The 57,671-nt window shown below is 49.8% G+C and carries 51 protein-coding genes and 2 tRNA genes (2 of these 53 running past the window's edge); 27 read left to right on the top strand and 26 right to left on the bottom strand.

Features of this window, described 5'->3' with window-relative positions; genetic code table 11:
* From IPQ00_07140 to IPQ00_07105, 8 genes are all read left to right on the top strand, one after another.
* A protein-coding gene (locus IPQ00_07140) for a hypothetical protein (GenBank protein ID MBL0240333.1) crosses the window boundary here: on the top strand, positions 1 to 110 show its 3' portion. 748 nt of this gene lie to the left of the window's left edge; the window shows 110 of its 858 coding nt (coding positions 749-858); its start codon lies beyond the left edge, outside the window; the stop codon is at positions 108 to 110.
* Positions 111 to 322: 212 nt separating this feature from the next.
* Positions 323 to 739, top strand: a complete 417-nt coding sequence (locus IPQ00_07135; protein ID MBL0240332.1) for a hypothetical protein — start codon at positions 323 to 325, stop codon at positions 737 to 739.
* A gap of 515 nt (positions 740 to 1,254) precedes the next feature.
* Complete coding sequence (locus IPQ00_07130) at positions 1,255 to 1,827, top strand: hypothetical protein (protein MBL0240331.1); 573 nt, start codon at positions 1,255 to 1,257, stop codon at positions 1,825 to 1,827.
* Between the two features lie 297 nt (positions 1,828 to 2,124).
* Positions 2,125 to 3,462 (top strand): hypothetical protein, encoded by a 1,338-nt coding sequence (locus IPQ00_07125; GenBank protein ID MBL0240330.1) that lies wholly within the window; start codon positions 2,125 to 2,127, stop codon positions 3,460 to 3,462.
* Positions 3,354 to 4,319 (top strand): VCBS repeat-containing protein, encoded by a 966-nt coding sequence (locus IPQ00_07120; protein ID MBL0240329.1) that lies wholly within the window; start codon positions 3,354 to 3,356, stop codon positions 4,317 to 4,319. Before IPQ00_07125 ends, IPQ00_07120 begins: the two co-directional genes overlap by 109 nt.
* A 2-nt stretch (positions 4,320 to 4,321) precedes the next feature.
* Positions 4,322 to 5,326: an RHS repeat-associated core domain-containing protein gene (locus tag IPQ00_07115; GenBank protein MBL0240328.1), complete on the top strand. Its 1,005-nt coding sequence runs from the start codon at positions 4,322 to 4,324 to the stop codon at positions 5,324 to 5,326.
* Entirely contained in the window at positions 5,298 to 5,687 is a 390-nt protein-coding gene (locus tag IPQ00_07110; protein ID MBL0240327.1) for a D-alanyl-D-alanine carboxypeptidase family protein, read from the top strand. Before IPQ00_07115 ends, IPQ00_07110 begins: the two co-directional genes overlap by 29 nt.
* Before the next feature lie 45 nt (positions 5,688 to 5,732).
* Positions 5,733 to 6,785: a hypothetical protein gene (locus tag IPQ00_07105; GenBank protein MBL0240326.1), complete on the top strand. Its 1,053-nt coding sequence runs from the start codon at positions 5,733 to 5,735 to the stop codon at positions 6,783 to 6,785.
* Positions 6,786 to 8,334: 1,549 nt separating this feature from the next.
* Here the strand turns inward: IPQ00_07105 and IPQ00_07100 are convergent.
* The gene (locus IPQ00_07100) at positions 8,335 to 8,982 is read right to left on the bottom strand and encodes an ImmA/IrrE family metallo-endopeptidase (GenBank protein ID MBL0240325.1); all 648 of its coding nucleotides are present in this window, start codon (positions 8,980 to 8,982) and stop codon (positions 8,335 to 8,337) included.
* Between the two features lie 2 nt (positions 8,983 to 8,984).
* The gene (locus IPQ00_07095; GenBank protein ID MBL0240324.1) at positions 8,985 to 9,335 is read right to left on the bottom strand and encodes a helix-turn-helix transcriptional regulator; all 351 of its coding nucleotides are present in this window, start codon (positions 9,333 to 9,335) and stop codon (positions 8,985 to 8,987) included.
* A gap of 315 nt (positions 9,336 to 9,650) precedes the next feature.
* Between IPQ00_07095 and IPQ00_07090 the strand changes: the two genes are divergently transcribed.
* From IPQ00_07090 to IPQ00_07070, 5 genes are read left to right on the top strand one after another with little or no spacing between them, the layout of a single operon-like run.
* A complete protein-coding gene (locus tag IPQ00_07090; GenBank protein ID MBL0240323.1) occupies positions 9,651 to 10,376 on the top strand; it encodes an ATP-binding protein in 726 nt (241 codons plus the stop codon).
* Positions 10,377 to 10,378: 2 nt separating this feature from the next.
* Entirely contained in the window at positions 10,379 to 10,846 is a 468-nt protein-coding gene (locus IPQ00_07085; protein ID MBL0240322.1) for a hypothetical protein, read from the top strand.
* Entirely contained in the window at positions 10,843 to 11,346 is a 504-nt protein-coding gene (locus IPQ00_07080; protein MBL0240321.1) for an HORMA domain containing protein, read from the top strand. The genes IPQ00_07085 and IPQ00_07080 overlap by 4 nt, the downstream gene beginning before the upstream one ends.
* 1 nt (position 11,347) lies before the next feature.
* Complete coding sequence (locus IPQ00_07075; protein MBL0240320.1) at positions 11,348 to 12,241, top strand: nucleotidyltransferase domain-containing protein; 894 nt, start codon at positions 11,348 to 11,350, stop codon at positions 12,239 to 12,241.
* Positions 12,242 to 12,256: 15 nt separating this feature from the next.
* On the top strand, positions 12,257 to 13,726 hold the full coding sequence (locus IPQ00_07070; protein MBL0240319.1) for an SAVED domain-containing protein: 1,470 nt from the start codon (positions 12,257 to 12,259) through the stop codon (positions 13,724 to 13,726).
* Here the strand turns inward: IPQ00_07070 and IPQ00_07065 are convergent.
* The 4 genes from IPQ00_07065 to IPQ00_07050 all read right to left on the bottom strand — a co-directional run bounded on the left by IPQ00_07065 (position 13,696) and on the right by IPQ00_07050 (position 19,534).
* Positions 13,696 to 13,908, bottom strand: a complete 213-nt coding sequence (locus IPQ00_07065) for a hypothetical protein (protein ID MBL0240318.1) — start codon at positions 13,906 to 13,908, stop codon at positions 13,696 to 13,698. The genes IPQ00_07070 and IPQ00_07065 overlap by 31 nt on opposite strands.
* A gap of 248 nt (positions 13,909 to 14,156) precedes the next feature.
* Positions 14,157 to 16,406, bottom strand: a complete 2,250-nt coding sequence (locus tag IPQ00_07060) for a hypothetical protein (GenBank protein MBL0240317.1) — start codon at positions 16,404 to 16,406, stop codon at positions 14,157 to 14,159.
* An 81-nt stretch (positions 16,407 to 16,487) separates the two neighbouring features.
* Entirely contained in the window at positions 16,488 to 18,860 is a 2,373-nt protein-coding gene (locus tag IPQ00_07055; GenBank protein ID MBL0240316.1) for a hypothetical protein, read from the bottom strand.
* The gene (locus IPQ00_07050) at positions 18,857 to 19,534 is read right to left on the bottom strand and encodes a hypothetical protein (GenBank protein ID MBL0240315.1); all 678 of its coding nucleotides are present in this window, start codon (positions 19,532 to 19,534) and stop codon (positions 18,857 to 18,859) included. Before IPQ00_07050 ends, IPQ00_07055 begins: the two co-directional genes overlap by 4 nt.
* 381 nt (positions 19,535 to 19,915) lie before the next feature.
* Here IPQ00_07050 and IPQ00_07045 point away from each other — a divergent pair, with 381 nt between their 5' ends.
* Positions 19,916 to 20,173, top strand: a complete 258-nt coding sequence (locus IPQ00_07045; protein MBL0240314.1) for a hypothetical protein — start codon at positions 19,916 to 19,918, stop codon at positions 20,171 to 20,173.
* Positions 20,174 to 20,298: 125 nt separating this feature from the next.
* Here the strand turns inward: IPQ00_07045 and IPQ00_07040 are convergent, their stop codons facing one another.
* The 5 genes from IPQ00_07040 to IPQ00_07020 form a co-directional block, all read right to left on the bottom strand.
* Complete coding sequence (locus IPQ00_07040; GenBank protein ID MBL0240313.1) at positions 20,299 to 20,838, bottom strand: hypothetical protein; 540 nt, start codon at positions 20,836 to 20,838, stop codon at positions 20,299 to 20,301.
* A 79-nt stretch (positions 20,839 to 20,917) separates the two neighbouring features.
* Entirely contained in the window at positions 20,918 to 21,361 is a 444-nt protein-coding gene (locus IPQ00_07035) for a single-stranded DNA-binding protein (protein ID MBL0240312.1), read from the bottom strand.
* 310 nt (positions 21,362 to 21,671) lie between these two features.
* Positions 21,672 to 23,117 (bottom strand): hypothetical protein, encoded by a 1,446-nt coding sequence (locus tag IPQ00_07030; protein ID MBL0240311.1) that lies wholly within the window; start codon positions 23,115 to 23,117, stop codon positions 21,672 to 21,674.
* A 154-nt stretch (positions 23,118 to 23,271) separates the two neighbouring features.
* Positions 23,272 to 23,661 carry a hypothetical protein gene (locus tag IPQ00_07025; GenBank protein MBL0240310.1) on the bottom strand — a complete coding sequence of 130 codons (390 nt, stop codon included), beginning with the start codon at positions 23,659 to 23,661 and terminating at the stop codon, positions 23,272 to 23,274.
* 86 nt (positions 23,662 to 23,747) lie between these two features.
* Positions 23,748 to 24,149: a single-stranded DNA-binding protein gene (locus IPQ00_07020; protein MBL0240309.1), complete on the bottom strand. Its 402-nt coding sequence runs from the start codon at positions 24,147 to 24,149 to the stop codon at positions 23,748 to 23,750.
* Positions 24,150 to 24,524: 375 nt separating this feature from the next.
* On the opposite strand from IPQ00_07020, the gene IPQ00_07015 reads away from it, so the two are divergent.
* The 8 genes from IPQ00_07015 to IPQ00_06980 all read left to right on the top strand — a co-directional run bounded on the left by IPQ00_07015 (position 24,525) and on the right by IPQ00_06980 (position 37,391).
* Positions 24,525 to 27,287, top strand: a complete 2,763-nt coding sequence (locus IPQ00_07015; GenBank protein ID MBL0240308.1) for a class I SAM-dependent DNA methyltransferase — start codon at positions 24,525 to 24,527, stop codon at positions 27,285 to 27,287.
* Between the two features lie 7 nt (positions 27,288 to 27,294).
* The gene (locus IPQ00_07010; GenBank protein MBL0240307.1) at positions 27,295 to 29,346 is read left to right on the top strand and encodes a DEAD/DEAH box helicase; all 2,052 of its coding nucleotides are present in this window, start codon (positions 27,295 to 27,297) and stop codon (positions 29,344 to 29,346) included.
* Positions 29,327 to 30,514, top strand: coding sequence for a GIY-YIG nuclease family protein (locus tag IPQ00_07005; protein MBL0240306.1), 1,188 nt, complete (start codon positions 29,327 to 29,329; stop codon positions 30,512 to 30,514). The genes IPQ00_07010 and IPQ00_07005 overlap by 20 nt, the downstream gene beginning before the upstream one ends.
* 545 nt (positions 30,515 to 31,059) lie before the next feature.
* Complete coding sequence (locus IPQ00_07000; protein ID MBL0240305.1) at positions 31,060 to 31,755, top strand: sigma-70 family RNA polymerase sigma factor; 696 nt, start codon at positions 31,060 to 31,062, stop codon at positions 31,753 to 31,755.
* Entirely contained in the window at positions 31,756 to 32,658 is a 903-nt protein-coding gene (locus IPQ00_06995; protein MBL0240304.1) for a hypothetical protein, read from the top strand.
* Positions 32,640 to 34,580, top strand: a complete 1,941-nt coding sequence (locus IPQ00_06990) for a S9 family peptidase (GenBank protein MBL0240303.1) — start codon at positions 32,640 to 32,642, stop codon at positions 34,578 to 34,580. Before IPQ00_06995 ends, IPQ00_06990 begins: the two co-directional genes overlap by 19 nt.
* 1 nt (position 34,581) lies before the next feature.
* Positions 34,582 to 34,821 (top strand): hypothetical protein, encoded by a 240-nt coding sequence (locus IPQ00_06985; protein MBL0240302.1) that lies wholly within the window; start codon positions 34,582 to 34,584, stop codon positions 34,819 to 34,821.
* A gap of 11 nt (positions 34,822 to 34,832) precedes the next feature.
* Positions 34,833 to 37,391, top strand: a complete 2,559-nt coding sequence (locus IPQ00_06980; GenBank protein ID MBL0240301.1) for a CHAT domain-containing protein — start codon at positions 34,833 to 34,835, stop codon at positions 37,389 to 37,391.
* A gap of 496 nt (positions 37,392 to 37,887) precedes the next feature.
* Here IPQ00_06980 and IPQ00_06975 read toward each other — a convergent pair.
* The 8 genes from IPQ00_06975 to lon form a co-directional block, all read right to left on the bottom strand.
* Positions 37,888 to 37,963 (bottom strand) — tRNA-Lys (locus IPQ00_06975).
* Between the two features lie 49 nt (positions 37,964 to 38,012).
* Complete coding sequence (locus IPQ00_06970) at positions 38,013 to 38,483, bottom strand: GNAT family N-acetyltransferase (GenBank protein ID MBL0240300.1); 471 nt, start codon at positions 38,481 to 38,483, stop codon at positions 38,013 to 38,015.
* An 8-nt stretch (positions 38,484 to 38,491) separates the two neighbouring features.
* Positions 38,492 to 39,811, bottom strand: a complete 1,320-nt coding sequence (locus tag IPQ00_06965; GenBank protein MBL0240299.1) for an adenylosuccinate synthase — start codon at positions 39,809 to 39,811, stop codon at positions 38,492 to 38,494.
* A 22-nt stretch (positions 39,812 to 39,833) separates the two neighbouring features.
* On the bottom strand, positions 39,834 to 41,255 hold the full coding sequence (locus tag IPQ00_06960; GenBank protein MBL0240298.1) for a glycogen synthase: 1,422 nt from the start codon (positions 41,253 to 41,255) through the stop codon (positions 39,834 to 39,836).
* Positions 41,256 to 41,348: 93 nt separating this feature from the next.
* Positions 41,349 to 42,605, bottom strand: a complete 1,257-nt coding sequence (gene rho, locus IPQ00_06955) for a transcription termination factor Rho (protein MBL0240297.1) — start codon at positions 42,603 to 42,605, stop codon at positions 41,349 to 41,351.
* A 341-nt stretch (positions 42,606 to 42,946) separates the two neighbouring features.
* Positions 42,947 to 43,540 carry a YihA family ribosome biogenesis GTP-binding protein gene (locus IPQ00_06950; GenBank protein MBL0240296.1) on the bottom strand — a complete coding sequence of 198 codons (594 nt, stop codon included), beginning with the start codon at positions 43,538 to 43,540 and terminating at the stop codon, positions 42,947 to 42,949.
* A complete protein-coding gene (locus tag IPQ00_06945; GenBank protein ID MBL0240295.1) occupies positions 43,537 to 43,995 on the bottom strand; it encodes a hypothetical protein in 459 nt (152 codons plus the stop codon). Before IPQ00_06945 ends, IPQ00_06950 begins: the two co-directional genes overlap by 4 nt.
* A gap of 19 nt (positions 43,996 to 44,014) precedes the next feature.
* Positions 44,015 to 46,444: an endopeptidase La gene (lon, locus tag IPQ00_06940; GenBank protein ID MBL0240294.1), complete on the bottom strand. Its 2,430-nt coding sequence runs from the start codon at positions 46,442 to 46,444 to the stop codon at positions 44,015 to 44,017.
* Positions 46,445 to 46,873: 429 nt separating this feature from the next.
* On the opposite strand from lon, the gene IPQ00_06935 reads away from it, so the two are divergent.
* The gene (locus IPQ00_06935) at positions 46,874 to 47,521 is read left to right on the top strand and encodes a hypothetical protein (protein ID MBL0240293.1); all 648 of its coding nucleotides are present in this window, start codon (positions 46,874 to 46,876) and stop codon (positions 47,519 to 47,521) included.
* Positions 47,522 to 47,630: 109 nt separating this feature from the next.
* Here IPQ00_06935 and clpX read toward each other — a convergent pair whose 3' ends face one another.
* From clpX to tig, 3 genes are all read right to left on the bottom strand, one after another.
* The gene (gene clpX / locus IPQ00_06930; protein ID MBL0240292.1) at positions 47,631 to 48,875 is read right to left on the bottom strand and encodes an ATP-dependent Clp protease ATP-binding subunit ClpX; all 1,245 of its coding nucleotides are present in this window, start codon (positions 48,873 to 48,875) and stop codon (positions 47,631 to 47,633) included.
* Positions 48,876 to 48,954: 79 nt separating this feature from the next.
* Positions 48,955 to 49,542 (bottom strand): ATP-dependent Clp endopeptidase proteolytic subunit ClpP, encoded by a 588-nt coding sequence (gene clpP, locus IPQ00_06925; GenBank protein MBL0240291.1) that lies wholly within the window; start codon positions 49,540 to 49,542, stop codon positions 48,955 to 48,957.
* A 190-nt stretch (positions 49,543 to 49,732) separates the two neighbouring features.
* Positions 49,733 to 51,142 carry a trigger factor gene (gene tig, locus IPQ00_06920; GenBank protein ID MBL0240290.1) on the bottom strand — a complete coding sequence of 470 codons (1,410 nt, stop codon included), beginning with the start codon at positions 51,140 to 51,142 and terminating at the stop codon, positions 49,733 to 49,735.
* Positions 51,143 to 51,462: 320 nt separating this feature from the next.
* Here tig and IPQ00_06915 point away from each other — a divergent pair, with 320 nt between their 5' ends.
* Positions 51,463 to 52,017, top strand: a complete 555-nt coding sequence (locus IPQ00_06915) for a hypothetical protein (protein ID MBL0240289.1) — start codon at positions 51,463 to 51,465, stop codon at positions 52,015 to 52,017.
* Between the two features lie 176 nt (positions 52,018 to 52,193).
* On the opposite strand, the gene IPQ00_06910 is transcribed toward IPQ00_06915, so the two are convergent.
* A tRNA-Leu gene (locus IPQ00_06910) sits at positions 52,194 to 52,278 on the bottom strand.
* A 78-nt stretch (positions 52,279 to 52,356) separates the two neighbouring features.
* Positions 52,357 to 52,611, bottom strand: coding sequence for a hypothetical protein (locus IPQ00_06905; GenBank protein ID MBL0240288.1), 255 nt, complete (start codon positions 52,609 to 52,611; stop codon positions 52,357 to 52,359).
* Positions 52,612 to 52,727: 116 nt separating this feature from the next.
* On the opposite strand from IPQ00_06905, the gene IPQ00_06900 reads away from it, so the two are divergent.
* Complete coding sequence (locus IPQ00_06900; protein MBL0240287.1) at positions 52,728 to 54,227, top strand: UDP-N-acetylmuramoyl-L-alanyl-D-glutamate--2,6-diaminopimelate ligase; 1,500 nt, start codon at positions 52,728 to 52,730, stop codon at positions 54,225 to 54,227.
* Here IPQ00_06900 and IPQ00_06895 read toward each other — a convergent pair.
* Together IPQ00_06895 and IPQ00_06890 are read right to left on the bottom strand one after the other, a co-directional pair.
* A complete protein-coding gene (locus tag IPQ00_06895; GenBank protein MBL0240286.1) occupies positions 54,224 to 54,559 on the bottom strand; it encodes a PilZ domain-containing protein in 336 nt (111 codons plus the stop codon). The two genes, IPQ00_06900 and IPQ00_06895, sit on opposite strands and share 4 nt — an antisense overlap.
* 11 nt (positions 54,560 to 54,570) lie before the next feature.
* Positions 54,571 to 56,109, bottom strand: coding sequence for an amino acid permease (locus tag IPQ00_06890; GenBank protein MBL0240285.1), 1,539 nt, complete (start codon positions 56,107 to 56,109; stop codon positions 54,571 to 54,573).
* Positions 56,110 to 56,189: 80 nt separating this feature from the next.
* Between IPQ00_06890 and pabB the strand changes: the two genes are divergently transcribed.
* Both pabB and IPQ00_06880 read left to right on the top strand, forming a co-directional pair.
* Positions 56,190 to 57,491 carry an aminodeoxychorismate synthase component I gene (pabB, locus tag IPQ00_06885; GenBank protein ID MBL0240284.1) on the top strand — a complete coding sequence of 434 codons (1,302 nt, stop codon included), beginning with the start codon at positions 56,190 to 56,192 and terminating at the stop codon, positions 57,489 to 57,491.
* Between the two features lie 73 nt (positions 57,492 to 57,564).
* Positions 57,565 to 57,671: the 5' end (the start) of a biopolymer transporter ExbD gene (locus IPQ00_06880; GenBank protein MBL0240283.1), read on the top strand. 364 nt of this gene lie beyond the right edge of the window; the window shows 107 of its 471 coding nt (coding positions 1-107); it begins with the start codon at positions 57,565 to 57,567; its stop codon lies off the right edge, out of view.

Below are 57,671 nucleotides of genomic sequence, written 5' to 3'. Positions count from 1 at the left end.
TCAAGGATACGTTGGGACGGATTTATACTTTTAACTACACCCAAATCGGCGGCAAACATTATCTAACAAGTATAACCGCACCGGGCCTTCCGATCCCAATACAAGCGTAGTCACTGAAAGAACATTCGTCCGGCTTAATTACAAGGATCACACTCTTGCGTACAATTTTGATGGCCTCAATCCCAAGGTCCGAGATGACAATAACTCGATAAAAGTATTATCTGCGATTTACTATCCGTCAACAAACACGGGGTATTGGTTTGGAGATTCCGATTCGTATTCTCCTTACGGAATGATTCGTAAGGTTGAAGAGCAGAGAGGCATGAGTTTTAATTCCTCGACTGGAAGTATCGCTCCAAGTCCCATTGTTTCGCGTTGCCGCGTCTATTCGTATCCGGAGAACACAACGGCATCTATACCCGACGTTCCAGAATACACGACTGTTACCGAGACTTGGGACGGGATGCCTAACCCTTCATCTCCAGCCATCACAACCTACGCCGTCGATTGGGATGCAAATCCGAGGACAACAACCATTACGCTGCCGTATCAGGCGGGTAAAACCACCGAATATTCGTTCAACAAAACTTATTCGAGCAGCGAGGCGGAAAAGGCGAAAGACGGGATAACCTACAAGACCGAGTATCGGGATCGGGACAATGTCTTGCGATCAATCGATGAGGTGGATTGGGGACTGGACGCTTTCGTTCTCGGCTCACAACAATACAGCGACGTATAACTTAACGACGCCGCTTCCAATGTCAGTGACGCACTCCGAGATAGAAAATAACGTCGCTCTGACGAAAAAATCCATATTCGACGTTTACGGACCCTTTAACCGTGTTCTGGAAATGCATGAAGTCGGATTTAACAATGAAACACTGCAAAAACCGTAACGCAATACACCGATAAAAACGACGGGTCATTAACGGAAAACGAGTGGGCCTCTCTACCGCGTTTAATTAACCTGAAGACCACGGAGGATGTGTTTGACGGCGCAAACAATAGGATTGACCACACGCAGCTAAGATACGACGTGGCTCCAATTTTCAAAATTAATAATGTAATCCAGAATTATGGGGCATTTTGTCAGGGATCACCGTGTCCGGCTGAGTTCATGGCAGAACGTGGGAATCTTTCCAACATAATAAAGTACAATGTAGTCACAAATACAACCCTTGACGGACTAAATATTGATGGTCGTACGTACGATTCGGTCGGAAATGTTGTCAACTACAGCCCTCGGCAATAGGAATGGATATGACATTTACCACTTACGCGTCCGCGACGGGATTTGCCTACCCCGAAATGGTAATGCAAGGAAGTGGTAACGTTCCAAACTCCCAAATTACAACAAGTGCGACGTACAATTATAATACAGGTCTTCCGCTAACAGTTACGGATGCGAACCAAAAAACAGCGTCGTCCGAGTACGATTCATCGAATTGGAGATTGAAGAAAAGTGTTTCTCCAACAGGGGCCTACGCGGTAGAAGACTATGATGATTTGAATCGCGCGTACACGCAAACGGGTTATTCGAGCGGCGGAGAGGTGGTCGGAAAACAGATAACCCGAGTGAATGGTTTGAGTCTGCCTTATCGTCAGGAATCCCTATCGCGAACCAACCAAGATGGAACCGAGACTTTGATGTTGTCGAAACAGAATATGATGACCAAGGTCGAACCAAAAGGACTTCTAATCCGTTCAAAAGTAACGAGAACTCTCACGGGGTCTATTGGTCAGAGATTTTTTATGATTCGATTGGCCGAGTCGAGAAATCAAGGAGTCCTGACGGAAGCGAGAAGAATAATTATTACGATGAAGTGATGCGTCCCAGTGTTGCAACCCTAGGTCTTGGCCACACTTTTCGCATAAAAGATCCGACAGGTCGCGAGAAATGGCACCGAACGGATGCTGATGGTAACGTGGCTGAAGTTGTTGAGCCAAATCCTGACGGTGACGGCTCCGTTTCGACAAACGGCCTATTAACCAAATATTCCTTTGACAGGTTGGGACAGTTAGTTCGGACTGAACAGGGAGTCCAAGAACGCAAATTCCGATACGATTCCATGGGGAGGATTACCGCTCAAAAGATGGCGGAAACAAACTCCAGTCTGGATGTAAATGGCACGTTTGTGGGGGGCTCAAACCGGGCTATGGTCTGATGTGTTTACTTACGATGAAATGTCTAACGTAAAAACATCGACAGACGCTCGTGGTGTAAAAACCACCTACTCCTACCAAAATCCCGCAATCCCAGAACTTATCATCGATCCGCTTAACCGCTTGTTCTCAGTTACCTACGAAACTAATGGGGCTGCGAATGTTCTGCCAAGTCCAAGTGTCAAGTTTGAATACCAACCGACCGGGAACGTTTCTCAGGTCACTGGCATATATACTGAAACTGCAGTTGGAGGAAATCCGCAGAGGGTGGTAACAAATAATTTCCTCTATGACTTGTTCGGCCGGATAACGGAAAAGAAAACGACGTTGGCAAGTCGTCCGGATTTTCCCATGGCGACCAATTACGTTTACGACTCGTTGAATCGAGTCACAGACGAATACTATCCGGCTCAGTATGGAATGGGAAATAGTCCCCGGAAGAATATTAACCACACGTTCGATCAAGTGGGACGACGAAGCAGCTTAAAGGTGGATAATGTGAATTATGCATCGAGTTTTGTTTACAACAATCTCGATCAGGTAACTTCCGTCAAAATCGGACCAGCTGGAGCGAACCAGATAACAGAACAGTACGACTACAATTTGCAGTCCGGAAACCTACAGAACCAAAAGGTTTTGCGAGGAAGTGCTACTCTTCTGGACCTTTCATACCAATATCAGCAATGCTCTTGTTCAACAGGCGGAAGTGGACAGATAACCGGTATTACTGACAATCTTAACCGGAATAAAGATCGGCTGTATGAATACGACAAGCTCTCTCGACTCAAAAAAGTTACGGGTGGCCTAAATCAAACCTGGTCGCAGGGATACACTTATGATCGGTTCGGAAACAGACTATCTGTTACAGCATTGGGTTTTGAGGCTCTTCGTGTACAAGATCAGGCAACAAGCAACAAAAAAGAACGGGACAAAATAATTGACGATGTTGTTCCGAAATCCTCGTTGCTGACCAAAGATGTATTGTTAGAGAAAGTAGCTGATCTGAGCATACTTAATAGAGAAACGGAAAACGAATCAAAACCAAGCCCGTTAGATCCCAATAAACAAAGTGAGCAAACTTCCACCAGTGTGAATTTGACTACACCGGGCACGCCGTTTGATTTTGACGGTGATAGTAAAGCCGATTATTCGACTTGGAATAGATCGGTCAGTTCGGTTCCAGTAGGAACATGGACTATAAAAACAGTCAGACAGGACAGAACAGCTCAACCCAACTTGGTGCAAGTGGCAATCAGATCGCACCGGCTGATTACGATGGCGACGGGAAAACCGATATAGCAATTTGGAATCCGAACAATGGTCTTTGGACTATCAAGAAGAGTTCGGACGGCAGTACCTTTACGCGAAGTTTCGGTCAAAAAGGAGATGCGATCGTTCCGGCTGATTACGACGGTGATGGAAAAGCCGATGTTGCCGTTTGGCGCCCTTCGTCCGGAGAATGGTATATCACAAGAAGTTCTGACAACAGTTGGTACGTAGTGACTTTTGGGGGACAGCAGTTTGGTGATGTTCCAATCGTCGGTGATTACGATGGGGATGGCAGCGCCGATATTACTGTATGGAGGCCAACGGGCGGCACTTGGTACGTATATATTTTGACGAGTGCGACCAATCAGGTACTCCAATTCCAGTGGGGTATTCCCGGCGACGTGCCGGTGGCATCGGACTATGACGGCGATCACAAAACCGATCTGGCTGTCTGGCGGCCCTCGACCGGTGTTTGGTATGTTCTGCCGAGTACGACGTGGCAGTATTACGCCGTTACATTTGGCGGGCTCCAATTTGGGGACATACCGGTTTCGGCTGACTACGACGGTGACGGAAAAGAAGATATAGCAGTTTACCGGCCTTCGACTGGTGTTTGGTACATAACGCAAAGTTCGAACGGACAGGTTACTTCGTCACAGTATGGAACGAGCAACGACATTGCTGTGCCATCGGCGTATCGAAGACGAAGCAGTGCTCCGAATAATCAGAATAAGGAAATCCCGCGTGACGGACATGCAACGCTTGCGTTTGATGCGACTTCAAACCGGATAACTACCACCGGTTTTGAATACGATCTGGCCGGAGCGCGATGCAAAAAGACGGCTCGGCGTTACGATTCCAATACGACGCTGCCGGACGCATGGTAAAAGTGAAGGCGGATAACGGAACGACCATAGCGACATACACCTACGGGATTGGACGTGAGCGGGTTGTCTCACAAGATGGCGATGAGAACTCGACAAATCTGACCTATTACGCCGTAGAGGGTGGATCGGTCATAAGCGAATACTCCGAAGGTGCGGGACAGGTTTTGACGTGGGTCAAGAACTATATCTATCTCGGAGGCTCTTTGCTTGCGACCCAAACCAAAAACGGAAGCGGTGAAACTGTCCAGTTTAACCACGCTGATCAACTCGGAACCCGGATAGTCACCGATCCGGGTACGGGAACTTCGTTTGAGCAGAACACATTGCCATTTGGAACCTCGCTCGACAGCGAATCTACAGGCTCAACAAATCGTAGATTCACGACTTACGACCGAAGTGCTTCGACTGGATTGGATTACGCTAACAATAGGTACTACGATTCGCAGCAGGGCCGGTTCGCAACTGTCGATCCAATCAAGATGGGTTCTGTTAAGATACTTAGTCCTCAGACCTTGAATCTTTATGCCTATGTTACTAACGATCCGATCAACAAAGTTGATCCAAGTGGTTTGGACGGGACTCCACCGCGATATTCGACTATTTATACTACCTTTCCAACTTTAGGCGGGCATTCCGGTGGAACCGGTACAAGCATTCCGAACTGGCTGGGAAGTTTTCTTACGGGGATCTTAGGAAATCTTTTCGGCGGCGGCCACAGCTATGCAGGGACGTTTGGAACTCCGACCTATTTTTGGCAACTTGACACGGCAACCGCAACCCTTTCCGCTCCGCCGCCCCTTCCAGGAGCAGGAACTACTGCCAATGTGTCCGCGCCACCAACACTATTTGGCCCTTGCGACATACCAATACTCAAGAAACTTTCGGTAGTCAATTGGACCGGGGATGGAGCTGGGGCGAACAATCCTTATGTTGCGGCCACTATGTACGACGACTTAATTTCTGCTGACGGAAATTTCGATGGGCGGAATTTGGCTGGGTATAAATGAAGCTTACCGTCCGTTTTCGGTCCAGCAAGACTATTGGAACAAACAACAGGAGAATGAGGCGGCTGTAGCTCGCCGAAAGCCGAAACCCTACCGAAATATATTAGCGGCCGCGTTCCCCGGAACAAGCAATCACGGCGGCGGAACCGCACTTGATATTGACACAACATACTTACCTAAGGTTCTGACGCAAGGGCCGGGAAAGGGGAAAACTGTCAAACAAATATTGGAGAAGTACGGTTTTAGCCGACCTGCAAGTACCATGGCAAGGAAGGATTACCCTCACTGGCAACATAAGAGTGCGTCGGCAAACTCTGTCGAAGCAAATAGGGTGGCCAGAGAATATTATGAGAATTGTCTGTAACAAATAATTGAGTTGACAAGTTAATTACGTTTCGAAGGGGAGATTATGTTCAAATTTGATTTTGTAAAGATAGTTTGTTCGATGGCTCTGTTAGTTGCTTGCTCTGCCGGATGTCAGGTGCTCGATCATCCGGAAGCAGCAACTTCATCGAATCTCGCAACAACTCCGCCTTTCGCGCCAGTGGATCAATTCAAGTGGATCGAAATTCCTACTTCGTTTCAACTATTTGCGTTTGCTTCGTCCGATGGCAGAATCGTCGCAATCGGTCAAAAAGGCATGGTTGAAATCGGTGAAGATGGGAGTTTGACAAATCAAACATCATTCAGAATTACAGATGCTTTTCGATCGGTCGATGGCGGTCTGACCAGGAAAGCAGATGACGCAAAGGTATTTGATTTGGACGATCTGTGTTTCCCGTTGAACGCGAAAGTCCTTTCTGACTCAATAGCGGTTTATGCTAACTGCGAGAACACGACGCAAGTGTGGAATATCTCCGTCGGAAGCGAGTATTCGAATCTGACATTGACCGACTTTATTTACCCTGACAACAAATTCCCAAGAACCACTTTATGGGGACCTACCCGAATGACCACTACTTCTGACCGGTCGGTGTTTCCGTCCTTCTTAAGACCTGGGCCGGCTCTTTTGGGTTCTAAAGAAAAGGAATCCCGATTCGAGATTTTATGGCAGGGAAAATGGGAGGATGGCGGGATCGCCGCCGTCGATTTTGTTGGCAGAAATGGATGGATGCTATTAAGCGGAGGAAAGCTTTTACGTTCGATGGACAACGGCGGCAACTGGGTCGACTACTCCAACATTCCTGATGACGCACAATTCAAGGTCACGAACATGAAAATGATGAATGAATCAGTCGGGTTTATCGTCGGTGGAGAAGGGCTGATCCTTCGTACGGAAGATAGCGGAAAAACTTGGACCAAAGAATCCAGCGGCGTAGATAAAGCGCTTCAGCGGATCACCTATGGTTCTTCGATCGCCGCTTTCGGCCCTAACGAGATAATCGTCATACGCAACCGTGATGATCCGAAATGGAAGAAGATTGAGTTTAAGCCTCGCGGTGATTTTCGACATGACATTTAGAGGCAAAAAGCTCTATCTCTTAGCCGACGGAAAATTATTTTATAGCGATATATCAGACCCTGGATAAAACAAGGGTCATTTAAGAATTTTGTTCGGTAATCGAGCTCCGAAGTTCTGGGTAAATAGCTCCATTCTTTTGTACTCCTTATCAATATGTATTTGGAAAATTGCTGACTGAGAGTAGATCAATAGCATAATTCCTCAATGGTCAACGCAAAAGCACGCACGGAAAGTAGAGAAATCCGTGCGTGCTTTTGCGTTGACGTCTCTACCGGCTCGGCAACATCGATCCAGCTAATCGAGACTTTAATGGCTTGCCTACCCCTTACTCTCGAACCGTAGGTTTTACGGAGCGGCGGCGGGGCGGCGGTGGAATAATGCAAATAAAAAAGAGGGGCAGCCACCGCGATTCTTCCAACAAAAGAATACGGTCGATGGTCGCGTTCTCTCGCAACAAAGGTCGATGCGAGGAGCATCACGACGAGCTATGCGTATGACCGTTTGAATCGCGTCATGCAGCGTTCGTAAGCGATGCCTGATCCTCCTCCAAGTCTTTCGCAATATCAGAACACGCCCACGGTGAACTACTACTTCGACATTCTACGTGGGGGCAATCACGATCGTTCCTGAAGTCATAAAGACGTTTTCTCGAGGCATCGGATTAGGATCGGTGTTGACAGAGTTTTATCCAGTGAAAAAATTGCCGGGTTAGTTAGTTCGTCAAAGAGCGAAACCTACTCTGGTTTCGCACTCGATATTGAATTCGCCGAGAACTCCGATTTGACTAAGAATGCCCTGCACTGCCTTCCTGAGGATGTTCGATTCATGACGACTGCCGCTCACGTCAGTCAACTTTCGCAAATTTAGATCCATGCTAAATAGACTCAAGATATCACTCATTCTGGCGCCGCTCGCGTTATTGATGCTGGTGGGCGTGTAAATCTATTCCATTTGGTCCGAGGAACGAGAGCGACGTGCTGAAATTCCCTTTGATGCGACTAAAGTAATGAATATAGATCTACTAAAATTTCATCAGAAGCGGGGATCATTCCCTGAAAAGTTAGAAGAACTCGAAGGTGTAGTCTGGGAGAAGAAGGAAAGAAATTACGTGTCGCATGGCCGTTAGATGATCCACCGAAATTACTTCTACCTGTATTCAAAGATCAATCCCCATCGATTTACTCTGTGGGCCATACCAATTGGCAAAGTACGCGATGAAGTATCCACAGTCTTTCTCGTCGGAACTCCTAGTTCGGATCGAGCGTGGAAAGGCCCGGCATTGCTAATTCCGGATATTGAGAAACTGTCGCAGGCCCCTTCCTCAAACAAACTAAACATGTTGGGTCTTGTCGAGCAACCGAATGCCCCAAGGGAGTCGAAATCCAAGTGAGAACATTAGGGGAATCATTTCAGAATGCGTTCCGTTGCTACCCGACGGGTTGTAAGTTCGAGTCTTACCTGCGTACGCTCCCCACGGACCCAATTGAACATGTCGAATCGCGGGCCGCAATAGATTCGTACGTTGAACAGTCGCGATTGAAGATGAAGATTAGGGATTCTTGGACACACGCTTCCGATTTTTCTGATAGCTCGGTCGCTTATATACAGGTAATCCGAATATTTGCTCCTCGAGCTTTTGGAATTGAATCCTTCTATATTCGCCTTTTTCAATATAGCCGAATCTCTCAAAACGCTTTACGAGAAACGCGTAGCTGACCACCGCTCCACATGAGCGCTTGAACCTAACAATGGTTTCCGGCGTAAAGGAATCCTTGGTGATGCCTAGGTCGGCTATATGCGCGAGCATTTCGGTGTCAGGATAAATAAACGCTGCGGCAAAGACCTCGGCTCCGATCTCGACGACCTCATTTTCATTGTACTGGCCACATTCATAGCGGCCTTCGAGAATACTTTCGTGATCTACGTAATGATGCTTAAGCTCATGCATTAGAGCGAAAAGCTTTGGCTCGCGAGGGAGGCTGCGTTTTACAGCGACCGATGGTTCGCCGTCCGCGAAATAACAGGCCTTTATCTTATTCCCTTTAACATCCCAGTAGTCGATCGTTACCCCCTCGGCTTTGTAGATCCGCCTAACGACATTCAGATTGATCTTGCTGGTTTCGATGTTGTATTGCTCGCGTTTTTCCTGAGCAAGCAGCTTCATCTGCTGATAGTAGGGGGAATTACCAGTAGCCATGTTTATTTTTTTCTTTTTGCTGATTTTAGTGCCTGACGAGCTTTTCGAAACTGGGCATACTCGGTGAGTTCATCAATGTCTTTTTGACCGAGTTCACCAAGTGCACTCATAAGGGCCGCCAGCCGTGTAGTTTCCATCGCAGGAAAAAATACGGAGATGTTAACACCGAAGAACTTAGCTAATTTGTGCAGGTCCATAGCAGATGGTTTATAGATTGCACTCTCCCAGCGAGAAATCGTGTTGGCGGTGGTTTTCATTTCTTTAGCAAGATCTTCCTGGCTAAGACCTTTACCGCCGTACTTCCCGCGCAGCTCTTTTATTCGCTGGCCGATATTTTCGTACAAGTCGCTCATGGTATCCTGTAACAGGAAGTTAACTTCCTTTATGCGTTGACGTGATGTACTCTCTACTGTAGTATTAATTTATCCTTTAACAGGATACAGCATAACGGTTCTGAGCGTCAACAAATTATGAATAAAATAACAACTTCAGGAAAATACGCTAGCGATTTGGCCCCGGGGATTTTAGACGAGCGAAAACTTCCGGACGCATCTTTCGATCGCGTCTGGGATTCAATCATTCTTGATAAAGAGTTAAAAGACCGCCTGCTTTGCCAGGCGATATTAAATTTTACAATTCGTAAAAACGTCGGGAGAGAGGTGATTCCGATGCACGGCGTGATTTTGCTCGTCGGACAGCCGGGAACAGGCAAGAGCTCGCTGGCCCGCGGACTAGCTTCCCAGGTTGCAAAGCATTTGAGTTCCGGCCCGACTTTTCTCGAAGTTGAACCGCACGGGTTGACGAGTTCGGCCATGGGTAAGACACAGCGGGCTGTAACCGAACTGCTGGGGTCGACTATCTCGGAATATGCCGAACAGGGTCCGGTAATCGTTCTGTTGGACGAGGTCGAAACTCTCGCAACTGACCGAAAGAAGCTCAGTATGGACGCAAATCCCATTGACGTACATCGTGCCACCGACGCCGTTCTCGCCCAACTCGATCATCTTGCCGACCGATATGACAATCTGCTCTTTATAGCTACCAGCAACTTTGAAGGAGCGGTCGATGAGGCTTTCATCTCCAGATCTGATCTTGTGCTTCAAATTCCGATGCCAAATGCCGACGCCCGTAAATCGATATTAGAAGACACGATCACGGGACTCGCCAGAAAATACCCTTCGGTAAAACAAATACTGCATGATCCCGATTTTGCAAGATTAGTAGTTGCAACCGACGGCATTGACGGCCGGCAGCTGCGTAAATTGGTGGCTACAGCTTGTTCGTTTAGACGTGAGACGGCCGTGGATCCGAGTAAGTTAACCGCAGCTGACATACTACGCGCCGCGAAACTCGACCGGGACGGAGGACTCGCCGCGAAAGGGAAAGGAGCTTAATTATGTCAACAATCGCGAGAAGAGTTGCTGCCTCACCCGTAAGAACTGCGTCCGAGGCGTGGCGATTCATCACCGAGCTTTTATCGAAGCCGGATAGTAGTGGACGTGCTGAGTTAGTAGCCGTTACCGGGATTGCTTGTTCGCTTATAGCTGATGAGTGTTTTAAGGGTGCTCCGGCCGTTGTAACCGACAGCGGTCCGCAGGTGCGCGTTTACTGTGTCTACGTTGAGGACGCGATCGACGGGACCAATGTCAATGAAAACGCTCTTAGTTTCGATGCAACCGAGGGCGATTGGAAAATGTCGCTTCCGTGTAGGGAAGAGGATCTGGACTGGGTGGCGGCCAGCCTTAAGAAAAAGTCGAGCCGGATCACGGCCCGCGACATGGATGGCGACGGCGGTGTAACCGACGATCGGGCTGCGTTTTTGAACCAGGTCGAGGTTAACGTGGAGGGATTTTTGAACTCATGAGTACGCAGGTAGCCGTAAATACACATTCACATTCCGTAACGTATGTGACCGACAAGCTTCTTGGATCGGTAAAAGAGATCGTCCGCTTAAGCGGGCTCGATCCGGATAAGCTCGGTGACGACTGGGAAGTGCTTGAGCGCGGTATTCTGACCTGGTTGAATGACGAACACCTTGAGGTCGTTCACCTTGAGGTCTACCACGCGACCACGGATAAGCTGGTCGGTCGGTGGGATTTTGATATTTTCTACAACTATTCTTCCGGTGACGGCTCCTTTTGGCAGGATCCGGATGACATCAAATACCATATCAGGAAACAAAATCTTGATCCGGCCAATTGTAGTTACCGGGTTGTAACGACCACGACACCGGGTCGCCGCTACGTGAGCGGCTGGTCTGGTACGTCGCTGCGGTCCACAGATGGTTTTGTGAGGCAGGGCATAGGCACAACGATCAATGGCGGAGGTCTGTCTGCGGGGGCTGGGTATTGGAGAAAGAAATAATATGATCACAGTTCAAGAGGCATTTAAGAAATTTCGAAGCAGGTTGGAACTCAACGACCGCGAACAAAACGACGCTTCGAGACGACAAAAGGATATTCGCCGCGTAATGAAGGATGCGTTTTCGATTGATCGCGATTTCCTTACGGGCTCATACGCCCGACACACTAAAACCAAGCCGTTGAAAGACGTAGATATTTTTTGCGTGCTGGGAGACAGTGAACGGCATTACCGCAAGGAAAGCCCTTCGGTATTGCTCGCAGATGTCGAAAAAGAGCTTGCAAAGGAATACGGTGCGGGAAATGTAACTCAGCAAAGGCGGTCGGTTTGCGTTGATTTTGGAATCCGGGTAGATGAAGAAGGCGGAACGGATGATAAGGTGATGAGTTTTGACGTGGTGCCGGCTTTTGACGAGGTCGAACATTATGAAATTCCGGACACCGCGACAACGTCCGGATGGACAAAAACGGACCCCGAGATCCATGCTGAACGTGCCGTCCAGGCACAGCAGGCCTACAACCGAGAGTGGAAGGGATTGGTCCGGATGATGAAATCCTGGAATCGCGAAATGGGTAAGCCAATAAAGCCGTCTTTCCTGATCGAGGTAATGGCCCTAGAAGTTTTGTTCCCGCCATTCGGCGGCACTTATTCGAGGGAGATTCAGGCCTTTTTTCACACTCTTGCTGACAGAATATCTGAAACATGGCCGGACCCTGCGGGCCTCGGACCAGATGTGAGCGATCGGATGACGCCTCAAATGTGTGCGGAAGCACGACGCGTGTTACTTGACAGCGAGCAGCGAGCTGCCTTGGCGATCAGGCAAGAACGCGAAGGTCGAAATGGAGAGGCCCTGAAAACCTGGCGAGCACTTTTTGGAAAGCAATTTCCACTTTCATGATCTAAAGATTTTATTATGGGCGAACAAAGCGGAGCACGGATCGGTGGAGACGACTACCAGCATTTATATAGCTGGTATTTGTTGTTAAAGCTACTTTCCGAAGGTAGCGATTATGAATACGCCTACGTCGAGCATCCGAAAGCGGGTGCGGCGGACGATGTGACGTTGCATCCTAAATCAGGGCGGATGATCCCGTCGCAATACATCCAGGTGAAATGGCACGTGTCGGCCGCCGCTCAATACAACTTCGAACTCTTAGCAACGGTAAAGAAACCAAGCACGACTTCGCTGATTCAAAAACTGTTCCAAAGCTGGAAGTTGCTTCAGAAAGACGGTCCAACGGAAATTTGGCTGGTAAGCAATTGGCCTGCCGCAATAGACTTTGGCAAGTTCATACACGAAAACCACGGTTTCATTGACCTTTTTCATAGTTGCAGCAAGCGGTCGAAACCTGGCAAGGCTCGTAGTTTGTGGCAGAAACACGTGAACTCCACAGATGAGGAGATGGCGGAATTCTGCCGCGATCTAAGACTTCGTCTTGGTTTTGTAGGCACGCGCGATCTGGAAGAGATAGTCGATGAACGAATGTCTAACAACGGGTTAATGAGCGGTCCAAAAGCGCGAGCCCTAGCCCTGGCCGCGATACGCAACGTAATTAAGGAAGGGGGGGCAAAGAAAAAGATCACTCGCGAATCGCTAATCGAACTTGTCACCGAAAACGGTCTGTGGGCCGAGGCCAAAGATAATCCAAAAGCCCAACTTGAGATTCACGGCTGGGTAAAACGCAAATTTGATGGGTCGCCTACGGTCGAGCTTGATTGGACCGAGTACATCGACCGTGATACGAGGCGCGTCCCTGATCAGTCTGACTGGCAACAGAAACTTCTGCCTCAGCTGATAGAAGCACGGAAGATTTTTCAGCAGATGGAAGATGGGCATTACATCGATTTTCGCGGAAAGTTGCCCCTCACGACCGTGCTTGCCGTCGGTGCCGCATTTCCCGAAGTTGCCGGTTTTGCATTCCGGGCCGAACAGCCAACGGACAGCGAAATCAACCTTTGGCGATCCGATTCGCCCCCCACTGGCCTTGTTTTTGATCGAACTCGACACGCCGATAACGAAGAAGGGGACGATATTTTAATAGCGTTATCGATTTCTGGTAGTGGTATGCATGATGCAGAAAACTATTTTAAGGAGCGTGGTGATACATTCTCGGCTCTGATCTACGCTGAGCCCGCAACGGGAACGGGAAGTTCCGCAATCCGAAACGCAGGAGATGCCGTCGCACTGGCAAACGATGCGAAAAAGATAATTAGAGAGTTTCGGGAATTGTACCGCGCGAAAAACACCCACCTTATACTTTTTGCTCCGGCGGGGTTTTGTTTGTTTCTTGGCCAAAAACTGAATGCGCTGGGACAAATCGTGGCCTATGAGCGGACCGCAAATGGCAGTTATCAGGTTGCGGTTAAGATTGCTACCGGGTAACGACTAAAGGGTGATGCGGGTGAGCTTGATCGCGGGGTAAGGACGATTGCCGACGCCGTGCGGCGAAATTCCTTTGTCGAGGATTTATCGTCAATTAGTGCAACGACAACCTTGCCGTCGTTTGCCGTCGCTTGTTGTAGAACTAAGACGAGATCCCTATCTTTGATCCCAGAGCGATCCATTACAGATGAATCTTAAAACGAGTCGCATCTACAATCCTACCCGCGATAGTAACGGATTGATCTATCATTACAGTTCGGCCGAAGCTTTTTATCGATCTGCACCAACAAGAACCTGAGATTTGAAAGGCTTGATGCTATGAATTACTCAAGGGAGTTAGAGTGGGGCAAAGATAAACTGGATGAAAAAACGGTTCCCTCGTGATTGGACGACCCATCATTGAAAGCAAGGGAAATGTTAATCAGTGGCATTATCTCGTCTGCTCAAGCAATATCTCCCCGCGGCTACCATTTTGATCGAAACCGTGCGGAATTTTCGCCCCCGCGTAGGTTCTTTCGTGTTGCAACTTTCTAGTGTTTCGGCCCTGCACAATTTCGCTCAGCTCTTGAGACAATTGTCCGGTTTCCACGCCAACTGAAATATTTCCTCTTTCGCCCAAGTATTCGTTAAGGATCACAGAAGCACGATCCTTGACTAGTCTTGGATCGGCGTTTGAAAGCGACAACGCCAGCAGTTCTGCTTTCATGACGTCTTGCAGTTTTTCCACTACAATCTCGGCTCGCGCTCCCCTTTGTTCCGAAAGGTTTCGAACTGTCGCCTCTAGATGATGCTTCTGCTCCGTCGCTCGCTGATAAACGAAATCTCTTTCTGCGGGAGGCAGCTTTCGGTAAAGGTCACTGTGATCGAAGCTGTTCTTGTACCGAAGCTTCGCATCCGGCGTCTTGAGACTTTGGAGAAAGTGTTTTGTCGCGGACAGGGATTCGTCAAGATACGTTCTTCCCATTCGAGATTCCAGACTATTAACCAATTGCTGGGCCTCTGGGCTTGGAGCGATCTCACCTCTTTTCAAAGCCTCAGTTCGCGCTTTTGTGGCGGCGCCATCACCTGCATAGCTGAGTTTCGCTACGGTCATTTCTGACGTGAAGTGTCGAGGCGATTGCTCGGTAAACAGCATTTGCATCTCATTGGTCGTTAAGGCAGGTGAATTCCTAGGATCTCGATCTTGGCCATTCCGTTGATTAAGACCAGCTGAAGCATTGTCAATCCTGATCTTTGACGACGCTTGAATCACTTCTTCTCGCGTTTGACAGCGGTCTAAGATTTGAGCGTAGTCTCGATACCGCTCATTGAAATGTCGAAGCCTCGTTTCAGGTTGTTTGAGTTGGTGTTCAAGATATGCAGACGCGAAACGGAGGTCCTCGTAATTTAGCTCCTTTCCTTTCACAACATTCTCAATCGCTTTATCAGATTTTGCCTTAAACAGCTTCAGGATTGTGGAGGGTGGAATCCCGTTCTCCAAGGCCTCGTCCAGGGCTGGAAATTTAACCTGAGACCAATGTTTCAGTTCGTCGGCCGACATCTCGGATGCAAGAAGGGTCATCTGCGTGCTTTCAAGTTTAATTCGCTCGAAACCAAGTGTTGTCTGACCGCGTTCAGGATCCCGTTCGGTCAATAGATATTCAGCGGATTCAGCTATTTCTTCTAGCTCTTCGCCTAAAGAATGTCTAGTGTTCTGCGAATTCGATTCGACAAACTGCTCGTATTGGATCGAACGGTCAGATGGTTCTAATCTTTCCATCTCGTCGGCCACCTTCTTAATTTCCGCTAGCGTCCTGTCGAACCGTTCTCTGGTTGATTCCGATCTTCCCTCTTCTCTAACCTCACCTAGCAGTTCCTGTTTTCCATCTAACGCGTCGTAGATCCAACGAAAGACCTTCGCCTCCGTTTCACGATCGGAATTACTTCCCGCGATGGCCTTCCCATATTCCAAGATTTTGGGAGCGACTTCGCGTGTTTTTTCTGATCCGACCAGTTGTTCAAGCCGACTTACGCCATAGCTGAGGCTTGCTAGTTGGAGCGGTAACTTTAGTTCGTGAGATTCCTTCGGAATTACCAGTACACCGTTTTGAACGGTTCCGCCGCGCTCGTATGCATCCCGAAGAAATTGTGATGTGCCGTTGAGGTATGAAGCATGCTCGCTCCTGTTACGACCATTGGTGTCGTCCAGTTTGGATAGTAGAAGGTCTGATTTGCTAACCGAAAGTATCTCGTTGATCGCTCTTTCTGTTCGTGGATTTGATGGGCGAGAGTTTACGTCTTGAACAATAGGGGATCGTGCGGCATGGTTCAGTTCTCTTGCGTCAATTGCCTTTGCAACCTTTTCGATCGCGAGCTTAACGACATCCGCGTGGCACGTCTGCCCCGCTCGACAAAAACATGTGATCGAGATTGGTTGGCCATTCCTGAATGCTTCGCCAAGCAGGACCATGCCGTCCCTAAGTCCACCTTCGTTTTGTTTGTAACTACTTCGAAGTCGTTCGGAGTAAGCAATAAGGGCGGCATCGCGACCGTTACCGCGTGGTGCAATTTCGTTCCGATTGGGCGAAAGAAGACTCAATTCTGGAGTAATAATATTCCCCAGATCCAAACTTCTGTTTGGCGATTGTGATTCATTGTTGCTTAGGCGAGCTATTACCTTATTGCTCAGATCAAATTTCATGACTTGCCCCATCCTCTTCTCGAACTTACCGAGCTATGAAAGGGCAAATAATGTGCCTAAGCTATAAGACATGGACGCGAATTATCGTTCCATTTCTAGGCTGATTTCTCGCTTATCTGGTTTGTGCCGAATGACTCTTCTTTGTTCTCTTTCTTGGACATCAGAGGTATGATTCTGAACCGCTTCAGGGTTGCGATCCGGTAATATAGCGATGTGAAGAATCTGGTCGTAGGTACTCGAATTGTGGCTAACAGAGCGTTCGAGAGCCAGTTTTAATCTGGATGCCTCCTTACTGTCGGGTCTGGCTGCGATCCTCTTCTCAATCTCGGCTACTTCTTTATCCCTAAAAATTGGTTGGTAATCAGGCTCCCCAGAACTTTGCCACCAGGAGTTTTGCTTGAATGTTGCGGCTTCCCTGCCAGTTTCAATCACAAGTTCTTTTGCTGCAGCGAGACTGGCCTTTAGATCGGCCTCACGCACCTTTACTCGTCCTTCGAGTTCGTGCCTCAACAATCTGTGATCCCTGCTCTCTAACAACAAATTTAGTCCGTGATCAAGGATCGATCCTTTTCGCGGTAGATCAGCATCGTTCAGACTCAGATAACTGATTGACCCGTTCGTTTTGTCCTCGATTGCGAATTTGTGAAATCGCTTCGTTTTTCGATAGGATGCGAGGTCTTCTTTCGCTTTGTTCAACTCGATATTGCATAGGATCTCTCGGGCGATCGTCCGCCCAGCGGCGAGGTCTGTATCGTGACCCCAAATCGTTTCCTTAGACGTCGCACCTGAATTTAGTTGCTGCCCTTCAAATTTCCCGATCAACTGCTTTTGCAGGCTCCAATTCGCCAGGTACTCTTTTGGCAGTCTAAGTCTTCTAGCGAGAATATCGATTTCAAGCATATCGTCCGCCGAAAACTTTGGCTCAATTTCCCTTTTCATGGTGTTGTTTCGGTTTAGGACGTCGTTCAGAACTCCAACCACCTTCCGGCACCTTTGAGAGTCTTTTTGTAGACTCATTGATTGATCGTTCAAACTGCTATTCACAGCTTCTGTCACCAGGCTTTGGTCTGATTTGGTATACCGGCGGCTTTCTCTATTCGTCAAAGATTGGATCGCGACGCGAATGCTCTGAATAACCGACCCATTCGTGTAGTCTTTAGCCTTTGATTCATGGTCGATCATGGCCAATGAGATCCGTTCTTTTCCCACGGAAACTCTCCGGTAATAGGCATTGTCGCGGAAGTCCATCAGCTTCCTTTGCCGATGCTGCGATCTCAGTTCGGAGAGATTTTTTTGAGCGGCAAGGCGTTCAAGATCCTCCTTATCTCTTGGTTGAATTTCGTTTCTGGTCTCGAGGTCGAGACGGATCTGTTCCAGGAACCCGTATTCCCGAACTTTCGAGTTCGCAAGACACTGATTTTGTAGATCGTCCAGCTCTTTTTTGGTGAAACTAGGTGACGGCAATTTGGTTCCGCTTTTCTTATGGACTTTTCTTATCTGCGCAGCTTCCTTTCTAACTTGGGCCGAGTCTTCCTTTAGCTGAAAGAATTCCGACTCCTCCTTTGCCAAGATGCTGTGCGTTATCGCCCGAATCTGCCGAGCCTCAGCAGTATTATCTAAGTCACTGAGTCCAGTACTCGCCGACTCCAGTTCCTTTATCGAAACCTTGTGTTTCACCCCAGTTTTCGGATCGGAAACCGGAAATCTCAGGTTCTGACGATGCTCCACGATGAAGGCAATTCTTTCCTCCTTAAATTTGAGTTGGTATTCCGCCAGAATCCCAAGTCGCAGTGTCTCTCGTTCGTCAAAGTTTCCCCTCTTATTCTCGACGTTGGTCTTTTCGTGCGTTCTCGATTTATTTTGGTCTTTGGCATGTCTCTGTGACGGACCGCGTTCAGCGATCAATTCCTCCAGGTTCGTTTGAGCGGATTCGATAAAGATCCCCTCGACGATCTGCTTTTCTCCATTGATTGACTCAAAGTGTGGAAGTGCCTCTCGCGGAATTTTATTTAGTGATCGGGCTCGAAGGTCTTTGGCGAAATAGCGCTTTTGAATTGCAATATGAACGTGTGGGTTTGCCGTATTGAGATGAACCGCTCCGGCCCACGCGAGTCTTTCGCTACTGAGACTCTTTTCAAGCTGACTCATCGCGAATCGGGCAACGGCCTTTAGTCGTCGCTTTCGCACCTCATCAGTAGAGCCAAGATCATGAAAATCTTCCGGCCTGAATGAAAGCACCAAATGATGGAGTTCGTCGTTGGATGGCCGTCCTTTTCCGCAGTTCGACTTTAGAAAGTTGTTGGCGTTCCGGACGTCCAACTGGTCGGTGAAAGCGTTGAAAAGTTCACGGCCTTTTTCTGGCTCTTTGTCGGGGTCTATTTTGCTGTGAGCCAGATAGTGTACAAGCCCGCGCGAACTACCTCTTTTTGACTGGACGCTTGCGATAATTCTCATGACGGATCTGTTTGCTGCTTCTGCAACTTAGGCATGGATTCGATCCGCTGTTTGAGGACTGCCACCTTGGTACCGAGATAGCTTCGTTCTTTCAAGTCATCGTCGACCACATGCTCATGAAATAGAAGGCATTTCTTAAGATCTGTTACGGCGTGATCGATCAGTTCCGCCATTGCGGTTGAAGCTATAACGACGCTATCTTTTCGATCTTTTGTATCGGTTGACGCGAACTCAATTAGCTTGGTAAAGACAAGATTCATGGATGAGATCGACATGCTTGACATTGAGTAGATCTCGGTAACAAGAGACCTCGTAATTTGAAGTAATTCGGATACTGTTTCTAGTTCTGATTCCAGACGTTCAACCCGATCTCGGGTCTCGGCAAAGTTGCCATTTAGTGAGAGATTAATGGACTCGTTGTCACGCCCCTTACTAACAAGCCAATCGAGCTTCATTTGACACTGCCCTGCCGCGAATTGCTTCTGTCTGTCGTTCAATGCGAAATGGATCATTCGACGAACTATCGCGGCCTTGTTCTCTCCGGTTTCCTCTGCGATCTCTTCAAGTTTTCCATGATCTTCGTCATAGGGCCGAACGCTTATCGGACGACCCTGTTTCAGTTCATTCTTAACATCAATATTCTTCGCAATTCTTTCTTTGTCACGCTTTCTCATTTTTCCGGTTTTTGCTGTGCCGTTTTGTCACCACTTCGTCCTTTTGTAATTTTTCGGACAGATTGGAGCTGAGCAAAGCACGTGCCTTTAATGAGTTTTTCGGTTAAATTTCGGTTTGTAATTTCGGTGACAAGGCGTAAATCAATGTAAGTAATACGTTTACGCGAATTACAATGGCTGGATTCTGGTCTATCCTGTCATACACCTGCAGCTGTAATTTTCATTTTTTACAAGGCACCTGGAGGCTCCTCTTTTTTACGCCAAAAGTGGTGCTCCTACACACCACCTTTTCTATTAAATTCCCACTGCTTTCTGCTACGGCACGCCGATTGATCTCTTCCTTGTGACAGTTATTCTACCGAAGCAAAGGAGACCAATTTAATGAACGAACAGCGTAATATCACCCCCTCTTCAAAATCGAATATCGAGCGGCCACTTCTGCAGATCAACCGCCTTACTTACGTGAAATTGAATGCAAGAATACTCGAAGCAACTGAGGAGAAACTCAAGCAGTATCTTCAGTTCGCGACGGCCAACATGAATACCGAGATCACGAATGACGATGTTGTCGAGTACGCGCTAAACCACCTTTTCGAACGCGATCCCGCATTCAAAAGCTGGCTTAAAATTAAGACTTAGAAGGGAGACTCTAGGCAGAAAAGGCTGATGGAAGGGTTCCGATACGGTCCAAATTTGCAGCCGGAACGAATGATTGATGGGCTATTCCGTATCTGGAAACAACCTTCTCAAGCTCCGACTCAAAATCACGGATGTCGAACTGTTCGGTACCATTTGAAAGATGGCCGGACAGTTCCTCCAGATCCTCTGCCGACAGATCGCTGCAAACTTTTGCCGAACTGCGAGCCAGCCGGTCTGCCACTTCTTGAAAAGCTACTCCGGAATGACCTTTTAACCCAGCGCCAGGAAATATGATGACCGTAACAGGCTTTCACGAGATGCGTCCAGAACAGACGATTAGTACGCATTCTGATTCGACCTGCCATCGTGTCGATCACATATCTTGAATCTGATACGATCTCGACCCGGCAGGAGCGGTGCAGTTGTTCCAAAGCCTTTGTACACGCGAGTATTTCAGCCTGCTGATTGGTAACCTGTCCGAGATATTTGGCTACCAATTTGATCTCCAGGCGATTGTGATCAATCATCACCGCACCGCATCCCGCCGACTCGTGAAACGCACCATTTCTCAAGCATGACGCATCGGCATAGATCCTCACTAGAGGCGTATAATCATCCGCACTTCTGATACTGCTTTTGTTTTCAAGTAACCTTATTACACTCATTGTCCACCTCTTGTTTTTTCAACTGAAGAAGGGGGCAAAGCGCTGAGGCCTTGCCCCTAGTTGGCGAAGAGAATCTATCTCAGAATTGATCGACGAACGGCTCTTCGACAGGCGTCTCAGGCGCAGGCGAGCCTGTGTATTCCGGGATATCAGGCTCGTCGCTGCTGCCACTCGATGCAGATTCATCCTGATCGTTCGCACGGTTCGAACCGACGAACTCAAACGAGAACAACGACACCTCGGCGCCGGATCTGGGTTCTCCCTTATCCGTACTCCAGGGGCTGAAGGAGAGCCTGCCGTGAACAAGCAGAGACGTGCCCTTCTTTACGTGCTCGGCGAGCGTCTCAGCCGTCTTTCCGAATGCGACCACGTTGAACCAATGTGTGACTTGAACACGACCTTCGGGACTGTTCTTGAAAGAGTTCGACGCGATTGGAAAGCTCGCGACCGGTGTGCCCTTTTCTGTATATCGCAGGCTCACATCGCGGCCTGTGTTTCCGAGTATCGAGATATTTGCTGACATGGATTATTCTTGCTCCTTTATTGGTTTATTTCTTCTCCGAATGGAACGGCAGTTGGCCACTTTAAGCCAGTATTTGAGGCGAACTGCTTACGGGGCTGGCCACCGCTCCTTTCGTTATATGCTTCTCAACAACTTTCAGGCCGAAGGCGCAACGTGGACATGGGATCTTTGCGTTATTGGTTGCGCGAAGAGGCTCCTCTGGATCGTGCGACTGGCGAGTACGCTGTCGCTCAGTTCCGCTTCTCTTGCCCTTACCGCATCCCAGAGTTTCTGTTTCTCTTGACGCCTAAACATCTTTGCCTCTGCGTCGTTATAGAGTCCGAACTTCAGGAACCGAAGCTGTCCGTGGGTTGCTTTTTCGATCTTTCGCAGCCAATGTCCAGCCTCTCTTGAAAGCTGTCCCCTTGAGCCTCACCTCCTGAGATTTTGCGACTGTATTTAGAGCCGTGAACTCCTTGAGGGAAAGCCTCTTCTGATCCTTAAAATCCGCGTACGCTTTCTTTTTCAGATCGGCTACATCGGCTGTATCAGTAGTGCCACGGATAGCAAGATAGGTTTCCTGATAGGCGTCGTGGCGAAGGCTTCGCAGATGGAAATCGGAGTATTGACGCTGCCACAAAAGACGCAGCACCGATGCCGCATATTGCATCTCTTCGAAGTCCGGGTTGATCTCCTGATCTACGAGAATCTCGATGCTGCTTCCCTTGCCGAACGAATAGATACGGCGTGCCGAACGGATCGCTTTCCCGTCATAGATTCGATCGAGTGAAAGTGCCAGCCATTCCTCGAACTCCTGATCCGAGAACGGATGTCTCGAAGGCATCGACCAACATGCACAGTTGATCATTCGACGTCCTTCCTGAACGGCATTTCCGCCTAATGAATGGCCGACAAATAGTCTCGGAAGCTGTGCGGAAAGCGCTCTGGATTCATACGGAAGACAATTCGCATCGATCTCACAATCGAGGTCAAAGACGACCACAGAACGCTGACTTGAACTCATCGTTATACCGATCAAACCGTTCTCATCGAACTGCTCAAGTTGCTCGTACGTAGTGAAATCACGATCAAGTTCTTCGATGGATTTATTGCCATCTTCGAGATAGAAATCCGCAAAGTCATCGAATATCATGCGGCTGACTTTCTGTCGGCCAACGCGTCTCAGAACAGCCTGCATTTCATCGTCGAAGTTCGGACATTTTGGCGGGAGCGGCTTGCGGTTCTTCGCGGCTTCCTGAACCCGTCTCTGGTCGGCGACGCAGAGCTTCTGCTCGGTCATTCGCGACTCTTCGAAGCTGATCTCACGATCCAGCAAAGTAGCCGTCACGGCCTCTAACTGCATACCAAGTAGGGCCATTTCTTTTAGGACTTCACTTACGCCTCGACGTCGGATCTCGCCGTAGTAGTAAGAGGCAATTTGCTCATACTCAAACTGCCCGGCATCCGGGCTTGCAATGGCCTTAACGCATCGGACGAACTCTTTGGCATCCGTCTCATCGGACAGAACTTTCATCGCGTATTCAAGTGAAAGTATCCTCACCTGGTCCATAGGTTCGGGCTCAAGTTCGTCGGCTATCCTGACAACCACGTCACCTAAGATCGAGAACTCTTCAAGCTCTCGTCTGCGCATCGGATTCGATGAAAGATGGGCACACCAGTCCTGCATCGGCGAGCCAATATTGACTGGCATAAATGCCAGCATCGGGTTATTCGGAGCGTGTTTTCTGAGCTGTTCAATGTTGATTCTTTCTGCCATAACTTCCTCTCTTGATCGGCATCGTGCCGAATCGAAAACGCGTGTATTTAAGGGCCGCATTTTCAAAACCCTGAATAAAAAGCACTTTCATTCAGGCTTGAAAATCCCTCTCAAGGTGCAGGAGAAGTGTGTTAAGGGAAACGAGATCGGCTGGCTATAAAGAAAGATCTCCCAGACGCTTTTGTAGATAAGCGAACGTAAGCGGTGCCCGGCTTTCGAGTTGAGCCCGGCCAGTTCCGATGCCGTTTGAGGGAATAACAATGACTTGATCTGTCGTCGAACATATCACCGACAGACGCTCGAAGGCCTTATCGATCGCCGCTATATTTTGTTCGAATTCAGCATCCGTAAAGAAGGCATTCTCGCTATTGCTGGGGAGGTTCTTGGTTGGTATTCCAATGACATTCGGTTCGCCTCTCATTGCCGCAGCCTGACCGCCAAAACCTCGGCGAGCTAGGTTGTCACCGAAGAGGAAGATACAGTCGCGATGATCCCTTACAAAGGCTCTGGTGATCCACTTCATCGTCAAGACGCGGTATCCCATTGCTGACTCCTTTTACACAAAAAGAACTGCCGCCTGAAGAGTGTTATCTCCCCAAGCGGCAGTTGTTCATTTACCGATAGATTTGATCAGTAAGCGGCGGCCTGCTGAAGTTCGACCGGTGCTGTCTGTGCCGGCTGCATTGCAACTCCGTCTCCCTCCTCATCGCGGCGGCCCGACAGGAACTGGAACTCCTGCAGTACGATCTCCGCACCCGCCTGCGGCGATTCGTTCTGATCTACCCACGGGTTGAAGGTCAGGCGTCCCTGTACATACAAACGGCTGCCTTTTCGCACGTAACGTGCAAGTGTCTCCGCCTGCTTGCCGAATGCCGTCACGCGGAACCAGTCGGTCTTCTCCACGCGTCCTTGCTCGCTGTTCCTGAACGAGTTCGAGGCCATTGAAAAGCTCGCTACGAGGGTGCCGTTGTCCGTGATCTTAGTTTCCGGTGTCTTGCCGAGATTGCCGATGATCGAAATATTTGCTGACATTTTCTTAATTCTCCTGTGTGATTTAATTTTTCGAGGATCACCCTGAGTGGTGATCTCCGAAACCTTCTCTGAAGGCACATCTTATCTGCCGCTGATTATTTGTTTTGTTTATCGAGTGATGATTGGCAAAGGAAGGACTTTGAGATTCGCGGTAGCGTCTTACCGGCCGAAAGGCGATAGTTGGCTACTTGTGATCAACGGATTCGGGCGGGCTCCATTTCACTTCGTTCGTGATTCACCGCGTTTGATCGAACAGCTCCAACAACTGTTTTCAACGTCTGACATCGGCTCACATTTCGATATCTGATAAAATAACGGGAAATAACTTTTTGAAGTTCGGAAAGTCCACTCAGCGACAATTAACTAAGACTCTGTATGAATGCTGTCGAAATCGAAGAAGCCGTTTCTATGCTCGCTGAGCAGCCCTTCGATGCCGAGAGTTTTCCGTTCGCGTTCCTTGAGGCTTTTGGGAATAAGGAGACGACGATCAAGCGGCTGAAGAGCGGAACTACTAACCAGTCCGACCTCCCTGGCGGAATACTCCAACGCAATAACATTCATATTCAGGTCTGTGCTGAAGGAGCAGTGACGGCCACACTTCACGCTCTGAGGGAAAGTCACGCAACGACTAAGCAGAAGGTCAAGTTTATCCTCGCCACGGACGGGAAAACCTTTGAGGCCGAAAATCTGGCCGATGGCGAAACGGTCGCTTGCGAATACGCGACCTTCTCCGACCACTTTGGTTTCTTCCTTGCACTTGCCGGCATTACGACGGTCAAGCAAATCCGTGAAAATGCGTTCGATATCAAGGCGACTGGTCGATTGAATCGACTGTATATCGAATTGCTCAAGGAAAACCCCGACTGGGGTACGGTCGAGCGCCGCGAGGACTTAAACCACTTCATGGCTCGGCTGATCTTTTGCTTTTTCGCGGAGGACACCAGCATATTCAATGGTGAGGGATTGTTCACCGCGACTATCGAGCAAATGAGCGAGCGGGATTCTTCGAACACTCATGAGGTGCTCTCCGAACTGTTCCGTTCGATGAACACAAGGGTTCCAGAACGTGTGGCGGAGAATATCCGGAGTTGGGCGAACACCTTTCCATACGTGAACGGCGGTCTTTTCTCGGGCAGCTCAGACGTACCTCGCTTTAGTCGCATCGCTCGTTCATATTTGCTGCATGTCGGTAGTCTCGATTGGACGAAGATCAACCCGGATATTTTTGGGTCGATGATCCAGGCCGTGGCGGATGATGAGGAACGCGGTGCACTTGGCATGCATTACACGAGCGTGCCAAACATCCTCAAGGTGCTCAATCCCCTCTTCCTCGATGACCTGCGAACTCAGCTTGAGGAAGCAGGTGACAGTGCCCGCAAGCTCCTGAATCTGCGCCAACGTATCGCACGAATTCGCGTTTTCGACCCGGCTTGCGGGTCGGGTAATTTTCTGGTCATCGCCTACAAGCAGATGCGGGAGATCGAAGCAGAGATCAACAAACGGCGAGGCGAGGCAGAACGTCCCACCGACATCCCGATCAACAACTTTCGCGGCATAGAGCTTCGCAATTTTCCGGCCGAGATCGCCCGCCTTGCCCTCATCATCGCCGAGTATCAGTCGGACGTACTTTATCGTGGTCAAAAGCTCGCCCTCGCCGAGTTTCTACCACTCGATGCCGCCAACTGGATCGTTTGCGGCAATGCGTTGCGGCTTGATTGGTTGAGCGTCTGTCCGCCAACAGGAACAGGCGTTAAGATTTACGCCGATGACCTCTTTAGCACGCCACTGGATCAGCCCGAGATTGATTTCGAAAACGAGGGCGGGGAAACGTATATTTGCGGGAATCCACCCTATCTTGGTTCACGGGAGCAGAAGAACGATCAAAAGGCAGATTTGCAATCTCTGTTCGATAAGCGGATTCAGAATTGGAAGTCACTCGACTATGTCGCCGGATGGTTCCTGAAGGCCGCTGATTACGGCACTAGGACACAGTGTACGGCTGCGTTTGTGTCCACGAATTCCATATGCCAAGGCTTGCAAGTACCAATTCTGTGGCCAGAACTTTTTGCAAAAGGCTACCGAATCGCTTTTGCCCATACGTCTTTTCGTTGGACCAATCTTGCCAGCCACAACGCAGGTGTGACCGTAGCGATTGTGGGTATCACCACTCAGCCAAGCAATCCGAGGCGTTTGTATTCAATAGACGATGCAGGACACACCATTGAGCTCCAGTGCTCGCATATCAATGCGTATTTAGCAGCAGGCGAGAGTGCAATTGTGGACAAGGTCAGCCAGCCCTTGGGAGCACTAAGTGAAATGACTTTTGGAAACACGCCAATAGATGGTGGTAATCTGCTTCTTTCGCGAGACGACCTCGATTCGCTGCATCTCACGAGCGCGCAGCGAGATCGATTTGTGCGTCGGATTTACGGTTCTGCGGAGTTTATTCGCGGTCTTGAACGTTATTGCCTATGGATAGAAGATGAACATTTGGCCGAAGCAAAGAATATTGTTCCTATCGCTCAGCGTATTCGTAACGTGCGCACCTTGCGGCTTGATGGTGGTAAAACTGCACGAGACATTGCCGACAGGTCGCACCGTTTCCAACGGATGTTCTTTGGCAAGAATTCAACCCTAGTCGTCCCTGGCGTCTCCTCCGAAAGCCGGGAATATCTCCCTGTTGGACTTCTCGATAATAGAGCGACTGTCACGAATCTCGCCTTCGCCCTTTACGATGCTCCGCTTTGGAATATGGCAATCATTGCCTCCAAGCTTCACCTCGTTTGGATCGGCACCGTTTGCGGTAAAATGAAAACAGACTACCGCTACTCCAACACCCTCGGCTGGAATACGTTTCCGGTTCCCGATCTCACTGAACAAAACAAAGCCGATCTAACGCGAAGTGCGGAGAAGATCCTGCTCGCTCGAGAATCTCACTTTCCGAAAACGATCGCCGACCTTTACGATTCGGAGACAATGCCCGCGAATCTTCGCGAAGCTCATGAGCATAACGACGAAACACTGGAGCGTATCTACATCGGCCGCCGGTTCAAGAACGACACCGAACGGCTGGAAAAACTCTTCGAACTTTATACGCAGATGACGGCAAAGAAAACGGCCGCAACGAAACAAAGGTAACCGCCCTATGAGTAAATCAGTTCCCATTCCGTCAATTTCCGTCACATACGCGCAAGACGGCAGATCCACGAGTTCAAATTCACTCGGAATGCGTCCGATGCAGGAGCGTGCGTATCAAAAACGCGGCGAGCAATATCTGCTAATCAAATCGCCTCCGGCCTCGGGCAAGAGCCGGGCATTGATGTTTATCGCATTAGATAAGCTGGCGAACCAAAAGCTCAAGCAAGCGATCATCGTGGTGCCGGAACGATCCATCGGAGCGAGCTTTCAGAATGAGCCACTGACCGAGTTTGGCTTTTGGGCCGACTGGAAGGTCGAACCGAGATGGAACCTGTGTGATGCTCCCGGTGCCGACACCAACGGCAAGGTGGACGCGGTGAAGAAGTTTCTGGAAAGCGACGATAAGACGCTGGTTTGTACCCATGCGACGTTCCGCTTCGCAATGGATAAGTTCGGAGCGGAATCATTCGACGATCGTCTGATAGCCGTGGATGAGTTTCATCATATTTCAGCGAACCCCGGCAACAAGCTCGGTGAGCACGTTCGAGAGCTGATGTCCCGCGACAAAACTCATATTGTAGCCATGACCGGCTCATATTTTCGCGGTGATGCAGAAGCGGTTTTGCACCCTGACGATGAGTCGCGCTTCGACACTGTAACTTACACATACTACGAACAGCTCAACGGCTATCAATATCTAAAGACGCTCGACCTCGGTTATTTTTTCTATACCGGCTCTTATACTGACGAGATTCTGCATGTACTGAATCCGCAGGACAAGACGATCCTGCACATACCGAACGTCAATTCCAAGGAAAGCACAAAAGACAAGATTCGCGAGGTCGAGCACATCATCGAGGAACTCGGCGAATGGCAGGGTACCGATCCGAAAACCGGTTTTCAGCTCGTTAAAACCGTTGATGGCACCGTCCTAAAGATAGCCGATCTGGTCGATGACGACCCGGCTAAGCGCGACCGGGTAATGGCGGCATTGAAAGACCCTGCGGAAAAGAACAACCGAAACCACGTCGATATCATAATTGCTCTAGGCATGGCCAAGGAGGGATTTGACTGGATCTGGTGCGAGCATGCGCTGACCGTTGGTTACCGTTCGAGTCTTACGGAGATCGTCCAAATCATCGGTAGGGCGACCAGAGATGCGCCGGGGAAAACTCGCACTCGCTTCACGAACCTAATTGCAGAACCGGATGCTACTGAGCTTGCGGTTACAGAGGCAGTTAACGACACTCTTAAGGCAATCGCCGCAAGCTTGCTGATGGAGCAAGTGCTGAGCCCACGTTTCGAGTTCAAACCAAAGTATCCAAACAGTCAAGCTACGCCAGGCCTTGATTATGGTTCGGAAGGGTATGATCCAAACAAGTGCAACGTTGGAGTCGATGCTGAAAGAGGGCTAATCCAACTGGAGATCAAAGGGCTGGCAGAACCGAAAAGTCCGGAGGCCGAGCGGATATGCACACAGGACTTGAACGAGTTGATCACCGCCTTCGTTCAGGACAAACGAACGATAGAGAGCGGACTGTTTGATGGCGAACTCGTTCCCCAAGAATTGACGCAAGTTCGCATGGGGAAAATCGTAAAGGAGAAATTTCCCAATCTGGACGAGGAAGATTCCGAGGCAGTCCGCCAACATGCCATCGCCGCTCTGAATATCGTGCAGAAGGCAAAGGAAACTCTAGTCGGCGGAGGTGGATCGGACTCACAGAACACTTCGTTAATTGACGGCGTACGACGGTATGCAATGTCGGTAACGGAGCTGGATATTGATCTGATCGACAGCATCAATCCGTTCGGTGAGGCTTACGCAATTCTTTCCAAGTCGATGACCGAAGAGCGTCTGAAACAGGTGTCTGACGTTATCATGAGAAAGCAGACAAAACTTACGCCGGAAGAAGCTCGGGAGCTCGCGGTGAGAGCCGTGAAGTTTAAGAAGGAACGCGGCCGGCTTCCGTCATCCACCGCCCAAGATGCCTGGGAAAGACGTATGGCGGAAGGTGCGGCTGCATTCGTCGTATTTAAGGATGAAGGCCGCTATGAGTGAAATTGATCTCGATGAGCTAAGGTCCGAGCTAGCCGAGTTTGCAAAGACGACAAAAACTGTCGGGCATTCGGCAGCCGAGCAGCGCGTGATCGCGGGTTTCGAAGAAATTGAGCGGTTTGTGGATGAACATGGAAGGTTGCCTGAGCAGGGCGATGACAGAGACATCTTTGAACGTCTTTATGCTGTGAGGCTTGATCGCATTCGCCTATTGCCAGATTGCCGCGAAATCCTGAAAGGCCTTGACTCGCGAGGACTGCTTGGAGACGAAGCCGCCACCCGTTTCCGCCAGGAACCTACGGACGACGAACTGCTTTCCGCTTTAGGCGGGGATCAGGACGAGCAGGACGAACTAACACGATTAGTTCATGTTCGGTCACGCGAAGAAATAAGAGCAGCGGAAGAAATCGCGCGACGGAACCGGTGCGAAGATTTTGCCGACTTCAAACCAATCTTCGATCAGGTTCAGTCCGATCTCGATATGGGTATCCGACAGACTTTGAAATACAAAGACGATGCGGAGATCCGGAAAGGTGACCTGTTCATAGTGGACGGCCAGACGGCCTTGGTTGCCGAGGCGGGCGAAACTTTTATTAGTAACTTCGACCGCGAGGATAGGAGATTAAGGGTGATTTACGCCAACGGCACCGAGAGCGACCTCCTCGGACGTTCGCTGATGCGGGCTCTAAATAGAGACAAAGCAAGCCGTCGCATCATTGAACCCAGCCTCGGACCTCTATTTGCGGGAATCGAAGAAGTTGGAGATTTTGCAACCGGTTATATTTACGTACTCAGAAGTCAGTCGGAACATCCCTTTATCGTGGAACACCGTTCCGTTGTGCACAAGATCGGTGTGACCGGAGGAGACGTGAAAAGTCGCATTGCTAACGCAAAGAACGACTCGACGTATCTGCTGGCCGATGTTGAAGTGGTAGCAACTTTTAAACTCGCAAACATCAATGCGAAGCGCCTCGAAGCTCTGATTCACAAGTTCTTTTCTGGTGCACGTTTAGACCTGAAATTGAACGATCGTTTTGGCGTGGAGGTAGAATCGAGAGAGTGGTACCTGCTTCCGCTCTCAATCATTGAGGAAGCGATCGAGAAAATCAAAGAAGGTAGTATTGGAAATTTTCGATACGACTCGGAAAGTGCTCAGCTTGTCCGCGTGTGAGCTACATCGGGAAATCCCGTAAACTGTCTCAAAAAAATGTCCCGCTCTTCTCCAATCATTAACTGCCTCGCAAATTTAATCCACTGGTGCAAAAACAATCCAGTTTTGGAACATTTTCACTCCGATAAGCCCGAGCTGCGGGTTAATTTTCTATCATTCTTGACCAGCCAAAGCTGTAATAGGTCGAGAGATCGTATATTCTCTCACAATCAAAACGGGTAACTCCGGCACAAGTTTACCTTTCCTAACGGCTTTTGTTACGGTACGCATCTTGCGTATTCAACTCTACCTAGCAAGCACAGATGAGATATCAGGCTTCGCCAGATAAATTTATGTTTACATTCTCATTTTGCAGGGTGTATAACATTTATCATTAAAGAAAAACAGGAGCTAATTGCCTGATTGGAAAGAGGATAATCTTTTCGAATCTTTGAAAAGCCGTCTCTCATATAAAAAGGTCGTACTACTACAAACCCTAAAAATGGTCATTGGTTAAATGCCAATCTATTTTTTTCGTAACGAACCTGGGCAATTAGATAACAATTTTGGCTAACCCGATCGTTTCCAAGTTGCAGACATCACCAGGATCCCCACCCACGGGCGGACCTGGCGATGCGCACGATCGCGAGGGCTTCGTCGCCGAATCATTAAAATTAATTCGAAAAGTGATCGCAGGGCGTAGATCCGTGCCTATTGATGACGTACCCGACATTTCGCAAGAGATCGTATTGAGGCTCTGGAAGTGGCGCACAAAGTTCGAGGATAAAAGTGCTCGAATGGCTGACGTCGATTGGTTGTCTTTCACTGCGCGTACCACCCATAACGAAGTAAATCGAAATTTATCAAATCGCGGAAGACACATCGAAGTATCAATTGATGAGGTCGAGTTAAGTCAAGGCTCGCAAATCTCACCTTCAGATGAAACCTTTCAGCTTGTCGAAATTGCGTGGCAAGGTATTTGCAAGCTAAGTCTGCATCAAAGGCAAGCACTTCTTTTCAGTTCAATAGATCTTATACTTCAACTTTTCCAGTTTGGAATCGAGGAGGATGAATTGTTAGGAACACTCGGGTTGTCGAGGGAATCTTGGGAATCTATTTCAGCAAGAATGCCTCTCACAGACCTTGAAATTGCCGAGATCGCGAACACCAACTCGGGCAAGCGGCAGAGAAGAGCTACCGCGGGTGCAATCAAGAAGGCGAGATGCGATGCCCGCAAGAAACTAAAGGAGTTGATGAAGTAAATGAATCACGATCACTTATCAGCTGCTGAAGTCACTATGTTTCGGGAAGACACTCTTTCTTCACGATCGCTTGAGATCGGCCGACATCTTCTCGTCTGCAAAGAATGTCGAGCAAAATTACCAGCCGTAACGCCTCAAGATTTCCGAAACTGTGTCCTCGACTCTGACACTGTTCGACCACATGAATCAGAAGCTAAACGTCGATTTTTCGACTTCCCGATCTTGTCCTTTACAAAAGCGGCCGCATTTGCGGGATTCGCAATTCTCCTTGCTGCCGGGATCTATTTTGTTGGCACCGACCAGTTCGGTTCGTTCGAGACTTCGGTTGTGAAAAATGAAAACAACACCGACGGGTTAGCTCAAGCTAAAGAAATAATTTCTAAGGCTCCGAATGAGAAAGGAACTTTACCTCTGAATGTTGTGGCCGCCCCGGAAAAAGGGTCTGGCCCGTTGCATTCTTCCAAAAAGACCAGCCAACCCAAAGTCAAAGGTGCGACTACACGGGAACCGAAAGTCCAGAATGCCGAAACCCGTGGAAACGAAAATCCCTGTTTGGACGGGGCGATGATTAACCTTGAATCCAATTCCGATGGTAAAGAAGTATTTCTCAAGTGGAACGCGGTTAAGGGAGCCCAGTCGTATGCCATTTATATCTCGGACCTTGATGAGAATCTGATCGACCAATTCGAATCCAAATCTCTAACCAATTACCGTTCAAAGGTGAAGCTTGACCCAGCAAAACCCTATCGCTGGAAACTGATCATTACACTGAAGAACGGCAATAAAATAGTTGGTCCTTCCCAAGTTATCACTTCCGGAACGACCTCGGAGAACTCGATCAAATATGGAGAAGTCGAAAGAAAGCGTGCGTCTTTTGAATTGCGATGCGTATCACCAAAATGAATGGAAAAATAAACAATTTACGAAGGTTGCAGATGGTTGCGGTCATCTGTCTTTGTTCGCATTTTACGATGCTGGCACAGCAATCCGAAGATCTGCCTGTGCCACCCAGCTTTAAGTTGGAGGGGGTTCCGCGGATCAAGAATGACGATGTTAAACACCTGTTCTTTGAACCGTCTGCCATAAAAAACAATTTGATATGGGATGTTGATCGAGCGGCGCGACGACTGTTTGTCACCGATGAAAAGAATGCCATCTATTCAGTAGAATCGCCACTGGCCAAGCCAAAGTTGGTGATCGACGGGAGGGTGCCAAGCACGTTCCGAGTAAGTCCAACTTCGTCAGTAGTTGCCTTTAACAACGACAAAGAAGACACGGATAATTACGCTCTATTTCTTTGGGACGGAAAATCTGAAATCCGAAAGCTATCGAGTTTTAATGGAAAGGATGATTCTGTTGATTCATTTATCTGGAACCGAGATGGAAAGAGCATCTATTACACGCTCAACGATTACGAAACCAAGTTAACCAAACTCTGTCAAAGCGATTTGAGTGCGAGCAAATGCTTCTCCTTGGAACTAAAAGGCCTTTGGAATGTGATCGACATCGACCGAGGCAACATCTTGCTTAAATACTGGAAATCATCCAGCAATCAACACATCTTTATTTATTCGATCAGTACCGGCAGACTCACCCCACTATCTGAATCTGGAAATGCGACAAAGGCTTTTTTCGTGGCCGGAACGGCACTCCTATTAGCCGAAGATTCGCCGGAGTGCGGGGGTAATCGATGCTTGATCTCAATTGATCCCCGCACCAGCAAAAAGGAAATCATAGGTCTTCAGAATGTCCATGGGCATCTGGGGGACATTAAGCCGTCGCCAGATGGAAAATCACTTTTGGTTCAGGAAGCAATAAACGGAATAGACAGTCTCTGGATAGGAAAGATCAAGGACCGAAAAGTTATTCCAACCGTTGCTAACTTTCTGAGCGGCTCGAATGTCGTTTGGAATACCCGCTGGCTTTCCGAAACCGAGATCGTATTCACCATCGAAAATATCAGTCAACCCGCAATGATACAGTCGTTCGATCTCGGATCGAAGAAAACAACCACTTGGACGAACGCCCATTTGCCTGAGGTTTTGACGGGCACCGTGAAACCTCCCGAAACAATACGCTGGAGGTCTTTCGATAATAAAGAAATTTCTGGTTACATCGTCAAACCCTCGAAAATTGAAAAGAAAAGTCCCGTGCTTGTGTTTATCCACGGTGGTCCTCAGGTGCTTGATCGCCCCACTTTTAGTTCTCTCGACGTCCGGTTTGTGACATACCTGGGGTTGTCCGTTATCCACACTAATATCCGTGGATCGAGAGGATTCGGAAATGAATTCATGGATGCGGATAACGGAGCAAGAAGAGAGGATGCCGTTCGAGATATTAGCTCGCTTCTCGATTGGATCGAAAAGCAGCCGGACCTCGACGCGGATAACGTGATCATCCGTGGCGAAAGCTACGGCGGCTTCGTGGCTCTAGCGACAGGGCTAAAGGAATCTTCCCGAATCCGGGCCGTCATCGCCGAATATCCGCTCGTGTCGATCAGGAATTATCTGCAGCAAAGTTGGATCGATGAATTTGCGAAGAATGAATATGGCGATCCAAAAGACGAAATCTTAATGAAAAAGCTTGATGAGCTTTCTCCGTTGAACAATGCTTCAAGGTGGAAAGGGACGCCGTTGTTCCTGACCAGGGGAAAACTCGACTCAAGAGTCCCCGAAGGGGACGTTCTCGGCCTCAAATCTCAACTGCGAGATGCGGGAGCCAATGTTTGGTTCATATATGCCAACGAGGCGGGACATGGCGTTGGAGGACGCTTCGTCACGGCCGCGATGTATGAATTTATTAAGACTCACTTACGGAGGAAATGAAATGAAACGAATCAAAACTCTTCTCTTGGGGATGGCCCTAACAACTATTTTGGCCGGCAATATTTTCGCAACTGGCGGGGTGTTGCCAGCAACCAGCAGTATCGTCACCTATGCGTTGACCGCGTTGCTCTCGATTACGGGCGGCAATGATCAATGTCCCCTGCGACAGTGTACGACTTGTAAGCCGAACAATGAGGGCGGTGACAATGGCAACGGTGATTGTCGTCCTACACCGGACTAGGAGTAACTTTGATGAGAATCAACCCGAACATGTGGACTAATGCGATTCGATCGATTCTGGTCATTTTCGCATTAGTTCTCATGTCGGAAACATCTCTGAGCCAACCCGGTTCGCAGACCTTATCTACGCTCTATTTAAAGGGCCACTTCGAAGATGTAGCCAAACTCGCACCTGCACAAATCTCACGACTGTCACAATCCGGAAGATTAGAAGAGGCATCTTATATAGGCTTTCTAACTTGTCGGACTTTAATCCAACTGGGGCGATATGACGAAGCTAACCAAGTCGTCGAGCCCTTCATTTTCGATTCCAAACTACAATCTCGCTTTCCCAGCTCTGTAGCATCTCTTTACCTATGTAAGGCCGCAGTTTCTCGCTCGACGCGCGATTTTGGAGCGGCTCTTGAAAACCTGCGACTAGCGAACTCGATATCGGCAAATGACTCTGCATCGCTCGCAGCTTATTACTTGGAGGTCGGTCGGACCCTATATTCGGCAGGACACGATTTCGCAGCGATCATATGGTTGGAAAAAGCTGAGAAAGAGGCTCTGGCAAACGACCACACTTCTATTTACTATGACGCACTACGATTTCTGAGCTTAGCTTGGACTGCGAAATTCTACTATGCCAACGCACTTAGTTATGCGGAAAAATTAGTTGCGAAATCTTCGATAGGAGAATTCGAACATCGCAACAGAATCGCACATCTCGAATTAGCGAACCTGCTCGATATCACCGGCCAGCCACAACGATCGAAGGACCTGTATCTCAAGGGTCTTGCCCTTTCGACGCGAGCTAGTGTGAACTACCACGCTGGACAGTTCCTTTCCAGTCTCTTGCTGCGATCATTATATGAAAATGATATTGAGGCCGCGAAAAATTACCTTGCAAGATTGGAATCAATCGACAAACAAAAGCAATTTTGTTTTGAGCGTCTTCTAGGGAGAGCCTTGGTCGAGAACTTCAAGGGAAACCGAATACTTTCAGACGAGTATTTTTCAAGGTTGGCAAACGAGAAAGGCACTTCCGATTACGTTGTGCCCTACTGGAAAAGCACGATTGCTGAGCGAGATCAGAACTGGAAAGAACTTATCACGAATGCTCATCGTCTACGTAAATTGACTGAAGATGAGAATTTTCAAGACGACCTTCCCCGGATCTATTACAAACTCGCATTAGGTTCATGGCGGCTAGGCGACCATCGATCTGCGAGGGAACACGCGGCAAAATCACTCTCCTTGTTCGAGCCCTTTCGAAACACTCCTACCGTCGATCTTTCGATTGCGATGATGGAGGTTCACCATTCCGTCTATAGGCTACTCAGCGAGATTGAGGTAACTGGCAATCCCACGAGAGCCTTTGAATATTCTGAACTACTTAAAGCAAATCTGCTTAGGGACAGGATCGAACGGTCCGTCCTGAAGCCACGCCCTGAACTATCCGAATCGATCCGAAACGAACTTCTTACGACTTCTCGCACCTACATTGAAGGAAAAGGAAATGAAGCGGTCCTAACAGAGTTGGAAAACGGCATTGTGAGCGATAAACAAACAGGGAGTAAGCAAACTCAGGATTTCTCGACACAGGATTTTAAACTTCCCGAGGACGTTACAATAGTTTCCTATGAATTCACGCAGTCAGGCCAACTCCTTGCCTTCGTCCTTGAATCAGCAAAGGCTTTACGTGCAGTTAAACTCCCCGTCAACGAAGTAGAGGCCGCAAAACTCGCGTCAGAAACACAAACTAAAATAATGGATCGAATTTTCTTCAAAATCGATGGGAAGAAAATCTACGATCTATTGCTGAAACCATTGGAACTGAAATCAAATCACCTAGTAATCGTCCCTGACAAGCTTTTGTGGAGAATACCTTTCCATGCCCTGAGCCCGGACGGAAATAAATACTTGATCGAGACGAAAACGGTTTCGTATTCACCGTCTGTTTATTTGCTAAAGCAACAGCTTGCATCCGAGCCGCCCCACAGACAAACTATTCAGATCTTTGCGAACGATACGTTCAACCGTCAGAAACTAGCTTATGTAAATAGCGAGGCGATGGTTATTGGAAAGCTATTCGGAATCTCCCCTCGGCTGAATGCCCACAGATTGGATTTCCTCAAATCTGTAGCGGAAACGGATATCCTTCATTTCTCAATGCATGCCCAACTCGATAGCGAAAATCCTCTATCTTCATTTCTTGCCTTTCAGCAAAATGGCGAGGACTCTGGCAGATTGACGGTCAACGATCTCCTATCGGTTCGCCTCAAGCCGAAAAGCTTAGCATTCCTCGCATCTTGTGACACGAGCAAAGTGCATAGTGGCGAAGGTCTGGTAAGTATTCCGTGGGCAATGCTGGGATCAGGGAGCACATCGGTGATCTCATCTCAGTGGGAAGTAAGTGACAAGTCAACGCAGTTATTTGCTACTACGTTTTATGCTGAGTATCTCAAAGGACACTCCACTTCGCTCGCTTTACAGAAAGCGGCGATTTCATTTATCCAGAACAAGCATCATGGGTTTCATGAGCCATACTTTTGGGCAGCCTTTAATATCCTCGGGGATTTTCGCTAGTTTGGCTTCTTTTTGAATCAAAATGTCATCCAGCGTTCCAATCTGGGTCGCTTTCGCCCCATAGCCTGCCATTTTCTACTTTCTGAGTGAGGAATAAATCTTGCAGTGCAGAAAGCACCTATGGTGCATTATGGAAAGTGAGTTTGTTGTTATATCGAAAATCGAATTCGCCACCTTGCTTCGTGAAGTCATTAACGAAGAGATCGAAGCTCAAATTGGCCCTCTCAAAGCAGTAATTGCAATTAAGCAGAAAGACGCTTGTAGCGCGGTTGGGATTACGGATGATACGGCGCGTCACAGAGTCGTCCAGGGCGAAGTGTCCCCACTGCAGAAGGACGGATCTAGACTAGTATATTTCGAATTAAACGCCCTACAAGGACTAAGGCCCAGAAAATTGTTAAGAAAAAAGTGAAAGGTTTAGAAGTTCAAATAGATACTAAAATAGATAAATAACGAAAAAGGCGTCCGCGTTGGACGCCTTAACTGTTGCAATAAATGGTGATCCGAGCAGGACTCGAACCTGCGACCCAGTGGTTAAAAGCCACTTGCTCTACCGACTGAGCTATCGGACCACTTTGGTTGCCACTTGCAACCGAATTGATGATTTTACATATTGCAGAGTTATATGGCAAGTTCCATTCTTATATCCGCACGTGAATAGAGAGAATTGGGATCGCCAGGTACCTCGACAAAGCCGTGTTTACGGTACAGACTTAATGCCGGAGCGAGCGTCGTGTGAGATTCTAGCCAGATAGTTTGAACGCCTTTTGTCTTGGCGAAAGTCGAGCATCGTTCGACTAGGTTGTCACCGATGCCCATTCCCTGAAACTCGGGGGAAACGGCCATTTTCGTGAGTTCCATCGTCTGCCCGCCCGATGGGATCATCGCGACCGTTCCGGCAGCGAGGCCTGCGACTATCGCCATGAATATCTCGCCACCAGCCTCGATCACGAATTTACGCGGGTTGTCGAGTATTTCGCGATCATGCTTTTCCGCCACGAAAAACTTGTCGATCCATTCGTAGTTAAGTGCGGCGAAATCCTCCGCCCATTCGTCACTAAACTCAACAATTTCAATATTCGCTGCCCTCATAGTCGTAGTTAGGCTTTCGACTCGAACCAGCCTTCCATTACCGATTCTTTGAGAATTATCGTTTGGTCACGTTCGGGCCCGGTTGAGATCAATCCGATCTCGGTCCCGATCTGCTCTGAAAGGAACCGAACGTAGGCTTGAGCCTTTTCCGGCAGCTGATCAAATTCGGTCGTGCCGATCGTATCCGACGTCCATCCCGGTAGCGTCTCATAGATCGGTTTGATCTTCAGAAGTTCGCTGGAAACGGCGGGAAATGTGTCAACACGCTTGCCGTCGATCTCATAGCCGATGCACACATTGATCTCAGTCAGAGCGTCGAGCACATCAAGCTTGGTCAGAGCGACCGAGTCAAAGCCATTGAGCTCGGCCGCATATCTCGTCGCGACCGCGTCAAACCATCCACAGCGTCGCGGACGCTTGGTCACAGAGCCGTATTCGTTTCCACGTTGACGAATAATATTCGCCATATCTTCTTCCGAATCCACCATTTCGGTGGGAAACGGGCCTTCGCCGACGCGTGTCGCATAAGTTCGGACAATGCCCAAAACGCCCGTAATATGGTGCGGCGGAATGCCGGCACCGACCGATGCACCGCCGGCGGTCGGGTTTGACGATGTGACGTACGGATAGGTCCCGTGATCGACGTCCAGCAAAGTTGCCTGAGCACCTTCGAGTAAGATCTTTTTATGAGCCTTACGAGCCTCGGCGAGGTAGTGAGACGTTTCACATACGAACGGACGAAGCCGTTCGACCAGAGGCTCGATCTCAGCCAGAATCTCGTCTGCTCTCAGCGGCTGCTGGCCAAATAATACGATTATGCGGTTAGCTTCTTCCAGATTACGCTCAATACGGAGTTTCAAAAGCTCGGGGTTCATCGCATCGGCGACGCGGATACCGCGTCGACCGGCCTTGTCCTCGTATGCAGGGCCGATGCCGCGAAGCGTAGTTCCGATCTTTTCATTGCCGAGACGCTCTTCAGACGTATGATCGAGAGCCCGATGATACGGCATTATGAGATGAGCACGTGAGGAAACCTTGAGGCGTTCCGGTGAAACGGAAATGCCCTTTTCGGCGATCTGATCGACTTCCTCGAAAAAGGCTTTCGGGTCAATGACCATTCCGTTGCCGAGAACACATATCTTATCTTCGTGAATGATACCTGACGGTAAGAGCCTCAAAACAAAGGCTTTATCGCCGACATACACGCTGTGACCGGCGTTATGCCCACCCTGATAGCGCGATACTATATCAAATCGGTCAGCCAATAGGTCAACAACCTTCCCTTTTCCCTCGTCGCCCCACTGGGCACCAATTATTACGATAATCATTCGTAGTTTTCCCTTTTGAATTCTAACTGAGCGTCCAGTTATAGAGATCGACGTAGTTACGCGCAGCGTTCTCCCACGAGTTGTCGACCGACATTCCGTTTCGCTGGATCTTTGCCCACGACCGCTTGTCCGCGTAGGCAAAGCGAGCTTCGTAGATCTTTTCCAACAATTTATCAGCTTTGTATTCTACAAATTTAAAGCCGTTTCCTGTTTCGCTGACCGCGTCCCAATTTTGGACGGTATCATCGAGGCCGCCGACGGCACGGACGATCGGCACCGTGCCGTATCTCAACGAATACATTTGATTTAGCCCGCACGGCTCAAACTTCGAGGGCATCAGAAACATATCCGCTCCTGCCTCGATAAGATGTGCCAAGGATTCATTATAACCGATGTAAACCCCGACCCGCGACGGTGCGTGATCGCGAAGTGCTTGTAGAAACTTCTCCGACTCCTTTTCCCCCGACCCCAGAGCGATAAAAAAGCCACCGGCGGCCAAAATGTCGCCTGCACCCTGGCGGATAAGTTCGACACCTTTCTGCGACGTCAATCGCGTAATGCTGGCAAAGATCGGTCGGTCGAGTTCCATTGGTAAATGGAACTGCTCGAGAAGAGCCTTTTTGCACTCGAGCTTGCCTGAGAGGTCATCGATCGAAAAATGTGCGGGTAATTCGGGGTCCGATGCGGGATTCCAAACCTCGTAATCAACGCCGTTCGTAATGCCGATCAACCGCCCGGCACGCTGCCGTGACAACCAGTCGAGGCCGTAGCCGTTCTCTGCGGTCTGGATCTCGCGCGAATATCGCTTTGATACGGTCGAGAGCGTATCCGATACTTCAAGTCCTGCCTTCATCGCCGAGGCATATCCATTGAAGCTGAACGCATTTCTGGCAAACTCTGAGGTAAATCCCATTGATGGCAACTGACCGAGGCCAAAGCCGCCCTGAAATGCCATATTGTGAATTGAAAACACTGTCCGGGTGTTTCGCCAATACGGATCCGAGTTTCGTCTTGAGGCAAGTTCAACGGCGGCAAACCCACAGTGCCAATCATTAAGATGGACAATGTCGGGAGCACCGCCTAAGCGCGTGATCAATTCCAACGCTGCGTGGTTAAAGAACGCGAAACGCTCGTAATCCTCGGTGTAACCATAAATGGAGTCGCGGTGGAATAGCGGCGGATAGTCGATCAGGAAAGTCGGCGAGCCATTTGCTTCGCTGTAGAATGCCTTGACCCGGACCGAGCGTCCGCGCCAGTTGACCCAGAGATCATCGACCGCCGTATGCCAGAGATACTCGCCCTTTGTCTGCAAGTAACACGGCGTGATCAGAAATGCGTCGATCCCGACCTGCTTGAGAGCCTTCGGCAATGCCCCGGCGACGTCGCCAAGCCCACCGGTCTTGGAGTATGGAACTGCCTCAGCGGAAATTACGGCTACTCTCATAAAAATTGAACTATAAATAGTTAATCGTGAATAGGAGAAAACATCAACCTGTTTCCTCACTATTCACGATCGGCTATACACTATTTACAAGTACTAGGACTGCATCGATGCTAGAAATTCCGCGTTGGTCTTAGTCTTGGATAGACGTTCGAGAACGACCTCCATCTGCTCGACGGGCGAAAGCGGGTTGAGTACGCGGCGCATCACCCAGACGCGGGCGAGATCCACTTTGCTGAGCAGAAGTTCTTCCTTTCTCGTGCCTGACCGTTGCAGATCGATCGCCGGGAATAGTCGTTTGTCCGAAAGTCGGCGGTCGAGGTGAATTTCTGAGTTACCGGTACCCTTAAATTCTTCGAAGATAACATCGTCCATACGCGAACCGGTATCGATCAAGGCGGTTGCGATGATGGTCAACGATCCACCTTCCTCAATGTTACGGGCCGCACCAAAGAAACGCTTGGGCCTTTGCAGTGCGTTGGAATCGATACCACCCGACAAGATCTTTCCAGAAGGCGGCACGACCGAGTTATGTGCACGAGCGAGACGCGTTATCGAATCGAGCAGGATGACAACATCCCGCTTGTGCTCGACCAGGCGTTTTGCCTTTTCGATGACCATATCAGCAACCTGCACGTGGCGGGTCGGCGGTTCGTCAAAGGTGGATGAAATAACCTCGCCCTTCACCGACCGCTGCATATCGGTAACCTCTTCAGGCCGTTCGTCGATCAGTAGCACGATCAGCGTGACCTCAGGATGGTTTTGCGTGACCGAGTTTGCGATAGTCTGCAGCAACATCGTCTTACCGGTTCGCGGCGGCGCGACGATCAGTGCCCGTTGTCCCTTTCCGATCGGCGTGACGAGGTCGATAACGCGGGCCGCGATCCTTTCCGGATCGCCTTCGATCTCCATCGTCAACTGCTCTTCCGGGTATAGCGGGGTCAGATTGTCAAAGAATATTTTCTCGCGTGACTGCTCGGGTGCTTCAAAGTTGATCGCCTCGACCTTGATCAGAGCAAAGTAGCGTTCGCCCTCTTTCGGCGGCCTGATCTGGCCTGATACGGTATCGCCGGTGCGGAGATCAAATTTGCGGATCTGCGACGGGCTGACATAGATGTCGTCCGGGCCGGGCAGATAGTTGTACTCAGGGGCACGCAGAAAGCCGAATCCATCGGGGAGCGTTTCGAGTACGCCCTCTGAGAATATCAGGCCGCTTTTTTCCGTTTGCGTCGCAAGGACCTTAAATATCAGCTCTTGCTTCCTCAGTCCGCTCGCCCCTTCGATCCCCATTTCTTTGGCAATATGGGTGAGTTCGCTGATGGACATATCCTTGAGACCTGCCAGATTCAGCATCACAGCGTTATTGCCGTTGCCGTCGCTTTTCTTTTCGGCAGGTTCGTTTGAAACGTCGATAGGATCGGCATTCGATGGTACTTCCGTGGCTCGTTTTGGCCTGCGGGTTGATGTAGTTTTGGTTGCCATGTCAATCGGTGTGAAAGTGGATAAATTGAATTTTGTAGAGGCTATTCAAATTGTGCTGCGATGCAGGCCGGATCGAATGATCAGAAACGCCATCGGGCCGCAAACGAAAAATGGATTGTGAGTATTAATAACAAAGATTCCCGTCTTCTTGACCTGGAAAGAAACCTTGAGTTAAGGCGATATTTAATAATTACACCATTCGAAATGATAAATCAACTAAAATCTTTACTTTTATTTACTGCCGCCTCGATCTCAGCCCATACTGCCTCGCGTCCGCGACCCGTCTGCGACGAAAACGCGATCACTTTTGCACCCTGCAATTCTGTTTCGATCACCCTCAGGTTCTTTGCAAGTTGATTGTTTGTCAGTTTGTCGGCCTTGGTCGCGACGATTATCCGCGGCTTATCGTTGACCGTCATCCACTCGTGGAGTTGGCGATCGAGTTCGGTCGGAGGATGCCTGGAGTCGACCAACTGGATCGACAATATTAGTTCATCACGACCCGAGAGATAATCCTCGGCCATTTTGCCCCAATCGGCCCGCATCGTTTTTGATACCCTTGCGTAGCCGTAACCGGGTAGATCCGCAAAATAGAATCGCTCGTTGACCAAAAAAAAGTTTATGCTTTGCGTTCGTCCCGGTGTATTAGAAGTGCGTGCCAAGCCCTTTCGGTTGAGCAGCGAATTTAGAAGCGAGGATTTGCCGACGTTCGACCGTCCCAAAAATGATATTTCAGGCAGTCCGTCGATCGTCCAGTGGGAGCGCTCAAATGCACTCTTTGTAAATTCTGCTGAGGTGATCTTCATTGATCGGTCGTCTCGGCCGCATTTTCCATTTCGGCGCGGGCCTGCATCCAGCGCTTCATCGTCTCACGACGCACGGCGAGGGTTTCAAGTGCATTCGGTTGCCGCATAAGGACTTCCTCCATATGCTTGTACGAATTCGGGCTCGCTAACCGCTCTCGGAGTTCGGCGACATACGGTTGGATCTTGCAAAAAACGACCCAGATCTCGCCCGCCGAATCCATAAACATCGCCTCATCGATCGCACCGCGATTGACAAAACTTGCCGCCATATCCCAATAGCTTGTCACCATTCGGTACATCGCACTAGTCGCCGGATCGACCATCGTCTTGACGACGTCCTCGACCGAGTCAGGAAAAAACCCGATGAACCACGCCCTTGCTTCACGCATTTTGTCTTCGCGCCGCAGTTCGTACAGTTTCAGGATCAGTTCGGCTGAGTGGATCTCTTTGCTCATAGTCTTAGTTGCTCAATTCCTATTCTATCGTGGCTGAGATATCTGCTCCCGCAGAGTCACTGCTCCACACCTGCGGCACATCAGTAGCCGACTCGACGACGGAGGTGTCCGGCTCAAGTGCAAACTTGAGCACTTCGTCGATCATATCGACCGCGTGGATCGTCAGATCGTCCCGCACCTCATCCGGGATCTCGGCCAGATCTTTTTCGTTCTCTTTGGACAAAATGATCGTTCTCAGCCCAAAACGGTGCGCCGCCAGAAGCTTTTCTTTGACGCCGCCGATCGGCAGGACCTTGCCTCGAAGCGTGATCTCGCCGGTCATTGCCACATCGTGTCTGGCCGGGCGTTTAGTGAGTGCGGACACCATCGCGGTCGCAAGCGTAATACCCGCACTTGGGCCGTCTTTTGGTATTGCCCCCTCGGGGACGTGTATGTGAAGGTCCTTTTCGCGAAAATCCGCCGGATCGATGCCGAGTGCTTCGGCCCGTGTGCGAACGCAGGTAAGGGCCGCCTTGGCCGACTCCTGCATTACTTCGCCGAGCTTTCCGGTCAACGTCACTTCTCCCTTGCCCTTGACGAGCGTCGCCTCGACTTGCAACACGTCTCCGCCGACCTCGGTCCACGCAAGCCCGTTGACCAACCCGACCTCGCTCTTACGAGCTATGTCCTGTTTACGGTACCGGATCGTGCCGAGTAATTCCTGGACTTTCTCAGCGTCGATAACGACGCGAAACGCTTCCTTATCGTCCGATGCGACGTATTTACGGGCGATCTTGCGCAAGCACGAACCGATTTCGCGTTCGAGATTGCGGACGCCCGCTTCCCGTGTGTAATGGCGGATCGTCTCAAGGATACCATCATCGGTAAACACCACCTTTTCGGGATCGATTCCGCTGTTTTCGCACTGTTTGGTTATCAAATGCCGCTTAGCGATCTCGACCTTTTCGCGTTCCGTATAGCCCGAGAGACTGAGTATCTCGAGTCGGTCCTGCAATGCCGGCGGGATCGTATGCAGGACATTTGCTGTCGCTATAAAAAATACGTGTGAAAGATCGTAATCGACATCCAGATAGTGATCTCTGAAAGTACTGTTTTGCTCAGGATCGAGCACCTCCAGCAATGCCGCACTCGGGTCACCGCGATAGTCGCGTCCGAGTTTGTCGACCTCATCGAGCAAAATCACCGGATTGATCGTTCCCGCACGCTTCATCAACTGTACTATCTGTCCGGGCATCGATCCGATATAGGTTCGGCGGTGGCCTCTGATCTCGGCTTCGTCGTGAACGCCGCCAAGCGCCAGCCTGACAAATTTACGCCCTGTCGCATTGGCGATCGATTTACCGAGACTTGTTTTACCGACACCGGGAGCACCGACAAAACACAGGATCGTACCCTTGGGATTTTTGACCAACTGACGAACGGCCAGAAATTCGAGTATTCGCTCCTTTATCTTCTCTAGGCCGTAATGGTCCTCGTTGAGTGTATATTCAGCGGCGTTGAGGTCCTCGATCTCCTCCGATCTTTCTTTCCAAGGCACATTTAACAGCCAATCGAGATAATTTCGCGAGACCGTACTCTCCGCAGACATCGGCGGCATTGCCTCGAGCCGTGAGAACTCCTGCATCGCCTTGTCCTTGGCTTCCTCGGTCATCCCGGCTTCTTCGATCTTGGCTTTTAGCTCATCAAGTTCGGCTTTTTCGTCTTTCCGGCCGAGTTCTTTATGGATAGCCTTGATCTGCTCGTTCAGATAATACTCACGTTGATGCTTGTCCATCTGCTTTTTGGTACGCGAATGGATGTTGCGGTCGAGTTGCCGCTTATCGATCTCGGCCTCAAGCACGTCGATTAGCCGTTGCAACCTTTCCTGCACTGAGACAGTTTCAAGCAATTCCTGTTTCTCGGCGACCTCGATCCGCAGGTGCGACGACATCGAATCAGCGATCTGAGCCGCTGACACACCGCGAAGGGCAGCGTGAAGGGCGTCAGTATACGCATCCGGAGAAACTCGTAGCAGCTGCTCGACGATGGTATGCAGGCGTTGGAGCAAACCGTCAGTGCGATAACCCGACTCGTCCGTCGAGGGAATGCGTCTGACGTGGGCGTAAAACATACCTTCGTCATCCTGCTCGACCCGCACCATACGACCGCGTTCCCTGCCCTCGACAACCACCTTTATCTGGCCGTTCTCCTGACGCTGGGCCTGCAAAATACGACCGAGCGTACCGACCTCAAATATCTGATCGGCATTGGGTTCGTCGACGGAGGCATCGTGCTGCGTCGCCAGGAATATCTGTCGTTCGCCGGTCATCGCCTGTTCCAGAGCCATTACGGAACTCGGTCGGCCGATCTTAAAGGCAACTTTTGTGTACGGGAAAATGACAACGTCCCGAATCGGCACCATCGGAAAACGCTCAATGTCGGACGGCATTTGATCTGTAAATTCTTGCATACTTAATGGAAAAATTTCACCTTGCGGCGGACGTAACTTTTAGGGTTAATACTATTTACGCAAAATCATCCGGCAAAAGCAACACCAAATGAACTCAAAATTCTTTTATCGCAAGGCTCGGTTGATGTACGGTATAAATATCGATTAGACCCGATATTCTATAAACCACGCCCAAAAACTTTGATCTATGGCAGATCGCGACGCGGGTCGCTCGTGCCGGGCCGATCAATCAATTGTTGGCAATAAACACATCAAGTTTTCGCGGTGAACTTTTGGGTTTCGGCTGCACTCAATCGGCGTTCAAATTCAAGTGCGGGTCATTGACCTATAGCCCCATTTTCGGTTCGCGTCGGCCACTTAAGCGCTAAAACGCGACACCGATGGGTATGAGGCTCACCGACTTGAAACTGTTTTCAGTGCGTATTCCAAATGAACTTATCATTCAAATATGCTAGCATTCCAACGAATATGGACGAACTTTCTACACGTTTTACAAACGAGATCGTTGAGCCCTGGGACTCGTTAAATGCTTCACTCAGTGAACAGGTCGCTCTCAAACCGGATCTATCTGATCTCACCCGAACCGCCGGCAAACTTGCCACAGCATTTAAGGAAATGTTGCGTTCGAACGGCATTGACCCAAAGCAGCGTGCCCTTATCTCCGCTGACATCGCTTTGATGTGTGTGATCGCCGACTCGGCGAAAGCGTCGCTATTCGCGTCCGCATCCAAAAAAGAACTGCTCAGTATTGCCGCGAATTTCGAAGCCGATGGAAGCGGCAAGTATAAGTTTCTACGCAATATAATGCTGATCGACCATAAGCGGCTCGGGCAACACGACTTCCTTGAGGCCGCCAAACGTGTCGGTTGCGAACTGATCGAACTTTTGTCGATCAAGACAGATTGGACGCCGACGATCATCGAATCGACGACCGGATTTGAGGACAAGGTAGTGCTCCGGTCGCCTACACATTCCGGAACGCCTGTGAATCTTCAATTTCTCAAACGCAACGATGATGGGGAGTTGGTCAAGTTTCAACCCGGATCCTGGCAATTTGACCTGCTACCGCCCTTATAGTCGCCCGCACCACATATCTACCGATAGAAAAAGGCGGGCCTGAGTTACACTCAATCCCGCCTTACGCTTTTTTAACTCTCTTTAACGGCTATCATCGCCTCTTCGCCGATTACGCCGCTTCTTCTGAACGCGTGACCACCTCGAAGACCGGCACCTTTCGCTCGATCATCTCCTTTGTTATAACGAGTTCCGTGACTGATTTTTCGGTCGGGAGATGATACATAGACTCAAGCAATATCTCCTCAAGGATCATCATCAGACCGCGAGCCCCGACCTTGCGTTTGTGTGCCTCGTGGGCCACCGCCTGCAGCGCACCGTCAGTAAACTTGAGAGAGATATTATCAAACTCGAATTTTCGCTGGTACTGCTTTATCAAAGCGTTCTTCGGTTCCGTCAAAATCTTTACGAGGGCTGCTTCATCGAGTTCGCGAAGCGTGCCGATGACCGGCAGTCGGCCGACAAACTCCGGGATCAATCCATAATGGATCAGATCTTCCGGTTCTAGTTTGTTGATCGACTCGTTGTGCCGCTGTTTGTTGGTCTTAACGTCCGCCTGAAATCCAAGTGATTTATTGCGAAAACGCTTCTCGACCACTTTTTCGAGACCGATAAACGCTCCGCCGCAGATGAACAGGATATTGGTCGTGTCCAACTGCTGAAAATCCTGCTGTGGATGCTTGCGTCCGCCACCCGATGGGATATTTGCGACCGTCCCTTCGAGTATCTTTAGCAAAGCTTGCTGGACGCCCTCGCCCGATACATCACGTGTGATCGACGGATTATCGTCCTTGCGGCAGATCTTGTCGATCTCGTCTATGTAAATGATGCCGGACTGAGCCTTTTCGATATCGCCGCCCGCTGACTGGAGCAAACTCAGGAGAATATTTTCGACGTCTTCACCGACGTATCCTGCCTCGGTCAAACTCGTCGCATCGACAATGCAAAAAGGAACGCTCAAAACACGTGCAAGCGTCTGAGCAAGCAGCGTTTTGCCCGTCCCGGTCGGCCCGATAAGCAGGATATTGGATTTTTGCAGTTCGATGTCACTGCGGCGTTTAGCCAACTCGAGACGTTTATAGTGTTGATATACCGCGACGGAAAGGCGTTTTTTCGACTCATCCTGTCCGATAACATACTCGTCGAGATAGCCTTTGATCTCGTGCGGTTTAGGCAGAGCGGTTCGCGTCACCGTCGAGGCCGTCTGCTCGTCATCGTTGATGATCTCGTTGCAGATGCCGATGCACTCATTGCAAATGTACACGCCCGGACCGGCGATCAATTTGCGCACGTCATTCTGCGATTTACCGCAAAACGAACAAGTCAAAAGTTCCTCGGGACGTCTGAATTGGCTCATAAGCGAATAGTTAGTTGCTCAATATTAGTCGTTCGTTGCAAAACCGATCAGGATTTGAACGACAAAAGACACCTTTCAACTATTTATCACGGTGCTCGATCACTTCGTCGATCAGGCCGTATTCCTTTGCCTGGATCGGCGTCAGAATGCGGTCGCGTTCCACATCTATCTCGACCTGTTCGAATGACTGCCCTGAGTGATTAGCAATGATCGTCGATGTCAGCGTACGCATTCTGATGATCTCTTCGGCCATCAACCTGACGTCAGTTGCCTGGCCCGAAGCACCGCCCGAGGGCTGGTGGATCAGCACGCGAGCATTCGGCAGCGAAAATCGCTTACCGGCCGCACCTGCACAGAGCAAAAGTGCACCCATCGACGCACACTGGCCCACGCAGATCGTCGTTACATCATTCTTGATGAACTGCATCGTGTCATAGATCGCCATTCCCGCCGTTATAGAGCCGCCGGGGCTGTTGATGTAGAGATTAATGTCACGCTCCGGATCCTCAGCCTCCAGGAACAGAAGTTGGGCGACGATAAGGTTAGCGATCTGGTCATCGATCGGCGTACCGATAAAGATGATGCTGTCCTTTAGGAGACGGGAGTAAATATCGAACGCCCGCTCACCTCGCGAAGTTTGTTCGACAACCATCGGTACTAATGCCATATATTTCCTCGTTCGGTAATTGCGATTACCTTAGACTATTCTTGAAGTTATGATCGATAAATCGTTGCAAATACTGCGATTGTCGCCCCAGACACAAGATTTTACATTTTTCCGCACAAAAATCAAGTGTATTTTTGCACGGCCCCAACCGTGCCGCCCTGACTCGAGGACGGCCCGGATGACCGAAAAACTATTCAGATTTCTTTGCCGCCTTTTTGGCCGGAGCCTTCTTCTTTGCTTCCTTCTTAGGCTTTTCGGCAGTTTCCGGTTGACCTACCGATTCGTCGATCCATTCCCCGTCGGTGACTTTCGCCTTAGCAATGACAGCCTCGATCGACTTCCTCGTTTTCAGATTATTTCGAATATTCTCGACACCGCCGCCCTGTTTTTCGAGAGACTCGCGGATCTCCTCGGCCGACGCACGATAGTAATCAGCTAATTTCTGGATCTCTTCGTTGATCTCAGTTTCAGAAACGTCAACCTTTTCGAGTTCGGCGACCTTGTCGAGCAACAATGCACCGCGAACGTCACGCTCGGCCTGCGTCCGCATATTGTTGTAGGCCATTTCAACAAATTGGCTTTCGACCTTGCTGAGATCGACACCACGCTGCTGGAGGTCCTCGGCGAAGTTGTTCAGAAGGTTTCTGGCCTGATTTTCGATCAGAGCCGTCGGGATCTCGAACGCATTATCCTCGATCAGTTTAGCGATCGCATTGTTGCGAAGTCGGGCATCGGCGTCCGTCTCAGCATATTTCACAAGATCTGCCTTCAATGTTTTGCGAAGGTCTGCAAGGGATTTATAACCTTCGTCGAGGCTCTTTGCCCAAGCATCATTCAGTTCGGGCACCTCGGCCCTACCGACCGACTTGATCTTTGCCTTGTAGTTAACGGTCTTGCCAGCTAATGCCTCAGACGAAAATGTTTCCGGATAAACAACCGTAAAATCCTTTTCCTCGTCGGGCTTGACGCCGACCAGGTTTTCGGTAAACGAGACCTCTATGTGTTCGCCGCCAAGTTCGACCTCGAGGTCGTCGGCCTTGATCGGTTCGGCATCGGCTTCGTCCGCAAATACCCCCTCGAGATCAGCGATCACCGTGTCGCCGAGTTTTGATTTACGGCCTTCGACCGGGATCAATGCCGCTTCTTTCTGTAAGCGTTCGGCGATGAGGTCTTCGACCTCGCCATCGGCGATCGGTTTCACTCGGCGGGTTACCTCGATGCCCTTATATTTGGGCGTCGGTATCTCCGGCATCACCTCGACGTGAATATGCAATTTGATCGATTGCGATCCATTGACCTTTAACGTCTCCCGATCTTCCAGATGCAGATGCGGTTCGGCCAGCGGATGCAGTTCGTGTTCCTGTATCGCCGCCGTTACCTGCCCGGGGATGACCTCCTGCAGGACTTCGCTTTTGATCTCTTCGCTAAACCGCATTCGGACGACGTCCAGCGGGGCAAATCCTTTACGAAATCCGGGCACATTCGCACGTTTCGCGTATTGTTGACTGACCTTGCCGTATGCTGTCTTGAGCAGTTCGGCATCGATCTCCAAATGTATCTCTCGTTGGGTAGGTGAAATTTCCTTTAATTCGCTTTTCATTTACAGAAAAAAGCATATCGAAGCAGCGAAGAAATGTCGAATGATGGGATTGCCCTTAGACCCTTGTCAGATGTTCGTGACGACGACCAAAATACTACCAATAGTGAAAAGTGTCAGTTCACGGAGTGTAATAGATCGTTAGTGAATTTGGTGTTTTTGGGGCAAAGAAGGGGACCCGACAAGAGTTTAGAATCTTGCGTTGCCGAGTTATAACAACTATGCAATAATTCCCCAAATTCTTGCGACGTATTAGTTTACGCCGATTATGACTTCTACACTTTCGGCAATTTTTCACACTTAAAAACTAAGGAGAACCTAAATTGAAACGACAAAACATTATCGGCGCATCAATATCACTGTTTGCCGTCCTGCTTGTGGGCATCGGCTGTAATTCGCTGAAGCCATCGAATCAGACAACCTCAAATACAAGTGCCACTAGTAATTCTGAGTCTAAACCGAGTGGCCAGCCGAACAGCGATGGAGAATACGTTTTTACCGCGGCAAAATACTGCAGCCAGTTCGAACCGCCCTCAGGGATCAAGCCCGCGGACTTCAAGAAGGCTGTCTCGACAAAATTCAAGGACAAGACCATCATCGTTTCGACCTGGATGAACAGCGATGTAAAAGAACAAAACAAGTACAAGAAAGCACTGGACCAGAGCGTGATGTTAACTGTTAAATGTGGCGAGCCACCGTACAACAGTCCAACTTTCTCAGTTGAGTTCGATACTTCATCGATGGCAAAACCCGCAGCGACAACCCTGATCGACAAACTTTCGGGCTATACGAAGGACCAACCGGTGAAACTAAAGTGTGTGGGAGGCGGCGAAGATATCTTCTACGAAAGCTTGAAAAAATGCAGTCTGGTCGAATAGTTGGCCGGTTAGATCAATAAAGAGCGGTGCGATCCTTAACAATCGCACCGCTCTTTCTTTTTCGCTCATCGATCATTGGATCGGATAAGGGGATCGGTATCTTGGTCGTCGGCCGTTAGCCGTGAAAGCCGTCGTAATCTAACGACAGAGGACCTATGACCTTTGATTAAAGAGGTTGGTGCCGAGGGCGAGACTCGAACTCGCATGTCTTTCGACGCTAGTTCCTAAGACTAGTGCGTATACCAATTTCGCCACCTCGGCATTGCTTAGGGCCGGCACGAAGTCCGTGCCCAAACGCAAACTAGAATCTACCGAATCGCGCGAAATTTGTCTAGCCGACTATTTTCGTAAATATTTACGGTCGTATTCGTCCCACGACATATTGATATCAGCGGCGCCGAGACCGGCGTGCGGATCGCTGCCGAGAGCCTTTCTCTCCGCCTTGAGAAACAACTTATATCCGCCATAGCCCACAGCGCCGAGCAATCCGATCCAGAAAACATACCAAAGTATCGAGGAAAGGAATCCAAGTACCCACAAGGATGCCATTCCGATAAAGACCAGTCCGATCGCTGCCATGATTATCTTGATCATTTTCATTTCCTCAACCTCCGCCTACAAAATCCAGTACGAATTTACCGCTTCAATGTTCGTAGAAAATCATCGTGTGTCGTATAATTCACGATTATCATTGAGGTACTGAATCGATCTTGACCACTAATAAAAACACAATTAGCGATATTGCCCACGCCCTAAATGCTGTGACGACCGGCGATACGTCGGCATCGGCAACGGATGTCACTCACGATTCGCGGCAGGCTCACCAAGGGACTCTTTTTGTCGCTATCAAGGGTGCTACTATCGACGGCCATCGATTCGTTGATGACGTCATTCGCCGGGGAGCGGTCGGGATCGTTTCGGAATCTGCGCCTCCGGCTGATTTCTCGGGCACCTGGCTAACCGTGGCAAATGCCCGTAAAGCCTTGGCAAAGGCGGCCGCCGTGATCAACGGCGAACCTTCGCATCAACTCGATCTCGTCGGCATCACCGGCACCAACGGCAAGACGACGACCACTTATCTTTGCTTTGCTCTAGCCGAGGCGGCAGGCGCCAAGCCCGCGATGCTGACAACCGTCGAATATCGTATCGGCCAGCGTAGCGAACCGGCGATCCGCACGACGCCCGAGGCATCTGACACAAACCGTTTTCTCCGCGAGGCGATCGGTGAAGGCTGCAATATGGCGGTAATGGAGGCGTCGTCACAGGCGATCGACCTGCACCGCTGCGACTGGCTGCGATTTAAGGTGGCGGTTTTTACAAATTTGACGCAGGACCATCTCGATTACCATCTCACGATGGAAAACTATTTCGACGCTAAAAAGCAGCTGTTTGACGGCCGCCTTGGCGAAATGCCCGGATCGTCGGTGATCAACATCGACGACGAATGGGGCCGACGACTTGTTGACGAATTACGCTCGCGGGGCGAACGTGTGGTCACGATCTCGCAGATCGACACGGATGCCGACCTTTCTGCGTCGGATGTCACCGTCTCGCTAATACGAGGTACCGCATTTACGCTTAAAACTCCGACGGGCGAATTTCACGTCACTTCCCCTCTGGTCGGCAAACCGCACGTTTACAATATGTTGACCGCGACTGCGGCCGGACTTGAATTGGGATACAGTATCGACGATATGATCCGCGGCCTTTCGACTTGCGTTGGTGCCCCGGGCCGTTTCGAACGCGTTCCGCACGCCGGCGATTTTGCCGTCGTCGTCGACTACGCACACACTGACGATGCCTTGTTAAATACGCTCAAGACCGCAAGGGAACTGACTGCCGGACGAATAATTACCGTATTTGGTTGCGGCGGCGACCGCGATAAGAGCAAACGCGAACCGATGGGACTGGCGGCGGGCCGCAACAGCGACGTCGTGTTCGTCACCTCTGACAATCCGCGCACCGAAAATCCGCTGAGCATCATTTCTGAAATTGAGGTTGGGATCAAGCAGACCGGAACGCCCTATCGAGTGATCGACGACCGGCGAACGGCGATATATCAGGCGATCACCGAGGCTCGCTCAAACGACGTGGTGATCATCGCAGGTAAAGGCCACGAAAATTATCAGATCGTGGGATCCGACAAATTTCATTTCGACGATCGCGAGGTTGCCGCGGAGGCTCTGGCTGAGATCGACGCCAACAATTAATTGTCCTTCGGTGGACGCACGAGACCGACCAGCACTTCGCGTTGCGGCGCCGACAGAGCGTCAAACTTCACTCCAAACCCGATCTCGAAAACGTGATTTGCGACCGTTCCGCTAAACTGTACTTTCATACCGTCAGCGAGCGGTAAGAAGACTTTCACGCTATCGCCGTCGGCCACGTCACCCGCACCAAGTACGAAACAACCATCAAAGCTGACGTCGCTGAGCGTACCCATCTGGCGTTCGCCGCCGCCTTGCCATTCGATATCGACCTCTACGGGATATCTGTTTGTCGCACGGCGTTCTGAGCCGCTTCGTCGATCGTAATTAGACATCTTGGTAAAAACTACTCGCCTTTCGGCGTTACAATCCCTTTCTTATTAAAGTAGTAAAAGACCGGCAATCCCAACAAGATCAGAAGTGATCCGGCAAATGATGACGTCTTTCCGATCGATTTGAGCCCCTCACCGATATTGCCCGAAGCGATCTGCGAGAGACCGTCGGTCATCAACGGCAAGTCATTTGAGAAAGTGGTGTAGAGCAACCATCCCGCGACCAGCAGGAAAACGACCGGAACAACCGGATAACCCCACGCCTTGTACGGACGGGCAAGCTCCGGATAACGCCGCCGATACACAAAGATCGATGACGTGACCAGCGCATAAAAAACCCAAGAACCGAAGACAACATAATCCGTCAAGATGTCGAATGAACCCGATAAAGCCAGTATCGTGGCTATCACGCCCATTAACAGTACCGACGATACCGGAACGTGATTTGCCGAAAGATTCTTAAACGTGCCGAAGAAAAGGCGGTCCTTTGCCATCGCGTATGGCACGCGAGCTCCAGCCATTAGCGACGTATGAAGCGTACCAAGCGATGAGAGCATCAGCCCGACTGTGAAAAACGCGATCGCGGCTCCCGTTGCGATGCTGGCGACATTTCCGCCAAAAAACATACTCACAACGACCTTTGCGACCGAAGAATTCTTGGAGACCGACGCGATCGCAGTCGGATCGAGGACGTAAAAATAGGCTACGTTCGCGATGACGTAGAGGACGATGACAAGTATCGTACTGCCGATGATCGCCACAGGTATATTCCGATTGGGGTTTTTAACCTCGCCCGCGACAAACGTCAGATTATTCCACCCATCATAGCCCCACAATGCACCAAGCATCGCCGCCGCAAAGCCGCCAAAGAACGAGTAACTCGGCGAACCGACCGTAACCGCCGCCGCAACACCTTCGCACGTACCACCGGTGTTCAGCATCGAAAAATGTCCAAAATTACCGCTGACCAGCACGAACGCCCCAACCGACACAAAGAGGATCAACGCCATTTTTACAAACGTGAGAGCCGTAGCGATCTGTCCGGTCAGGGTCACCGACGCGCAATTGAGAGTGGTAAAGATGATGATCACCATTACCGACACAAGCTGGAGCGTGGTGATGTCAAATGTGGTGCCGCCAAGGTGGAGCGTGGTCAGGGTCGCTGCCAACTTGTTATCTAGAAAATCGTTTAGTCCGATCGAGAATGCAACGGCAGCAGCAGCCTGAGAGCCCGGACGAGCGATAAATATCTGCATCCATCCGTATAGAAAGCTCGACGATTTACCGTAGCTATCCCGCAAGAATACATATTCCCCGCCCGCCTCCGGCTTCATCGCCGTCAATTCGGCGTAGGTCAGTGCACCGGCCAGCGAGAGCAGCCCGGCGGCGATCCACGCGAGCAAGACCCATTCGGGACTGCCCACGTTACACGTCATCACACGAGCCTTTAGAAAAACGCCCGTGCCGATCACGTTGCCGATAATGACCGATATCGCGGCGATCAGGCCCAAGCCGCGAATTAGTGTTTGCCGTTCGGTTATCTCAGAGTTCATATTTTTGAGTTTTGGACTGGCAACATAGTACGCGAAAATACAGCCAGAGTGAAATTTTGTTACGTGATAAAATCACTTCTATGCTCGAATTGGATATCGACAGCGCGGACCTTACCAATGCACTGCTGTCGCTGTCCGAGTCAGGCGTCGTATGTATCCTCGACAGTTGCGGTGTCGGTCACCTCGGATCGCATTTACTGATCGCAGGTATTACACCGACCGACGTTCGCGAGATCGCCGGCGATTCCGCTGACCATTCGCTTGAAATATTTGACCAATCGCTGGCCGAACCGAAACTAGTTTCTTTCTTTTCGATCTCTTACGATCTCGGCAGCGAACTCCAGGGTACAGGCGTCGAATCGAGCGATCCGGCCGAACCCCAAATTTTTATCGCACGCTTTGACGCTCTCATCATCCACGACTATGACACCGGCCGAACTCATATTGCCGGTAATGAGCAGCGTGCCGAGATACTGCAGAGTGCCGCGAAGACCGAAATTAGCGATAGAGTTGAAAAATGTTCGGCACGTTCGGATATTTCGCAGGCTGAGTATTACACTGCGGTCGAAGCGATCCGCGAACAAATCCGCTGCGGCGACACCTATCAGGCCAATTTGACGCATCGAATAACGTGTCGTTTGCCCGACGCCACGTCACCGCAGACGGTCTTTAAGCGGCTTCGCAAACGCCATCCGGCACCTTTCGCGGCATTTTTTGCACGCGGCAACTCGACTGTCATTTCAGGTTCCCCCGAACGCTTTTTCCGATCGACCTTTGGCGATCGGCGCATCACGACCTCGCCGATAAAGGGCACGCGGCCACGCGGGAGCGACCCGGACGAGGACGCGGCGTTGCGGCAAGAACTCCTTTCTAGCGGCAAGGACCGTGCAGAAAATACAATGATCGTTGACCTTTTGCGAAACGATCTCGGCCGAATATGTAAATTTGGCAGTGTGACCGCGGAAAAGATCTGCGATCTCGAAGAACATCCGTCGCTGTTTCACTTGGTATCGACGGTTTCAGGACAGCTTCGGCAGCATATCAAGCCGTCTGATATCCTGCGAGCGATGTTCCCTTGCGGCTCTATCACTGGAGCTCCGAAGATCAGCACAATGAGGATAATTGACTCGATCGAACGAGGGCCGCGAGGGCTTTCGATGGGTGCAATCGGCTATTGCGTGCCCGATGACTCTTTTGGAATAACCGCAGCACTCGACTTGAGCGTTGCTATCCGTACAATGGTCGTCCGCGATCATATCGCCACCTTTAACGTCGGCGGCGGCATAGTGATCGACAGCGAACCCGAAAGCGAATACCTCGAAACACTGACCAAGGCCTCGGCTTTGCTCGACGCGCTCGGGGCCGAGCTAATTCCCGAGTGAACCGGAACTCGGGAACTTTTTGCTCAGACCGGTGTCTAACCCTTCATCGAACCAAATTCGAAGGAGGAACCCAATGACCCGTCCGATCATTAACGTCACGCCGCTGATCGATGTTTTGCTCGTCCTGCTGATCATTTTTATGGTCGTAACGCCGATGCGTCCAAGTAGCTTCAAGGCTCG

It is taken from the genome of Chloracidobacterium sp., assembly GCA_016720705.1.
Lineage (GTDB): Bacteria > Acidobacteriota > Blastocatellia > Pyrinomonadales > Pyrinomonadaceae > OLB17.
This window is presented reverse-complemented; position numbering and strand designations above follow the sequence as displayed.

Bases quoted from the DNA above. Each gene is read 5' to 3' on its own strand.
- IPQ00_07135 (MBL0240332.1), top strand. From the start codon at position 323: ATGAGTTTTAATTCCTCGACTGGAAGTATCGCTCCAAGTCCCATTGTT.
- IPQ00_07130 (MBL0240331.1), top strand. From the start codon at position 1,255: ATGGATATGACATTTACCACTTACGCGTCCGCGACGGGATTTGCCTAC.
- IPQ00_07125 (MBL0240330.1), top strand. From the start codon at position 2,125: ATGGCACGTTTGTGGGGGGCTCAAACCGGGCTATGGTCTGATGTGTTT.
- IPQ00_07120 (MBL0240329.1), top strand. From the start codon at position 3,354: ATGGACTATAAAAACAGTCAGACAGGACAGAACAGCTCAACCCAACTT.
- IPQ00_07110 (MBL0240327.1), top strand. From the start codon at position 5,298: ATGGGCGGAATTTGGCTGGGTATAAATGAAGCTTACCGTCCGTTTTCG.
- IPQ00_07105 (MBL0240326.1), top strand. From the start codon at position 5,733: ATGTTCAAATTTGATTTTGTAAAGATAGTTTGTTCGATGGCTCTGTTA.
- IPQ00_07100 (MBL0240325.1), bottom strand. From the start codon at position 8,982: ATGGCTACTGGTAATTCCCCCTACTATCAGCAGATGAAGCTGCTTGCT.
- IPQ00_07095 (MBL0240324.1), bottom strand. From the start codon at position 9,335: ATGAGCGACTTGTACGAAAATATCGGCCAGCGAATAAAAGAGCTGCGC.
- IPQ00_07090 (MBL0240323.1), top strand. From the start codon at position 9,651: ATGCACGGCGTGATTTTGCTCGTCGGACAGCCGGGAACAGGCAAGAGC.
- IPQ00_07085 (MBL0240322.1), top strand. From the start codon at position 10,379: ATGTCAACAATCGCGAGAAGAGTTGCTGCCTCACCCGTAAGAACTGCG.
- IPQ00_07080 (MBL0240321.1), top strand. From the start codon at position 10,843: ATGAGTACGCAGGTAGCCGTAAATACACATTCACATTCCGTAACGTAT.
- IPQ00_07075 (MBL0240320.1), top strand. From the start codon at position 11,348: ATGATCACAGTTCAAGAGGCATTTAAGAAATTTCGAAGCAGGTTGGAA.
- IPQ00_07070 (MBL0240319.1), top strand. From the start codon at position 12,257: ATGGGCGAACAAAGCGGAGCACGGATCGGTGGAGACGACTACCAGCAT.
- IPQ00_07065 (MBL0240318.1), bottom strand. From the start codon at position 13,908: ATGGATCGCTCTGGGATCAAAGATAGGGATCTCGTCTTAGTTCTACAA.
- IPQ00_07060 (MBL0240317.1), bottom strand. From the start codon at position 16,406: ATGAAATTTGATCTGAGCAATAAGGTAATAGCTCGCCTAAGCAACAAT.
- IPQ00_07055 (MBL0240316.1), bottom strand. From the start codon at position 18,860: ATGAGAATTATCGCAAGCGTCCAGTCAAAAAGAGGTAGTTCGCGCGGG.
- IPQ00_07050 (MBL0240315.1), bottom strand. From the start codon at position 19,534: ATGAGAAAGCGTGACAAAGAAAGAATTGCGAAGAATATTGATGTTAAG.
- IPQ00_07045 (MBL0240314.1), top strand. From the start codon at position 19,916: ATGAACGAACAGCGTAATATCACCCCCTCTTCAAAATCGAATATCGAG.
- IPQ00_07040 (MBL0240313.1), bottom strand. From the start codon at position 20,838: ATGAGTGTAATAAGGTTACTTGAAAACAAAAGCAGTATCAGAAGTGCG.
- IPQ00_07035 (MBL0240312.1), bottom strand. From the start codon at position 21,361: ATGTCAGCAAATATCTCGATACTCGGAAACACAGGCCGCGATGTGAGC.
- IPQ00_07030 (MBL0240311.1), bottom strand. From the start codon at position 23,117: ATGGCAGAAAGAATCAACATTGAACAGCTCAGAAAACACGCTCCGAAT.
- IPQ00_07025 (MBL0240310.1), bottom strand. From the start codon at position 23,661: ATGGGATACCGCGTCTTGACGATGAAGTGGATCACCAGAGCCTTTGTA.
- IPQ00_07020 (MBL0240309.1), bottom strand. From the start codon at position 24,149: ATGTCAGCAAATATTTCGATCATCGGCAATCTCGGCAAGACACCGGAA.
- IPQ00_07015 (MBL0240308.1), top strand. From the start codon at position 24,525: ATGAATGCTGTCGAAATCGAAGAAGCCGTTTCTATGCTCGCTGAGCAG.
- IPQ00_07010 (MBL0240307.1), top strand. From the start codon at position 27,295: ATGAGTAAATCAGTTCCCATTCCGTCAATTTCCGTCACATACGCGCAA.
- IPQ00_07005 (MBL0240306.1), top strand. From the start codon at position 29,327: ATGAAGGCCGCTATGAGTGAAATTGATCTCGATGAGCTAAGGTCCGAG.
- IPQ00_06995 (MBL0240304.1), top strand. From the start codon at position 31,756: ATGAATCACGATCACTTATCAGCTGCTGAAGTCACTATGTTTCGGGAA.
- IPQ00_06990 (MBL0240303.1), top strand. From the start codon at position 32,640: ATGCGTATCACCAAAATGAATGGAAAAATAAACAATTTACGAAGGTTG.
- IPQ00_06985 (MBL0240302.1), top strand. From the start codon at position 34,582: ATGAAACGAATCAAAACTCTTCTCTTGGGGATGGCCCTAACAACTATT.
- IPQ00_06980 (MBL0240301.1), top strand. From the start codon at position 34,833: ATGAGAATCAACCCGAACATGTGGACTAATGCGATTCGATCGATTCTG.
- IPQ00_06970 (MBL0240300.1), bottom strand. From the start codon at position 38,483: ATGAGGGCAGCGAATATTGAAATTGTTGAGTTTAGTGACGAATGGGCG.
- IPQ00_06965 (MBL0240299.1), bottom strand. From the start codon at position 39,811: ATGATTATCGTAATAATTGGTGCCCAGTGGGGCGACGAGGGAAAAGGG.
- IPQ00_06960 (MBL0240298.1), bottom strand. From the start codon at position 41,255: ATGAGAGTAGCCGTAATTTCCGCTGAGGCAGTTCCATACTCCAAGACC.
- rho (MBL0240297.1), bottom strand. From the start codon at position 42,605: ATGCTGAATCTGGCAGGTCTCAAGGATATGTCCATCAGCGAACTCACC.
- IPQ00_06950 (MBL0240296.1), bottom strand. From the start codon at position 43,540: ATGAAGATCACCTCAGCAGAATTTACAAAGAGTGCATTTGAGCGCTCC.
- IPQ00_06945 (MBL0240295.1), bottom strand. From the start codon at position 43,995: ATGAGCAAAGAGATCCACTCAGCCGAACTGATCCTGAAACTGTACGAA.
- lon (MBL0240294.1), bottom strand. From the start codon at position 46,444: ATGCAAGAATTTACAGATCAAATGCCGTCCGACATTGAGCGTTTTCCG.
- IPQ00_06935 (MBL0240293.1), top strand. From the start codon at position 46,874: ATGAACTTATCATTCAAATATGCTAGCATTCCAACGAATATGGACGAA.
- clpX (MBL0240292.1), bottom strand. From the start codon at position 48,875: ATGAGCCAATTCAGACGTCCCGAGGAACTTTTGACTTGTTCGTTTTGC.
- clpP (MBL0240291.1), bottom strand. From the start codon at position 49,542: ATGGCATTAGTACCGATGGTTGTCGAACAAACTTCGCGAGGTGAGCGG.
- tig (MBL0240290.1), bottom strand. From the start codon at position 51,142: ATGAAAAGCGAATTAAAGGAAATTTCACCTACCCAACGAGAGATACAT.
- IPQ00_06905 (MBL0240288.1), bottom strand. From the start codon at position 52,611: ATGATCAAGATAATCATGGCAGCGATCGGACTGGTCTTTATCGGAATG.
- IPQ00_06895 (MBL0240286.1), bottom strand. From the start codon at position 54,559: ATGTCTAATTACGATCGACGAAGCGGCTCAGAACGCCGTGCGACAAAC.
- IPQ00_06890 (MBL0240285.1), bottom strand. From the start codon at position 56,109: ATGAACTCTGAGATAACCGAACGGCAAACACTAATTCGCGGCTTGGGC.
- pabB (MBL0240284.1), top strand. From the start codon at position 56,190: ATGCTCGAATTGGATATCGACAGCGCGGACCTTACCAATGCACTGCTG.